Annotated in this window: 50 protein-coding genes and 1 pseudogene (1 of these 51 cut by a window edge); 23 read left to right on the forward strand and 28 right to left on the reverse strand. The window is 61.5% G+C overall.

Going from position 1 to position 56,629, the window contains the following annotated elements; all coding sequences use genetic code 11:
* Nucleotides 1-359: pseudogene (locus M5C01_RS19515) on the forward strand (metallo-dependent phosphatase); the annotation flags it as partial.
* Between the two features lie 133 nt (nucleotides 360-492).
* Here M5C01_RS19515 and M5C01_RS19520 read toward each other — a convergent pair.
* The 13 genes from M5C01_RS19520 to yaaA form a co-directional block, all read right to left on the reverse strand.
* Nucleotides 493-1,938 (reverse strand): mannose-1-phosphate guanylyltransferase/mannose-6-phosphate isomerase, encoded by a 1,446-nt coding sequence (locus tag M5C01_RS19520; RefSeq protein ID WP_152740134.1) that lies wholly within the window; start codon nucleotides 1,936-1,938, stop codon nucleotides 493-495.
* A gap of 259 nt (nucleotides 1,939-2,197) precedes the next feature.
* Nucleotides 2,198-2,866, reverse strand: coding sequence for an alginate O-acetyltransferase AlgF (locus tag M5C01_RS19525; RefSeq protein WP_152740136.1), 669 nt, complete (start codon nucleotides 2,864-2,866; stop codon nucleotides 2,198-2,200).
* Nucleotides 2,867-2,880: 14 nt separating this feature from the next.
* Nucleotides 2,881-4,059 (reverse strand): alginate O-acetyltransferase, encoded by a 1,179-nt coding sequence (locus tag M5C01_RS19530; protein ID WP_152740137.1) that lies wholly within the window; start codon nucleotides 4,057-4,059, stop codon nucleotides 2,881-2,883.
* Nucleotides 4,060-4,070: 11 nt separating this feature from the next.
* Nucleotides 4,071-5,621: an MBOAT family protein gene (locus tag M5C01_RS19535; protein ID WP_152740138.1), complete on the reverse strand. Its 1,551-nt coding sequence runs from the start codon at nucleotides 5,619-5,621 to the stop codon at nucleotides 4,071-4,073.
* Between the two features lie 244 nt (nucleotides 5,622-5,865).
* Nucleotides 5,866-6,996 (reverse strand): mannuronate-specific alginate lyase, encoded by a 1,131-nt coding sequence (locus M5C01_RS19540; protein WP_152740139.1) that lies wholly within the window; start codon nucleotides 6,994-6,996, stop codon nucleotides 5,866-5,868.
* On the reverse strand, nucleotides 6,993-8,426 hold the full coding sequence (locus tag M5C01_RS19545) for an alginate O-acetyltransferase (RefSeq protein ID WP_103499057.1): 1,434 nt from the start codon (nucleotides 8,424-8,426) through the stop codon (nucleotides 6,993-6,995). The genes M5C01_RS19540 and M5C01_RS19545 overlap by 4 nt, the downstream gene beginning before the upstream one ends.
* Nucleotides 8,427-8,437: 11 nt before the next feature.
* Complete coding sequence (algG, locus tag M5C01_RS19550; RefSeq protein WP_152740140.1) at nucleotides 8,438-10,054, reverse strand: mannuronan 5-epimerase AlgG; 1,617 nt, start codon at nucleotides 10,052-10,054, stop codon at nucleotides 8,438-8,440.
* Nucleotides 10,054-11,538 (reverse strand): alginate export family protein, encoded by a 1,485-nt coding sequence (locus M5C01_RS19555; protein WP_152740141.1) that lies wholly within the window; start codon nucleotides 11,536-11,538, stop codon nucleotides 10,054-10,056. Before M5C01_RS19555 ends, algG begins: the two co-directional genes overlap by 1 nt.
* Nucleotides 11,535-12,944, reverse strand: a complete 1,410-nt coding sequence (gene algK, locus M5C01_RS19560; protein ID WP_152740142.1) for an alginate biosynthesis TPR repeat lipoprotein AlgK — start codon at nucleotides 12,942-12,944, stop codon at nucleotides 11,535-11,537. Before algK ends, M5C01_RS19555 begins: the two co-directional genes overlap by 4 nt.
* 9 nt (nucleotides 12,945-12,953) lie before the next feature.
* Nucleotides 12,954-14,132: an alginate biosynthesis protein Alg44 gene (locus M5C01_RS19565; protein ID WP_152740143.1), complete on the reverse strand. Its 1,179-nt coding sequence runs from the start codon at nucleotides 14,130-14,132 to the stop codon at nucleotides 12,954-12,956.
* 36 nt (nucleotides 14,133-14,168) lie between these two features.
* On the reverse strand, nucleotides 14,169-15,653 hold the full coding sequence (alg8, locus tag M5C01_RS19570; RefSeq protein WP_178129903.1) for a mannuronan synthase: 1,485 nt from the start codon (nucleotides 15,651-15,653) through the stop codon (nucleotides 14,169-14,171).
* A gap of 190 nt (nucleotides 15,654-15,843) precedes the next feature.
* Nucleotides 15,844-17,160: a nucleotide sugar dehydrogenase gene (locus tag M5C01_RS19575; RefSeq protein WP_152740145.1), complete on the reverse strand. Its 1,317-nt coding sequence runs from the start codon at nucleotides 17,158-17,160 to the stop codon at nucleotides 15,844-15,846.
* Between the two features lie 997 nt (nucleotides 17,161-18,157).
* Nucleotides 18,158-18,937, reverse strand: a complete 780-nt coding sequence (gene yaaA, locus M5C01_RS19580; protein WP_152740146.1) for a peroxide stress protein YaaA — start codon at nucleotides 18,935-18,937, stop codon at nucleotides 18,158-18,160.
* Nucleotides 18,938-19,064: 127 nt separating this feature from the next.
* On the opposite strand from yaaA, the gene M5C01_RS19585 reads away from it, so the two are divergent.
* The 6 genes from M5C01_RS19585 (at nucleotide 19,065) to M5C01_RS19610 (ending at nucleotide 24,334) form a co-directional block, all read left to right on the forward strand.
* The gene (locus M5C01_RS19585) at nucleotides 19,065-20,189 is read left to right on the forward strand and encodes a polysaccharide deacetylase family protein (RefSeq protein ID WP_152740147.1); all 1,125 of its coding nucleotides are present in this window, start codon (nucleotides 19,065-19,067) and stop codon (nucleotides 20,187-20,189) included.
* Between the two features lie 342 nt (nucleotides 20,190-20,531).
* On the forward strand, nucleotides 20,532-21,926 hold the full coding sequence (locus M5C01_RS19590; RefSeq protein ID WP_100941812.1) for a PhoH family protein: 1,395 nt from the start codon (nucleotides 20,532-20,534) through the stop codon (nucleotides 21,924-21,926).
* 107 nt (nucleotides 21,927-22,033) lie between these two features.
* Nucleotides 22,034-22,507, forward strand: a complete 474-nt coding sequence (gene moaC / locus M5C01_RS19595; protein ID WP_178129893.1) for a cyclic pyranopterin monophosphate synthase MoaC — start codon at nucleotides 22,034-22,036, stop codon at nucleotides 22,505-22,507.
* Nucleotides 22,504-22,746, forward strand: coding sequence for a MoaD/ThiS family protein (locus M5C01_RS19600; RefSeq protein ID WP_103498875.1), 243 nt, complete (start codon nucleotides 22,504-22,506; stop codon nucleotides 22,744-22,746). Before moaC ends, M5C01_RS19600 begins: the two co-directional genes overlap by 4 nt.
* A 1-nt stretch (nucleotide 22,747) precedes the next feature.
* A complete protein-coding gene (gene moaE, locus M5C01_RS19605) occupies nucleotides 22,748-23,197 on the forward strand; it encodes a molybdopterin synthase catalytic subunit MoaE (RefSeq protein WP_152740148.1) in 450 nt (149 codons plus the stop codon).
* A 360-nt stretch (nucleotides 23,198-23,557) separates the two neighbouring features.
* On the forward strand, nucleotides 23,558-24,334 hold the full coding sequence (locus M5C01_RS19610; protein ID WP_152740149.1) for an ABC transporter substrate-binding protein: 777 nt from the start codon (nucleotides 23,558-23,560) through the stop codon (nucleotides 24,332-24,334).
* Nucleotides 24,335-24,535: 201 nt separating this feature from the next.
* Here M5C01_RS19610 and M5C01_RS19615 read toward each other — a convergent pair whose 3' ends face one another.
* The 5 genes from M5C01_RS19615 to M5C01_RS19635 form a co-directional block, all read right to left on the reverse strand.
* On the reverse strand, nucleotides 24,536-25,165 hold the full coding sequence (locus tag M5C01_RS19615) for a PAS domain-containing protein (protein WP_103499291.1): 630 nt from the start codon (nucleotides 25,163-25,165) through the stop codon (nucleotides 24,536-24,538).
* A gap of 165 nt (nucleotides 25,166-25,330) precedes the next feature.
* Nucleotides 25,331-26,458, reverse strand: coding sequence for an FAD-binding oxidoreductase (locus M5C01_RS19620; protein ID WP_152740150.1), 1,128 nt, complete (start codon nucleotides 26,456-26,458; stop codon nucleotides 25,331-25,333).
* Between the two features lie 56 nt (nucleotides 26,459-26,514).
* A complete protein-coding gene (locus M5C01_RS19625; protein ID WP_152740151.1) occupies nucleotides 26,515-27,465 on the reverse strand; it encodes an ornithine cyclodeaminase family protein in 951 nt (316 codons plus the stop codon).
* A 139-nt stretch (nucleotides 27,466-27,604) separates the two neighbouring features.
* A complete protein-coding gene (rhlB, locus tag M5C01_RS19630) occupies nucleotides 27,605-29,077 on the reverse strand; it encodes an ATP-dependent RNA helicase RhlB (protein ID WP_248764378.1) in 1,473 nt (490 codons plus the stop codon).
* 82 nt (nucleotides 29,078-29,159) lie between these two features.
* On the reverse strand, nucleotides 29,160-29,816 hold the full coding sequence (locus M5C01_RS19635; protein WP_152740153.1) for an alpha/beta fold hydrolase: 657 nt from the start codon (nucleotides 29,814-29,816) through the stop codon (nucleotides 29,160-29,162).
* A gap of 480 nt (nucleotides 29,817-30,296) precedes the next feature.
* Between M5C01_RS19635 and M5C01_RS19640 the strand changes: the two genes are divergently transcribed.
* The 4 genes from M5C01_RS19640 to M5C01_RS19655 all read left to right on the forward strand — a co-directional run bounded on the left by M5C01_RS19640 (nucleotide 30,297) and on the right by M5C01_RS19655 (nucleotide 34,459).
* Nucleotides 30,297-31,328: an amino acid ABC transporter substrate-binding protein gene (locus M5C01_RS19640; RefSeq protein ID WP_121136927.1), complete on the forward strand. Its 1,032-nt coding sequence runs from the start codon at nucleotides 30,297-30,299 to the stop codon at nucleotides 31,326-31,328.
* Between the two features lie 66 nt (nucleotides 31,329-31,394).
* Nucleotides 31,395-32,576, forward strand: coding sequence for an amino acid ABC transporter permease (locus M5C01_RS19645; protein ID WP_152740154.1), 1,182 nt, complete (start codon nucleotides 31,395-31,397; stop codon nucleotides 32,574-32,576).
* 10 nt (nucleotides 32,577-32,586) lie between these two features.
* On the forward strand, nucleotides 32,587-33,684 hold the full coding sequence (locus tag M5C01_RS19650; RefSeq protein ID WP_103499297.1) for an amino acid ABC transporter permease: 1,098 nt from the start codon (nucleotides 32,587-32,589) through the stop codon (nucleotides 33,682-33,684).
* 10 nt (nucleotides 33,685-33,694) lie between these two features.
* Nucleotides 33,695-34,459: an amino acid ABC transporter ATP-binding protein gene (locus M5C01_RS19655; RefSeq protein ID WP_103499298.1), complete on the forward strand. Its 765-nt coding sequence runs from the start codon at nucleotides 33,695-33,697 to the stop codon at nucleotides 34,457-34,459.
* A 64-nt stretch (nucleotides 34,460-34,523) separates the two neighbouring features.
* On the opposite strand, the gene M5C01_RS19660 is transcribed toward M5C01_RS19655, so the two are convergent.
* Nucleotides 34,524-34,997 carry a type II toxin-antitoxin system MqsA family antitoxin gene (locus M5C01_RS19660; protein WP_152740155.1) on the reverse strand — a complete coding sequence of 158 codons (474 nt, stop codon included), beginning with the start codon at nucleotides 34,995-34,997 and terminating at the stop codon, nucleotides 34,524-34,526.
* The gene (locus M5C01_RS19665) at nucleotides 34,994-35,305 is read right to left on the reverse strand and encodes a type II toxin-antitoxin system MqsR family toxin (RefSeq protein WP_121136935.1); all 312 of its coding nucleotides are present in this window, start codon (nucleotides 35,303-35,305) and stop codon (nucleotides 34,994-34,996) included. Before M5C01_RS19665 ends, M5C01_RS19660 begins: the two co-directional genes overlap by 4 nt.
* 169 nt (nucleotides 35,306-35,474) lie before the next feature.
* Here M5C01_RS19665 and M5C01_RS19670 point away from each other — a divergent pair, with 169 nt between their 5' ends.
* The 5 genes from M5C01_RS19670 (at nucleotide 35,475) to M5C01_RS19690 (ending at nucleotide 39,435) form a co-directional block, all read left to right on the forward strand.
* The gene (locus tag M5C01_RS19670) at nucleotides 35,475-36,134 is read left to right on the forward strand and encodes a FadR/GntR family transcriptional regulator (protein WP_152740156.1); all 660 of its coding nucleotides are present in this window, start codon (nucleotides 35,475-35,477) and stop codon (nucleotides 36,132-36,134) included.
* Complete coding sequence (locus M5C01_RS19675) at nucleotides 36,124-37,431, forward strand: CynX/NimT family MFS transporter (protein WP_152740157.1); 1,308 nt, start codon at nucleotides 36,124-36,126, stop codon at nucleotides 37,429-37,431. The genes M5C01_RS19670 and M5C01_RS19675 overlap by 11 nt, the downstream gene beginning before the upstream one ends.
* A 102-nt stretch (nucleotides 37,432-37,533) precedes the next feature.
* Nucleotides 37,534-38,004, forward strand: coding sequence for a nuclear transport factor 2 family protein (locus M5C01_RS19680; protein WP_152740158.1), 471 nt, complete (start codon nucleotides 37,534-37,536; stop codon nucleotides 38,002-38,004).
* A gap of 46 nt (nucleotides 38,005-38,050) precedes the next feature.
* Nucleotides 38,051-38,380: a GIY-YIG nuclease family protein gene (locus tag M5C01_RS19685; RefSeq protein ID WP_178129894.1), complete on the forward strand. Its 330-nt coding sequence runs from the start codon at nucleotides 38,051-38,053 to the stop codon at nucleotides 38,378-38,380.
* A 113-nt stretch (nucleotides 38,381-38,493) separates the two neighbouring features.
* On the forward strand, nucleotides 38,494-39,435 hold the full coding sequence (locus M5C01_RS19690) for a glutathione S-transferase family protein (protein ID WP_152740159.1): 942 nt from the start codon (nucleotides 38,494-38,496) through the stop codon (nucleotides 39,433-39,435).
* On the opposite strand, the gene M5C01_RS19695 is transcribed toward M5C01_RS19690, so the two are convergent.
* Entirely contained in the window at nucleotides 39,410-39,763 is a 354-nt protein-coding gene (locus tag M5C01_RS19695) for a glutaredoxin family protein (protein ID WP_178129895.1), read from the reverse strand. The genes M5C01_RS19690 and M5C01_RS19695 overlap by 26 nt on opposite strands.
* 3 nt (nucleotides 39,764-39,766) lie before the next feature.
* On the reverse strand, nucleotides 39,767-40,774 hold the full coding sequence (gene yejK / locus M5C01_RS19700; protein ID WP_100941832.1) for a nucleoid-associated protein YejK: 1,008 nt from the start codon (nucleotides 40,772-40,774) through the stop codon (nucleotides 39,767-39,769).
* Between the two features lie 388 nt (nucleotides 40,775-41,162).
* On the opposite strand from yejK, the gene M5C01_RS19705 reads away from it, so the two are divergent.
* The gene (locus M5C01_RS19705; RefSeq protein WP_040064476.1) at nucleotides 41,163-41,444 is read left to right on the forward strand and encodes an HU family DNA-binding protein; all 282 of its coding nucleotides are present in this window, start codon (nucleotides 41,163-41,165) and stop codon (nucleotides 41,442-41,444) included.
* A gap of 70 nt (nucleotides 41,445-41,514) precedes the next feature.
* Here the strand turns inward: M5C01_RS19705 and M5C01_RS19710 are convergent, their stop codons facing one another.
* Entirely contained in the window at nucleotides 41,515-43,428 is a 1,914-nt protein-coding gene (locus M5C01_RS19710; RefSeq protein ID WP_248764379.1) for a membrane-targeted effector domain-containing toxin, read from the reverse strand.
* 626 nt (nucleotides 43,429-44,054) lie between these two features.
* On the opposite strand from M5C01_RS19710, the gene M5C01_RS19715 reads away from it, so the two are divergent.
* Nucleotides 44,055-44,486, forward strand: a complete 432-nt coding sequence (locus tag M5C01_RS19715) for a hypothetical protein (RefSeq protein WP_152740161.1) — start codon at nucleotides 44,055-44,057, stop codon at nucleotides 44,484-44,486.
* A 59-nt stretch (nucleotides 44,487-44,545) separates the two neighbouring features.
* On the opposite strand, the gene rlmF is transcribed toward M5C01_RS19715, so the two are convergent.
* From rlmF to M5C01_RS19740, 5 genes are all read right to left on the reverse strand, one after another.
* The gene (gene rlmF, locus M5C01_RS19720) at nucleotides 44,546-45,571 is read right to left on the reverse strand and encodes a 23S rRNA (adenine(1618)-N(6))-methyltransferase RlmF (protein WP_152740162.1); all 1,026 of its coding nucleotides are present in this window, start codon (nucleotides 45,569-45,571) and stop codon (nucleotides 44,546-44,548) included.
* Between the two features lie 247 nt (nucleotides 45,572-45,818).
* A complete protein-coding gene (locus M5C01_RS19725; protein ID WP_152740164.1) occupies nucleotides 45,819-48,665 on the reverse strand; it encodes a valine--tRNA ligase in 2,847 nt (948 codons plus the stop codon).
* Nucleotides 48,666-48,816: 151 nt separating this feature from the next.
* On the reverse strand, nucleotides 48,817-49,233 hold the full coding sequence (locus tag M5C01_RS19730) for a DNA polymerase III subunit chi (RefSeq protein WP_152740165.1): 417 nt from the start codon (nucleotides 49,231-49,233) through the stop codon (nucleotides 48,817-48,819).
* Between the two features lie 8 nt (nucleotides 49,234-49,241).
* Nucleotides 49,242-49,670, reverse strand: a complete 429-nt coding sequence (locus M5C01_RS19735) for a DNA polymerase III subunit chi (protein WP_103497038.1) — start codon at nucleotides 49,668-49,670, stop codon at nucleotides 49,242-49,244.
* Between the two features lie 57 nt (nucleotides 49,671-49,727).
* On the reverse strand, nucleotides 49,728-51,218 hold the full coding sequence (locus M5C01_RS19740; protein ID WP_103497037.1) for a leucyl aminopeptidase: 1,491 nt from the start codon (nucleotides 51,216-51,218) through the stop codon (nucleotides 49,728-49,730).
* Between the two features lie 300 nt (nucleotides 51,219-51,518).
* Between M5C01_RS19740 and lptF the strand changes: the two genes are divergently transcribed.
* The 5 genes from lptF to M5C01_RS19765 form a co-directional block, all read left to right on the forward strand.
* Nucleotides 51,519-52,637: an LPS export ABC transporter permease LptF gene (lptF, locus tag M5C01_RS19745; protein ID WP_152740166.1), complete on the forward strand. Its 1,119-nt coding sequence runs from the start codon at nucleotides 51,519-51,521 to the stop codon at nucleotides 52,635-52,637.
* Nucleotides 52,630-53,691: an LPS export ABC transporter permease LptG gene (gene lptG, locus M5C01_RS19750; protein ID WP_178129896.1), complete on the forward strand. Its 1,062-nt coding sequence runs from the start codon at nucleotides 52,630-52,632 to the stop codon at nucleotides 53,689-53,691. The genes lptF and lptG overlap by 8 nt, the downstream gene beginning before the upstream one ends.
* 170 nt (nucleotides 53,692-53,861) lie before the next feature.
* Nucleotides 53,862-55,661: a translation elongation factor 4 gene (lepA, locus tag M5C01_RS19755; protein ID WP_177099692.1), complete on the forward strand. Its 1,800-nt coding sequence runs from the start codon at nucleotides 53,862-53,864 to the stop codon at nucleotides 55,659-55,661.
* Between the two features lie 5 nt (nucleotides 55,662-55,666).
* Nucleotides 55,667-56,521, forward strand: coding sequence for a signal peptidase I (gene lepB / locus M5C01_RS19760; RefSeq protein ID WP_152740167.1), 855 nt, complete (start codon nucleotides 55,667-55,669; stop codon nucleotides 56,519-56,521).
* A 61-nt stretch (nucleotides 56,522-56,582) separates the two neighbouring features.
* Nucleotides 56,583-56,629 carry the beginning of a DUF4845 domain-containing protein gene (locus M5C01_RS19765; protein ID WP_103497046.1) on the forward strand. It continues 331 nt past the right edge of the window, so 47 of the gene's 378 nt are visible here — the first part of the coding sequence; the start codon lies at nucleotides 56,583-56,585; its stop codon lies off the right edge, out of view.

Raw genomic sequence — 56,629 nt, forward strand, 5'->3', positions numbered from 1 at the left:
CACGTTCGTTTACTCCCCGCGACTCGCTGGCGCTCCACAAGCAAGCGCGGGCATGGCTGGAAGGTGAGCTGGCAAAGCCCTTCGATGGCCAGACGATTGTGGTCACGCACCATGCGCCGCTCAGGCCAAGCCTGGCGGAAAAGTTCGCGACGGATCGCGCCTCGGCGGGTTATGTGAACGATCTGCCTGCTCTCGTGCGCGCGCCGGTTGCGCTGTGGATCCATGGTCACACCCATACTGCATTCGATTATTTCGCAGAAGGCACGCGTGTGATCTGCAATCCGCGTGGATATAGCGACCAACGTTCGAGGGCGCCTGAAAACCCGTTGTTCAGATGGGACAAGGTCGTCGAGATCTGAGCAACCGGATACAACTCACCGAGAGGAAATACGTTTTCGGTGTGAGTAAGTGGGCAAAAAACACCCCCGCCTCGCTGGCTGCGGATAGGGGGTACGCAGCCAGCGAGGCGGGGGTGAGTGGAACCCTGTTTAATTACTGCGCAATGGTTTTCACCTCCTGCTCAACCGCCGTCGAACGCCCATACACATCCTCAAACCGCTCGATATCGTCTTCACCCAGGTAACTGCCGGACTGCACCTCAATAATCTCCAACGGAATCTTCCCCGGATTACGCAGGCGGTGCACCGAAGCAATCGGGATGTAGGTCGACTGGTTCTCGCACAGCAGGAACACCTTCTCGTCGCAGGTCACCTCGGCCGTGCCGCTGACCACGATCCAGTGTTCGGCGCGGTGGTGGTGCATCTGCAACGACAGGCAGGCCCCCGGCTTGACCGAGATGTGCTTGACCTGGAAACGCCCGCCCATGTCCACCGAGTCATAGGAGCCCCAGGGCCGGTAGACCTCGCAGTGGTTCTGGGTTTCGCTGCGGCCCTGTTCGTTGAGGGTGTTGACCATCTGTTTCACGCCCTGAACCTTGTCCTTGTGGGCGATCATCATGGCGTCCTTGGTTTCGACCACGACTATGTCTTCCAGGCCGATCACCGAGACCAGCTTGCCGTTGCCGTGGATCATGCAGTTGTGGCTGTCCTGGATCACCACGTCGCCCTTGCTGACGTTGCCGTTTTCGTCCTTTTCATGCACGTCCCACAACGATGACCAGCAACCCACGTCACTCCAGCCGGCGCTCAATGGCACCACGCAGGCACGCTGGGTTTTTTCCATTACCGCGTAGTCGATGGAGTTGTCCGGGCACTGGGCGAAGGTGGCTTCGTCGAGGATCACGCCGTCGCCGTCCTGGGTGCTGCGCTCCAGGGTCAGCAGGCAGGTGTCGTAGATGTCCGGGTCGTGCTTTTTCAGCTCTTCGAGGAAGCGGCTGGCGCGGAACAGGAACATGCCGCTGTTCCAGAAGTAACCGCCGGCTTCGACGAACTCGGTGGCGCGTTTTTCATCGGGCTTTTCGACGAATTGCGAGACTCGGCTGACACCCTCTGGCAGCAGCGCGTCGTTGCTTGATTTGATGTAGCCGTAGCCGGTTTCCGGTTTGGTTGCCGGGACACCGAACAGCACCATTTCGCCACTTTCGGCGGCGACCGTGGCCAGGGCCAGGGCGCGTTGCAGGGCTTTCTGGTCGTCGAGCACGTGGTCGGCGGGGAGGACGAGCATCAATTCGTCGCGGCCCTCGTTGACCAGCAGCATGGCGGTCAGGGCCACGGCCGGGGCGGTGTTGCGGCCGAAGGGCTCCATCAGGATGCGCTGGGTGGTGAGCTGGCGGCTGCTCAACTGTTCGTTGACGATAAAGCGGTGGTCCAGGTTGCAGACCACGATGGGGCTTTCCATGCCGTCGAATACCAGGCGTTCCAGGGTTTGCTGGAACAGCGTTTCCTTGCCGGTAAGGGCGAGGAATTGCTTGGGAAACTGCTTGCGCGAAAGCGGCCAAAGACGTGAGCCGCTACCACCTGAGAGGATTACTGGAATCATGGTGTTACTCCTTTAAGCGATCTATGGGTTAGAGCTACTGCGTTCTGTCGTTTCACTCTTGTTGTTGTTTCGGGCCGGGCGAAGGGCTCAAGGTGACCGCATTCCTTATGGGGGCGCTGTTTGTGTGGGAGCGGAGCTTGCCCGCGAAGCTTTTAGCGCTCTTAAGGGTCTCTTCGCGGGCAAGCTCCGCTCCCACAGGTTGGGCTTCCACAGGGGCATCAGCGGAGGGCATGAGGTTTGTGTTCGCCTGGCGAATTCATCAGCGGGTCGAAACCGGGCGCTTGACCCACACCGGCGACAGGTTGCTGCCGTTGCCCGTGACGTAGAGCACCGCCGCTTCACCGCGCTCCAGGGCCACCGGCTTGAGGTCGCTGACCTTGGTGGTGCCGTCGTACAGCGCAAAGCTGACTTTCACCGGGTTGATCTCGCGCTCTCCGCGACCTTTGGCCGCCACCGACTGGACCACGTCGGTCTTGCCGTCGGCGGTCTTCAGGGTCAGGGCCTTGTCACTCAGGTTCTGCACCCGCACCAAGGACTTCTGCTTGTTCTTGAACGGCGGCTCTTCGATCAGTTGCGGCTGGCCGCCAGCGTTGTTGACCAGGGTGTAATAGTGGTCGGCGGCCAGTTTCAGCGGCAGGCCCTGGCTGCCGACCTTGGCGCTGTAGTCGCCGCCGGGCATAAAGCTGAAATCACTGCTGGCCAGGGGCGCGACGTCATTGATCGCGGTGGCGCCGATGGTGGCGCTGACTTCCTGGTTGCTGGCGTTGTAGATACGCACAAAGCTCGAACCTTTCGGCGCGACCGGGCCGTACAGCGCGGCATCGCCACCCGCCCAGACCGGCAGGGACAGCAGGCTCAGGCCCGCAGCCAGGGCCAGGGTTTTGACCGTGCGTTGTTGGACGTTTTTACGAGTGACGTTGAAGGTCATGGTAAGTACCTCTTTCAGTTTTGCGCCTGTACAGGCGACTCGGATTTAGGTGTGTTCAGAACCAGGTTCTGCTGGTGCAGACCTGCGGCTTTCAGTTGCGCGACCCACTGCGGGTCGGCATCGCCGATTTCGTTGTTGACCGGCAGGTAGCGCTCCGGGAATTCCCAGATCAGCAGCTGCGGCGGGCTGTTCTTGAAGGCGTCGCTTTCCAGGTAGGCGAGCATCGGCAGGATCGGGCCGTGGCCGTCTTCGGCGTAATTCACCACGTCGCGATGCAGGGCCTGTTTCAGCGCGCCGACGAAGTTCCAGTTCGGGTTGGCGCTGTAGCTGGTACCGATCAGCGCAACCGGGACTTCGGTGTTGGCGAACAATGCGTCTTCGCCGGCCGTTTGATCTTCAACCGCGCGGGTGGTGCGTTTTTCCAGGGGCTCCTGGGGCGGCATCAGGTTGCTGAACAGCGGGTCCAGTGGCAGGAACAGGGTCAGGTCGCCCTTGTGCTGTTCGGTCTTCTCGGCTTCGGTGACAAAGCGCTGCGGCTCGCCGCTGAGCGGGGCGTGCTGGCTGATGGCGTCGGCCAGTTGGGTCGCGGCGATTTGCGCGCCGTCCGGGGTCCAGTGGGTGTCGGTGCGCAGGAATACTTGCCGGCCTTGGTCCTTGGCCCGTTGCAACGGGCCGAGCAGGTCGGGGGCGAGGATCCGGTCGGCGGCGACCCGGGCATGGAAGTCCTGGTAGAGGTTGGCGTGGATGCTCGCCGGGCGGACATCGCCCAGGTGTTCCGGGTACAGGCGGACCTTGGCCGGAACGATCGCCATCACCAGCTTCACGCCCTTGGCCTTGAGGGTCTGGCGCACACCTTCGACCAGGGCGTAGTTGTCTTGCAGGTTCTGCTGCTCGCCGGCGATGGGGTTGAACTCCTCGTCGCTGTAGAGCCACTGGTCACGGCCCAGCACCACGCCGGGACGGCCTTCGTTGAACAGCTTGAAGTCCAGCGCGGCCCAGAGATTGGTGCCCAGGCGCTTGATCGGGAACTCACCGTCGTAACGGGTTTCCACCGCCTTGGTCCAGTGCCCGTCGAGCAGGGTGGCGTCGGCGTTGGTGCTGAAGCCGATAAAGCTGCGCAGCGACCACAGCCCCAGCGCCAGCAAGGTGGCGAGGAACAGGGCGATGTAGAGGATGTGTAATGAGCGGGTCATGGTCGGCTCCCTCAGAATTGGAAGTAGAGGAACGGCGAGAAGCTTTGCGCCGAGAGTTTGAGAATCGAGGCGATAAACAGCAGCAGCACCAGGGTGCGCATCAGGTAGCGCGGCCAGTCGGCGACCCAGTAGGCCGGTTGCACCTGGGCCTCTGTGCCGACGCTGTAGCCGGGTTCGTGAATGCTGCCGGCTGCTTCGCCGGGGACGGCCTTGATCAGGCCGGGTTGCGCGCTGGCCGGGCCGTCGGCGGGTTTGGCCTTGGCGGCGGGCGGGTTGCTGTAGAAGTCCCGCAGGCCGAAGAACGCCAGGGTCGCGTAGGCCAGCACCAGGGTCGCCACTTGCAGGCCGGTGAGGCTGGCGCGGTTGAGTTCCGACAGCGACCACTCGCCGAAGCTGAACATGGCGCCGTACATACGTGCTGCGACGTGGAGGTTTTCCGAACGGAAGATCACCCAGCCCATGATCACCAGCAGGAAGGTCAGGGCCCAGCGGATCGGGTTGAAACGCCGTGGCGAGGTGTCGATGCCGAGGGCTTTTTCAAGCGCCAGCCACAGGCCGTGCCAGGCACCCCAGACGATGTAAGTGAGGTTGGCGCCGTGCCACAGGCCGCCGAGCAGCATGGTCAGGAACAGGTTGCGGTAGGTGGTCAGCGTGCCTTTGCGGTTGCCGCCCAGGGTGATGTAGAGGTAGTCCCGCAGCCAGGTCGACAGGCTGATATGCCAGCGCCGCCAGAACTCGGTGATCGACTGGCTGATATAGGGCTGCTTGAAGTTCTCCATAAAGCGGAAGCCCATCATCAGGCCCAGGCCGATGGCCATGTCGCTGTAGCCGGAGAAGTCGAAGTACAGCTGCGCGGTGTAGGCCAGGGCGCCGAGCCAGGCATCGCCGGTGGTCGGGTGTTGCAGGGCGAAGCAATGGTCGGCGACCACCGCCAGGGTGTCGGCGATAAAGACTTTCTTGATAAAGCCCTGCATGAACCGCGTGGCGCCCTCGGAGAATTTGTCGAGGGTGTGGGTGCGGTTGTTGAATTGGTCGGCGAGGTCGCGAAAGCGCAGCACGGGGCCGGCGATCAGGTGCGGGAAGATCGCCACGAAGGCCGCGAAGTCGATCAGGTTGCGGGTCGCCGGGGTGTCGCCGCGGTAGACGTCGATGATGTAGCTGATGGACTCGAAGATGTAGAACGAGATGCCGATCGGCAGCAGCACGTGGGTCAGGATAAAGGGTTTGAGACCGAACGAGGTCATGATCGCGTTGAGGCTGTCGACGCCGAAGTTGGCGTACTTGAAGTAGCCGAGGATGCCCAGGTCGACGGCGACGCCCAGCAGCAGCCAGCGTTGGGCCGGTTTGCTGCGCACGCCGGCGGCGCCGACCTTGAGGCCGATCCAGTAGTTCCACAGGGTCACGCCAGCGAACAGCGCCAGGAAGTCGACCCGCCACCAGGCGTAGAACACGTAGCTGGCGATCAGCAACAGCAGGTTGCGATAGCGTTGCCCGCTCAAGTAGTACAAGCCGAGGAAGATCGGCAGGAACAGGAACAGGAATACGTTGGATGAAAAGACCATCCCGAGCTCTCCTTGTTTCATCAACGGTCAAGGGCCGAAGCCCCCCCAAACCCCCCATGAAATCCGGGAGGCTCTACAACATTTGAATCAGTCCCAGCCTCCCCCCACATTTCACTGTGGAAACCCATGCCCCTGTGGGAGCGGAGCTTGCCCGCGAAGCTTTTGGCGTTCTTGAGGGCCCCTTCGCGGGCAAGCTCCGCTCCCACATAAGCTGCGTTCTCACAGGAGAGTGGGAGGGCTGGTGTTACGGGCTTTTGTTGCCCTTCTCATGGGTAGGGTCGTAGACCTTGGTCAGGTCGCCGCCCAGGCGGAAAGTCTTGAACGGTTGCATCGCATGTTTGTGTTCAAGCACCTCCGGCGCGCAGGTGTAGAGGCTGCAGTACGGTTCCAGCCAGGCAAATTTCGAGTCGACCTTGAGGTCGGTCATGTCCTGTTCCTTGCCGTTCCTGGCCTGGAACTCCTCGGGATCCTTCACGCCGGCCAGCACCCGATCACCCAGGCGCTTCAGCGCACCATTGTTTTCCTGGCGCAGGTCCACGCCATTGGCCAGGGCAAAACTGGCGATCATCGCCAACGGCGGCAACGCATAGTTGTGATAGGCCAAGGCCCGCTGCTGACGCTTGAGCTCATTGGGCAGGAACCCCTGCGCATCGACCTGGTTGGCGCCGATCTTGTATTCCTTCACCGACCAGTCGAACAGGTCGCGACGGTCGGTGGCGATCGCGGTCGCCATCACCGACCAGGCCGCCCAGTACGAGTGGTTGTTGGTTTTTTCCAGCGGCAGGTTGTCCCAGTCGCTGACCACCTGGTCGGCCATCTTGCTGAACCAGGCCTCGATCAGTTGCGCTTCCTTCTGGTGGGTCGCCAGCGGACGGGAATCGGAGAACTTCAGGCGGATATAGGCCGAGGCCATGCTGCCCAGGGCCCATTTGCGCATGGACTTGCCGGTGTGGTTGAAGTCCTTGGACATCAGCGCATCGGCCTGGGCCCAGGCGGTCAGCCAGTTCAGGGTGCAGCTCAACTGGTCCGGGCGACCGTCGCGCATGAACTGCATCACCCGCTTGCTGGTGCCGCGTTCCATCCTGGTGATGTCGGAGGTGGTGTCGCGAAAGGCTTTTTCCGACTGCACATTCAGTGTCGAGCGGGCCTTGTCGGAACCCTCGTATTTGCTGCGGAACTGCAACGAACCGGTGTAGGGCGGGGGCATGCTGTCGCAGCCGTCGCTGTTGTCGCCGGTCTTGATCTTGTCGATGGCGGCCAGGTAACCCTGGGGCGGACGCAGTGGCGCGGCGGCCTGGGCCGAGCCGGCGATGATCGCCAGGCCGAGCAGCGAAGGGGCAAGCAGTGTGCGCAGTTTCATCGGTAGGCTCCTCATAACCCGGCCTGTGCCACATGGGGCTCGGCGCTGGGGAATACGTTGCGTTTGCAGATCTTCGCCTCGACTTGCTGCGGTGCGGTGCCCGCTTCCGGGCCCTGGACTTCGACGGCCAGCAGGTTCTGGTTGGCCCAGTCTTCGTCGGTGCGCAGCTCAAAGGCGAAACGTCCATCCGTGTCGGAGGTTTGCGGTTTCTCGATCTTGATGTCCTCGTGGCGACCGTTCATGTACCAGAGGGTGGCGTGCAGGGTTTTCACCGAGGTGTCGGCGAAGCGGATATCGACCTGGTGCCCGCTGTTGCGCAGGTCGCGGTTGTTGCTGTTGACCAGCAGTTCGTTCTTGCCCGTCTTGAGCGTGCTGCTGGCGCTCATCTCGGCGGTCTTGCCTTCACAGCCGTTGTCGAGCAGGGCCATCATCTGCCGGTAGATGGTTTCCTGGTCGAGGCGATACAGCGGCGAGAATTCCCAGATCAGCACCTTCGGCGGGGTCTTCTGGAACGCCTCGCTGCCCAGGTACTGCAGCATCGAGCCTTCCAGGCCGCCACCGGGGAAGGCGACGTTGAGGATGTCGGCGCCGATGTACTGCTGCAGGAAGCCGGCGAAGTTGTAGTTCTTGCCGCTGTGGCTGGTGCCCACCAGGGTGATCTGCGGGTTGCCGGCATCGCCGAACAGGTCGCCGTCCGCCGCTTCGCCCTTGGGCTCGGTGCTGAACTGTTCCATGTACTGGATCGCGTAGCTGGTGCCGCAGAGCTGGCCGGCCATGTTGTGCAGGGTGCCGGTCTTGCCCATGCGCCCGGAGACCTTGGTCTCGAATTCACGGTGGGGAATGTCGGCAAAGCCCGGCATCTTTTTCACCGTCTCGGCAACGATCTTCGCGGTGCGTTCGGCGCCGTACGGGGTCCAGTGCTGGTCGCCACGGAAGTAGAAATCGTGGGCCTGCTGCTCGTTGGTCAGCGGTGACAGATCCGGCACGTGGTAGCCCATCTTGGCGAAGCGCCCGAGCATCGCCTGGTAGTTGCCCAGGGCTTTTTCATAGTCGAACTTGGCGCGCTCGGCCGGGAACAGTTTGTTGCGATCCACCAGGCCACGGGTCGGCTGATAGACCACCACCAACTCCACGCCCTTGCTCTTGAAGGCATCGTGGAGCTGTTGCAGGCGCCGGTAACCGGCGGGGCTGGTGTCGAACTCGGTGCGCAGGTCTTCCTGGGTCCGGAACAGCCAGTCGCCCTGGGCCTGGACCAGGGTGGTGAAGTTCTGCTGGTAGCGGCTGACGTAGTTTTTCGCGTCATGGGCTGCCGGGCACAGGCTGCAGCAGGGCTCGGCGGTAAAATTCGGCGCCTGGACTTCCTCGGCCATGAGGTTGCCGCTGGCGGCGAAGATCGCCGCGGCCAGGCCCGACAGGCCGAGCAGTTTGATCAGGTGTGGGTTCATAAAGGTCGTCCTCAATCCCGCAGGGGTGTCTGGCGTTCGACGGGGTCGATCAGCACGGCTTTCTGCTGGCGCACCAGCAGGTCGAGAATTTCATCCTGGCGCTCGCCGAGAATCCCGCTGAAGCTGATGCCACTGTTTTTTGTCGGGGCGAGCATGGAGACCCGGTACAACTCGACACTCAATGGCGAGTCGATGGACAGCGGGCCGCTGCCGTTGCCGGCGAGTTCGCCGCCGACCACGATCAGCGAGACCTCGGCGTCGAACGGGTCGAGCTTGATGTCGCGGTCGGTGTCGCTCAGGTCCTTGATATGGCCATAGACCCCGGTCAAGCCGTTGGCCATGGCGACGTTCTCGTACAGGCGGATATTCACGCTGTTGCGGATGCGGATGCCGTGGCGCTTGTTGCCGATGACCTTGTTGGCGTAGATCAGGTTGTCGGCGCTCTCGTAGAGGGTGATGCCGTCGGAGTGGTTCTGGTAGATCTGGTTGTAGGCGACCAGGTTGTTGACGCTGTTACGGTCGATCACCAGGCCCGAGAGGTGGTTGTCGTAGCTGCGGTTGTTGAAGATGAAGCTGTCGTTCACCTCCCGGGAAATGATGATGCCGTGCTTCTTCCTGGTCCCGTGCACCGTGTTGTCGGCGATGATCAGCCCATGGGAACGGTCGTGGGGGTCGATGCCGTAGACGATGTTGTCGCGGTAGGTATTGCCCTTGAGCACGAAGTCGCGGGTCTCGTAGCAGTAGAAGCCGTACCACATGTCCGAGAACTCGGAACCGATGATCCAGCCGGTCGGCTCGGGCCGCTTGAGCACCTGGGCCATGTTCGGCGTGTACTGGGAAATACTCACGCCGTAGGATTTGCTGTTGGCGTAGCCGAAGCTGGCCATCTTGCTGTTGACGATATAGGTCTCGGTACCGCCCCAGGCCAGTAGGAACGGGCGGAACTCCTGGGGCGAACGGAAGGTCGCCGGGCCGTTGTCCGCTTCGCGCCAGCCGGTGACCCTGGTGTCGCGGATAAACAGCTGGCCGTCGTTGATCAGGAACGCGCCACCTTCTTGGGACAGGCGCAGTTCCTGGGTCTGTTTGTCGATTTCAAGGATGCCCTTGCGTCCGACCACGATCGGCAGCCTGGCCAGGAACACCCCCGGCGAGGTTTCGCTGATGTATTGCTTGGGCAGTTTCTTGCTCAGGTCCTTGAGGTTGATATAGCCGTCGTCGATAAAGATCGCCTGGGGAATGCCATGCTGGCGGACCACCCATTCGGCCATCTTGTTGTCACCGCCGATAAAGTCCTTGAGGGCATCTTCCTGCATCATCCGGCGCACGCTGATCTTGCCCGGTTGGCTGCGCACGATCTTCGCCGCGACGGCCTCGGCGGTGTAGCCGCGCAGGTCCGGAAGCTTGGGTTTTTCCAGGTGCAGCGGCGCGGTCGGCGCGCTGCCAACGGTGTAGGTCTTGGCCTGTTGCAGTTCCTTGGCCAGGATCGGTGCGTGCCCGGTTTTAACCGGCGGCACGTCGACGCTGGCAAAGGCCGCGCTACTGGCCAGCAGCAGGGCGCCGGCCCATACGCTGAGCGAGCCTTGCAGGGCGCTGTGGTTCATCTCGGTCACTCCCTTGGCGGTCTGCATCAGAAGCGCCAGATCACGTCGACAAACGCGCGGTGCATATAGGAATCGACGTTCTTGCCGTAGGCATCGCCGGGCTTGAACACGCCGCCGCGAAAGCGCACCAGCGCCGAAGGTTCGTCGATGGATTGGCTCAGGGCCGCCGGCAGCAGGCCTTGCTTGAAGTACTTGGTCAGCACCAGGTCGACTTCCTGGCCGAGGTCTTTCTTGCCGTCCTGCAACGGCAGCGAGGCGCTGGAGAGCAGGGCGCCGGTGGCGTCGTCGTAGTTGCCCTGTACGGCGTTGATGCCGTTGCTGCCGACGTCCTTCTGCCCGTCGACGCGCCAGAACTTGTGGTAGATCAGGCTCGCGTCGTAGTCCTCGCGCAGCTGCCAGGAGCCGAACAGGGTGGCGGTCTGCAGGTTGTTCATTTCGCCACGGAAGGCTTCGCCGAAACGGTGGGTCCGCGAACGGGTGCCGGCGAAGTTCGAGCGGTTGCTTTCCAGGCCGTTCTGTTCGTAGTCGCCGCTGGCGCGGGCATAGGCGGCGCCGACCTGCCAGTTCGGGTCGAGGCGCAGGCGCACGCCGAGGTCGGTGGCCCAGCCGTTGATATGGCTGCCCTGGCTGGCATCCACGGGGCGGCTGCCGTCGGCGTTGAGCGGGTTGACGCTGTCGCGGTGGCCGCTCATGCCGGTCAGGCTGGCCCAGTAGTTGACGGTGTTGGTGTTTTTGAAATTGTAGGCATCGCTGTCGGCTTCCAGACCGAGCCAGGTCAGGTCGCCGTTGGCCTTTTTGTCCAGCGGGTCGGCGACGACGCCGGGTGTCGGGTAGTCGAGCTTGCCGTCGTCATGGGTGTGGTGGGCGCGTACGCCGAGCCACTGGCCGGGTGTCCACTGGTAGGCGACGTCGCCGTAGACATGCAGGCGGTCCTTGTCCTGGGGCGCGAGTTCGGTGAGTTCGGTGCGGTATTCGCTGAAGCGCTCGGCGGCGCCCAGGTTGGCCCGCAGCAGGGTGGTGTCGAAGGTCCAGTTCAGCGCCTCGATATTGGTGTCGCGCCATTGCCCGTCGTCATTGCGCAGGCGCTGGCGACCGAGTTTCAGCATCTCGCCCGGATAAGGGGTCAGGCCCTTGTAGCCGACCCAGAATTCCCGCAGGGCCAGGTAGCTTTTGTCCGGCTTGCGGGCGTCGTTGCTCGAGGTTTCCTGGCTGGCATCGGCCTGTTGCAGGGTGTCGGTTTCAATGATGTCGCTGGCGGTCACGGCCTGGCCCATGGCGTAGGCGCTCCAGTTGCCGCGCTCGCCGTAGACCCACGGCCGCAGGTCCAGGCCGATGCCGTTGACGTCGCCACCCTTGAGGGTGCCGAGGTCGCGGTCGTCTTCGGATTGACCGGTGATTTTCACTTCGAGGCCGAAGTTCTTGGTCTCGGTGATCGCCGCCAGGCTCGGGCAGGACCAGAGCAGGGCAAAGCTCAGGCCGATACCGGCCTTGACGAAAGGATTGAGAGTCATAAGGTTTTTTCCTCGCGGTCGCCTTCCTGCAGGACTTGTCGCAGGTCCAGCGGGTTGCGGCTCAGGGTCCCGCGCAGGCGCTGTTCCTGTTGCAACAGGCGCTGGGCATCGGGGCGTTGGGCAGGCGGCAGCTGTGCGTCGAGTTGTTGGGCCAGCTCATTGGCCAGTGGGGTGTCCTGGGCTTTGGCCAGTTGACTGAACACGTAGGCATTGAGCGGGTCGGGCTTGGTCCCACGGCCCAGGGAAAACAGTTGGGCGATGGCGAAGTCGGCGCTGTTCTGGCCGTTGCGGGCGGCCTTGAGCAGGTGGTCGAGGGCCTTTTGCGAGTAGACCTGGCCGAGGTAGCCCCGGCGATAGATCTGCCCCAGGTAGTAATCGGCGGCGACTTCCTTGCCGACGGCTTTCTGGAAGTGCGCTTCGGCCTGTTTGGCATCGGCCGGCACCCATTTGCCTTCGTAGTAGAGCTTGCCCAGCAGCAGTTCGGCGCGGGGCTGGTCGGCGGCGCGGCCGTTGTCCAGGTATTCCATCATCTGCTTGACGTCGCCCAGGGCGGGGAAGTCGTAGAGCAATTGCGCAAGGCTGACCCAGGACGCCGGGTAGCCGGGGGCGATCTGCTCGAGCAGCGCTTGCGCGGTCTTTTCATCCGGCTGGCCGAGGCTCGCATCGCTGAGCACCCGGGCCACGCTGTCGACCCGTTGGGCACCGACCGCGCCACGGCTGTAGGCGGTTTGCAGTTGCTTGAGCAGGGCTGCCTGCTGGTCTGGCTGGGCGCGTTTCTGGTACACGGTGGCCAGCTCGACGTAGCAGATGTCGCTGCTGTTGAGCGCGCTCTTGCAGATCTTTTCCACCTCGTCCAGATGCTGGTCGTAGCTGTCCTGGGTGCGGTAGAGCAGCACTTGCGCCAGGCCCGCTTCCGGGTAGCCGGCGTTGCGCCATTGGCTGATCTGTTGCTGGGCGTTGACCTCGGGGAAGCTCTGGGGGAATTGCAGGTAGAGCATCGCCAGGGCGATCAGGGTGTTGCCTTCACCATTGGCGAAGGCCTTTTTCAACAGGCCTTCGGCTTCGCGGTGTTCGGCTGCACTGGCGCCGGGCTTGGCCACCAGCAGGCGGCCCAGGCGGGCCTGGGCCCGGGACGAAGTGTCGGCGGCGGCGCGGTAGGTCGCTTCCGCCAGTTTGAGCTGGGCCGGATCGCGGCTTTCCACCTGGATATCGGCCAGGCCAACCTGTGCGTCGCTGTAGCCCAGGTCCGCCAGCTGGCGGTAATTCTGCTCGGCCAGGGCGGTGTCGCCGCGCTTGAGCGCTTCATTGGCCAGGCGCTGGTCCGGCAGGCCGGCGCAACCGGCGAGGCTGATCGCCATGGCCAGTGTCAGCGGTAGGGGCAGGGTACGTAAGGTCGTCACAGGCATGTCCTCCGCTTACAGACCAGCGGCCATGGCTTTGTCGATCAGCCAGTTCATGCTTGGCCCGCGGTCGCTGCTGACTTCCACCGGACGCCCGGCGAGGGTGCTGTCGAGGCGTTCGTCAGGCTTGATCAAAACGCGGATATCGGAGGACAGGTCGGTGCTTTTCAGGCTGGTGCTGCTGACGATCTTGCCCTGGCGCACCTGCTCTTCGCCGGCGATCTGGAAGTTCACCCGGGTCCCTGGACGCACGTCGCCGAACTGGCGATATGAGAAGCGTGCCTCGACATTCGCCTCGCTCCCTTTCGGCACCAGTTGGAAGATCACATCGCCCTTGCTGGCGTATTGGCCGTTGGCGACCAGTTGCTGCGCCACCACGCAATCGCAGGGCGAAGTCAGGGTGCCGGTCATCTGCTTGCCGAACAGTTCCTCGACCTTGGCCGGCTCCAGCTGGTTGTCGTCGAGATGGCCCTTGAGCACGTCGAGCATGCTGGTGCTGAAGGTCGCCAGCGGTGCTCCCTTGGCGGCGACGCCGTCTTCCTGGATCAGGCTTTGCACGGTGCCGTCACGGGGCATGGTGATGCTCATGCCCGGCACGCTGACCAGCCCTGCCTGGGCATGGCTGACGAAGTACAGGCCATACACCGATTTCAGGACAAAACCGAAAGCCGCGAGGCCGACGACGAAGACCCCGAGGCTGAAGGTCACGGCGCGCAGGCGACCGAACGGGCTCATGCCGCTGCCGTCGTCCTTTTTCTTGCGGGCCTTGGTGAAGTTGTCGCGCTGCAGGGTGGCGAGCACGTCGCCGATGTTGACGATGTCACCGGACAGGTGCGAGGTGATCAGGTGGCGCAGGGTGCCGATGTCCTGCTGCTCCAGGTTCTGGAACTGGCAACCGACCCGGCCGCCCTGGCGGTCGTAGGAGCGCACCTGCAGCTCGACGTCCATGGCCAGGCCGAGGTTGTCGATGACAAATTGCAGGCGGCCCTTGTACACCTCGCCGAGCTTCAGGCTCAGGGCCTGTTGCGGCGGGACATTGAAGCTCAGGCCGCCGGCGGACAGGTCATGGACCCGGACTTCCAGGGGCTGGCTCTCGCTGCCGAGGAAGCGCAGCTTGGCCGGGATTTTCACCCGCGCATGCTGGCGCTGGGCTTCGGATTCGTGGACGACGTTGGTATTGACTTGGGAATTCATGGGTATAGCTCCATTAGCGAGTTCTGGCGGGTCGGGTCAAACCATGGTCATCAGCACGGCGACGAAAATGCTGCCGGCGGAGAAGGTCATGGTTCGGGACGACCAGGTGTTGAACCAGCCTTGGAAGCTGGCGAGGTCGCGGCTCAGTTTGGTGTCCTGGCGGGTCCAGGATTGACGGTCGAGGCGGAAGAACACATAGATCTTCATCAGGGCGCCGACGATCTGGTTGTAATAGAGAATCACCGGGTAGGCCGGGCCGATGCTGTGCCCGGAACAGGCCAGCAGCAGGGTCAGGATCAGTCGGGTCAGGCCGATCCACAGCAGGTAGGCGAGGATGAAGGCGATGCCGTACTTGAAGCTGGCGATCAGGGCCACGGTCAGCCCCAGCAGCGAGGTCCACATCGACACGCGCTGGTCGAACAGCACCACGCTGGTGAACAGGCCTAGGCGGCGCAGCCCCAGGCCCAGGGCCCGGGAGTTCTGCCGCAGGTTGTTGCCGTACCAGCGGTACATCAGCTTGCGGCTGGATTTGATAAAGCTCTTTTCCGGCGGGTGTTCCACGGTGTGGATCGCCGCGTCGGGCACGTAGAAGGTGTCGTAGCCCAGGCGCATCAAGCTGAACCAGCTGGATTTGTCGTCGCCGGTGAGGAACTTGAAACGGCCCAGGCGCCAGTGTTGCAGCGAGTCGCTTTCGACGTCGGCGATAAAGCCGGGGTCGGTGACCACGCTGGCGCGGAACACCGACATACGCCCGGTCATGGTCAGCACGCGCTTGGACAGGGCCATGGAGCACATGTTGATATGGCGTTGGGCGAAGCGCAGCTTGTGCCATTCGCTCATGATGTAGCCGCCGCGCACTTCGCAGAACTCGTTGGTGGTCAGGCCGCCGACATTGCCGAACAGCTGGAACCAGGGCACGGTCTTGCGCACCACGCCTTCACTGAGCACGGTGTCGCCATCGATCACCGCGACTACCGCGCGGTCGTCCGGCAGGTGGCGGGAGATGGCGCGGAAACCGAAGGCCAGGCCGTCGCGCTTGCCGGTACCGGCGATACGCACGAAGTCGAGCTTGACCCGTTCCGGCGGATTCATCTTCGCCCAGAGGCTCTTGACCAGCAGCTCATCGGACATTTCCACCAGGGAGCAGACCACGGTGGTGGGGAAGCCGCAGTCGATGGCTTCGCGGATCACCGAGCTGTAGACCTGGGCGGTGGTCAGGGCGTCGATGCGAAAGCTGGTGACCATCAGGAACACCTGGGACGGGTCCGCGGCCTTGCCCAGCTTGCGCACTTTGCGGCGCAGGTGCGGGTAGACGATGTAGAGGAAAATCATCCCGCGCACGAAATGGGTGGCGCCCATGGAGTAGCGCCAGATGCCCACGGCGCCGATCAGGAAGATAAAGTCCTTGGAGTCGGCGTCGAAGGTCGAGGTGGGCAGCAACAAGGCCAGGCCCATCAGCAAACTCAAGTAGAACAGCCAACCGGCGGCCTGGAGGAGGCCGTGTTTTAGCCTGTGCATAATCTGCATCCGTCTCTGTCTCGGGCGAGCCTGTCGGCGGGCTCGATGGGGTTAAGGCAGGCGAGGCGCCCTTTCGGACGCCATCGCCGGCAAGCCGGCTCCTACAGAGCGGAGTCGTACGTAATGCCTGTGTTCGGCCCCGTCCTGTAGGAGCCGGCTTGCCGGCGATCAACCGCGCAGCGGTTGGGTTGGTTTACCAACAGATACCTTCGGTCCGGCCACTCGCGCTGGTGGCCTTGGACATGAAGCCCACCAGGTCGATGACCTGTTTGCCGTGGGGGGCGTTCTCGGCCAGGGCGCGGAAACGCTCGTCACGGTTGCCGAGGATGATCACGTCGCTGTTGTCGATCACCTCGTCGAAGTCGGCGTTGAGCAGGGACGACACATGGGGAATCTTCGATTCGATGTAGTCCTTGTTCGCTCCGTGGACACGGGCGTACTCGACGTTCTTGTCGTAGATGCTCAGGTCGAAACCCTTGCCGATAAGCATTTCCGCCAGATGCACCAGCGGGCTTTCGCGCAGGTCGTCGGTGCCGGCCTTGAAGCTCAGGCCGAGCAGGGCGATGCGCCGTTTGTCATGGCTGGCGACGAGGTCGAAGGCGTTCTGCACCTGGCTTTCGTTGCTGCGCATCAGCGAGTTGAGCAGCGGCGAGTCGACGTCCAGGGAACCGGCGCGGTAGGTCAGGGCGCGCACATCCTTGGGCAGGCAGGAGCCGCCGAAGGCAAAACCGGGGCGCATGTAGTACTGGGACAGGTTGAGGGTCTTGTCCTGGCAGACCACGTCCATCACTTCGCGACCGTCGACCCCGACCGCCTTGGCGATGTTGCCGATCTCGTTGGCGAAGGTCACTTTGGTGGCGTGCCAGACGTTGCAGCTGTACTTGATCATCTCGGCCACTTCGATGTCCTTGCGGATGATCGGCGCGTCGAGTTCTTCGTAGAGGGCTTGCAGGACGTCACCGGAGGCACTGTCGAATTCGCCGATCACGGTCATCGGCGGGAAATCGTAGTCCTTGATCGCGGTGCTTTCGCGCAGGAACTCGGGGTTGACCGCGATACCGAAGTCGACCCCGGCCTTTTTCCCCGAGCAGTCTTCGAGGATCGGGATCACCACGTTTTTCACGGTGCCCGGCAGCACGGTGCTGCGGACCACGATGGTGTGGCGGCTGGTCTTGTCCCGCAGGACAAAACCGATTTCGCGGCACACCGATTCGATGTAGTTGAGTTCCAGGTCGCCGTTCTTCTTGCTCGGCGTGCCGACGCAGAGCATCGATAGGTCGGTGGCGCGAATCGCTTCGGCGAAGTCGGTGGTGCCGCGCAGTCGGCCGGTGGCAATACCCTGGGCCAACAGGGCTTCCAGGCCGGGTTCGACAATCGGCGATTTGCCGTTGTTGATCAGGTCGATCTTGTCCTGGGAGATATCGACGCCAACCACATCATGGCCCCGTGCAGACAGGCAACCGGCGCAGACTGCACCGACGTAACCCAAACCGAATATGCTGATGCGCATTGTATTTACCTCTATCTTGATCACGCCATTAAATGGCCGAAGTTAATGTTAGTCAGTCAGCGTGGCGCACTCGCAGGGCGGCCCAAAGAGGTCGCAGCTGCGAATGCAGGCATATAAGTGTCGAGTGGCTAAATAATTGCACTCAAGTTGTGCGCAGCGTGGCCTTGTTATTAGGGGCATGCCCTTGAATACGGCCGGCCTTCCACGGGAAGGCCTTTGCCAGCGTGCCTAGTGCCTGCTTGTATCCACGGAAAAATTATTGTGGATCAACAGGTTGTGGCCGCCGCGCAACGGCTTTGTCTGAGGGCCTGCCTTGGCCTTTGTAGGGGATATCATGGGTGCGTATCTCCTGTCCTTTACTGTCGGTTGAAAGTGTGGGGCGCGGTTGTAAGTCGCTGTTGGCAACTTAAACATTTCATCTCGCCTCCATGTAAGTCTTCTCTTACAAGCTCTGTGAGAATCGTTACGGGTGGTATGAGCAATGTTTCGGAACATAAGTTCCAGTCCGCTCATCCTGTTTCCTGAGAAACCTGGAAACAGGATGAAAGATGGCACGGCTTCATATTGATAGCACTTTCCGTTTCGCCCTTTAGTTATGGGGATTGAAAATGCCGAGATGGTGGTTTGCCACTATGGAGAAAAAATTTTGGTGCCACTACTCAAAAAAATCTGAAATGTCGAGTGAAAGAATTTTCATTGTTGTAACGGTCGGTTTATTGGCGTCAATTAATTGGGCTTTTGGGGGTGTTGCAGGAGGGGAGAAGGGGGGATCGTCGGGGTTACACATTACGTGTAACGCACCGGGTGGGGCAGGGCATCAGATGTGTTGGTCTGGGGGGATTGTGGTGTTTGTGCTGGCCTCTTCGCGGCGGTGCGGCGTCCCGACAAGCCCTGCTCCTACAGTTATCAGTCGTCCATAAATTTTGTGTGCGACATAAACTTGTAGGAGCAGGGCTTGCCCGCGAAGAACGGTAACGCGGTACTACGACGAACTGCGTTACTCCGGCGCGTGATCGCGCAAAAACACCAGATTGTCCGCCTTGGACAGTTCCGCACTGAACCGGTAGCCCTGTTCGTCGAACGCCTTCAATTGCTCAGGGTTCTGGATGCGTTCCCGGATCACAAACCGCGCCATCATCCCCCGGGCCTTCTTCGCGTAGAAACTGATGATCTTGTACTGGCCGTTCTTCTGGTCGCGGAACTCGGTGTTGATGATCCGCGCGTTCAGGGCCGAGCGTTTGACCGCCGAGAAGTACTCGTTCGACGCCAGGTTCAGCAGCACCTCGTCCCCTTGTGCGGCCAGGGCATCATTGAGCCATTCGCTGATGCGCGTGCCCCAGAAGGCATAGAGGTCCTTGCCCCGGGCGTTGGCGAATTTGGTGCCCATTTCCAGGCGATAGGGCTGCATCAGGTCCAGCGGGCGCAACAGGCCGTAGAGGCCGGAGAGCATGCGCAGGTGGGTCTGGGCGTAGTCGAAGTCGGCGTCGCTGAAGTCTTCGGCGTGGAGGCCGGTGTAGACGTCACCCTTGAACGCCAGCAGCGCCTGTTTGGCGTTGTCGGGGGTAAAGGCCGGGTTCCAGCTGCCGAAACGTGCGGCATTGAGGCCGCCGATCTTGTCGGAGACGTGCATCAGCTCGCTGATCTGCGCCGGGCTGAGGGTGCGCAGTTGCTCGATCAACTCCTGGGAGTGGTCCAGGTACTGCGGTTGGGTGAAGCGCTGGGTCACCGCCGGTGTTTCGAAATCGAGGGTCTTGGCGGGGGAAATCACCATCAGCATGAAGTCGTCTCCTTTAATCGTCGGAGGATTCTAGGGGGTTGGGCGGTTTGACTCCACCTATGATGGCGATAGGGGCGACACAGGATCGGCTATAGTGCGCGGCGGGTTCTGAAATGGAGGCACCCTTTTGCGTATCGTTCTTTTCTTCTCGGCCCTGCTGGCCTGCTTCGCCGCCGTTGCCGCGCCGAACGACCCCGCGACCCTGGATCGCAGCACCTGGCCCGAACAACTGAGCAGCCCGGCGCTGTTCGATGTCGCCTCGCGCGCGCAAATCCTGATGTTCGCCCATCTGCTGCTGGTCAGCGAACTGCTCGACGAGCCGGCCCTGAAAAAGCGCCTGGGCCTCAAGCAGATCAACATGACCGCCATCGACGCGGTGCGCCAGCGCATGTGGCAGCGCCTGCTGACCAGCTACAACGCCGCCCAGCAGAGCTGCGACGAGGATGCGTCCTTCTGTTTCTATGTCGTGGACATGGACAGCCTGCAAAAAGCCGCCGGCAAGTTCCGGGTCGCCGATGACTCCTTTTATGTCCGCTGGGCCGACCCGGCCCGGGCATTCAATGAACGTTACCTGGACGAGCAACTGCGCCTGGCCGCGCTGTTGCCGCAGACCAGCAGCGAAATCCAGTTGATGGGCGACCACGAGCGCAATGGCGAGGGCTTCAACGACCGCCTGTTCCTGCTGACCTTCGACGGTGGACCGACCATAGCCCAGGGCAATACCGATGAATTGGCCGACTACCTGCGCAAACAGAAGATGAGCGGCCTGTTCTTTGTCCTCGGCAATGCCTTGCAGGCCCGCCTGGACAAGACCTCGATGCCGGCGGTGCGCGAGCTTTACCGCCAGCAATGCGTGGGTGTGGAAGGCTGGCAGTACCGTTCCCACAGTCAATGGCAGGACTGGGAGGATTCGATCCTGCGCAGCATCTCGTTGGTGCAGAGCGCCTTGCCGAACAACTATGCCGCGCTGTTCCGCCCGCCTTACGGGCAGCGGCGGGCCGACGGCGCGGCGTTTTTCAAGGCCCAGCACTTGCAGGTCGCCTTGTGGGACATCGATTCGGCGGATGCCACCGGCAAACTCAGCGCCGAGCAGTCCGCCCAGCGGGTGATGACCTTGATGCTGCTCTGGCGCCGTGGCGTCATCGTCTTCCATGACACCCAGGACAAAGCGCGCACGGCGTTGCCCTGGCTGCTCAAGCAGACCGCCGAAAGCGGGATCGGCTGGCAGGAGTGCAAGGAGGCGTTTCGTTAGAGAGGGAAAACCCAAGTGCCCGTATTTGTTGGGCCGGGGAAAAAACAGGTGATGATTTCAGTGCAGGCGGACTTCCGACTTTAACGGTGTGCGGGCCCCTCGCCAAGGGCTATTCGTCAGCTTGAAAAATAAACTTCAAAAAAACGTCAAAGTGCTTTTTCCTGTCATGTCTTTTGCGGTATTACGGAGTCAGACCGCCGAAACCTGCGACACAGGTGGCGTCTTACAAGACCCTACTTGTGCACAGAACGCCTGCCCCTTCACAGGCGAATTCGGCGGTCACTTCGAGGCGCATCACCGTCAAGGTATTGCGTCGACTGGCTCCCACAAAGGTGACCGAGTATGGATGATCACGGACGCACTCCTTCTTCCAACCAGCCTATCCTTTACGTGCTCGATACCAACGTACTGATCCACGATCCAAACGCCCTGCTCAATTTCGAAGAACACCATGTCGCCATCCCGATGACCGTGCTCGAGGAGCTCGACAAGCTCAAGGGCGGGCATCACAGCGTCGCCGCCGAATGCCGGCAGGCGATCCGCCTCATCGACAAGACCCTGGGCGACGCCTGCCCCGAGGACGTCGAGCTGGGCGTCCCGATCCAGCGTGGCAAGAGCGGTCCCAAGGGCCTGCTGTCGATCCTGATGAGCAAGCGCAGCGAACCGAACCTGGTGCTGCCGGAGCACCTGAACGACAACATCATCATCAATCAGTTGATCGATCTGCATGCGCGGGACAAGGACCTGCGCCTGGTCCTGGTGACCAAGGACATCAACATGCGCCTCAAGGCGCGCGCCTGCGGGATTGCGGCCGAGGACTACAGCACCGACCAGTTGGTCGACGACGTGTCCTTGCTGCCCAACGGTTATCACGACGTCAAAGGCTCGTTCTGGGACCGCGTCAGCAAGGTCGAGACCCGCCAGGACCATGGCCGCACCTGGCACCAGGTGCAACTGACCGACAACCTGCCGGCGGTGCATGTCAACGAATTCATCATCGACGAACAAGGCTTTGTCGGTTGGGTCAAGGAGATCCGCGCCGATGTGCTGGTGATTCTCGATCTGCATCAGGAACCCCTGTTGCACCAGGAAGCCTGGGGCCTGAAACCGCGTGACATCTACCAGAGCCTGGCGCTGTTCGCCTTGCTCGATCCGGACATCCACCTGGTCAACCTGACCGGTGCCGCCGGTTCCGGGAAAACCATCCTGGCCCTGGCCGCCGCCATCGAGCAGACCATGGTCAGCAAGCGCTATCGGCGCATTATCGCGACCCGTAGCGTGCAGGGCCTGGACCAGGAAATCGGTTTTCTGCCCGGCACCGAGGCGGAGAAGATGGAGCCTTGGCTGGGGGCGATCACCGACAACCTCGAAGCCTTGCATATGGATGACGAAAGCACCCATGGCAGCGTCGACTACATCCTCAGCAAGGTGCCGCTGCAGTTCAAATCCCTGAACTACATCCGCGGGCGCAGCTTCCAGCAGAGCCTGATCCTGATCGATGAGTGCCAGAACCTCACGCCGCACCAGATGAAAACCATCATCACCCGTGCCGGCGCCGGTTCCAAAGTGGTGTGCCTGGGCAACCTGGCACAGATCGACACCCCTTACCTGTCCGCGACCAGCTCCGGGCTGACCTACCTGACCGAACGCTTCAAGGACTTCCCGAACGGCGTGCACATCACCCTGCAGGGCGTGCCGCGTTCGATCCTGGCCGAATACGCCGAATCCCACCTGTAATCCCATCCACACCCAGGGGCGGCCAGGCGGCCGCCCTTTTTATTAGCCCTGTCGCGCAAAGCTGACCCGCAGGTTTACAATCGACGCTCCTGATCAGGAGTATCGCTGTGCTGACTCATCTCGATTCCCAAGGCCGCGCCAATATGGTCGACGTCACCGACAAGGCCGTGACCTTCCGCGAGGCGGTGGCCCAGGCCCGCGTGCGCATGTTGCCCGAGACCCTGCAAATGATCATCAGCGGCGGCCACCCCAAGGGCGATGTGTTCGCCGTGGCGCGGATCGCCGGTATCCAGGCGGCGAAGAAAACTTCCGAGCTGATTCCCCTCTGTCATCCGCTGATGCTCACCAGCGTCAAGGTCGAGCTGAGTGCCGACGGCGAGGATGCCGTGCGCATCGTCGCGCGCTGCAAGCTGTCCGGGCAGACTGGCGTGGAGATGGAAGCGCTGACGGCGGCGAGTGTCGCGGCGCTGACGATCTATGACATGTGCAAGGCGGTGGACCGCGGCATGATCATCGAAAACGTCTGCCTGCTGGAAAAGCTCGGCGGCAAGAGCGGGCACTACCTGGCGGATGCGCCATGAAGATCGTGGTGAAGTTCTTTGCCCGTTATCGTGAAGTGCTCGGGATGGATGAGTTGGCGGTGGAGGGGGACTTCACCAGCGTCGATGATGTCCGCCGGTTCCTGCTGTTACGAGAAGACACACAGGTCCTTGGCGAACAGAACCTGATGTGCGCGCGCAACGAGGACCTGTGCTCCCTCGCCGAGCCGTTGGCCGATGGCGATGAAGTGGCATTTTTCCCCACGGTGACCGGAGGCTGAAATGGCGATTCGCGTGCAGGCGCAGGCGTTCGATCCGGGGGCTGAGGTCAATGCCTTGCACGCCGCCAACCTGGGGATCGGCGCGGTGGTGAGTTTTGTCGGCTACGTGCGCGACTTCAACGACGGGCGTGAAGTAGCGGGGATGTTCCTCGAACATTATCCGGGGATGACCGAAAAGGCCCTGGGCAAGATTGTCACGCAAGCCCATGAACGCTGGCCGTTGCTCGGGCTGGAAGTGCTGCACCGGGTCGGCGCCCTGGAGCCGGGTGAGCCGATCGTGTTTGTCGGGGTCACCAGTGCCCATCGTCAGGCCGCGTTCGATGCCTGCAATTTCGTCATGGACTACCTGAAAACCCAGGCACCGTTCTGGAAAAAGGAAAACACCGCCGACGGCCCGCGCTGGGTCGAGGGGCGCGTCAGCGACCAGGCAGCGGCAGAGCGCTGGAAGTAGTGGTTTGCGTCTATGAGATCGGCGCAGGCCAATGTGGTGCTCCCGAGTCTTGCATTGTTTGAACCGGCCTCTTCGCGGGCAAGCCCTGCTCCTACAGTGCGGTGTCGTACACAAAGCCGGTGAACGACCTCACTTTGTAGGAGCAGGGCTTGCCCGCGAAGAGGCCCTCGAACCTTACGCCGCCCATTCGGGCACCCTCAAACATTCATCCGTGCATGGCTTTCTGACAGAGTGCACGCATTTGTTCGTTGACGATTTGTACTAATAAGTCCACGATGGATTTATAAGTACAAAATAGCGTTATCGTCTTCCTTCTACTGTCTTGCCACAACACCTCAAATAAAGAGCGGGAGTTCCAGCATGAAGAAGTTCACCCTGATCGGCGGCCTGGCATTGGGTCTGCTGGCCGGCAGCACGGCGTTTGCCGCCGAGCCGACCTTGCGTATCGGCATCGAGGCGGCATACCCGCCCTTTGCTTCGAAGACCGCCGAAGGCACCATCGTCGGTTTCGACTACGACATCGGCAATGCCCTGTGCGCGCAGATGAAGGTCAAGTGCGAGTGGATCGAAGGCGAGTTCGACGGCCTGATCCCGGCCTTGAAGGTCAAGAAGATCGACGCGGCGCTGTCGTCCATGACCATCACCGATGAGCGCAAGAAGTCGGTGGATTTCACCCACAAGTACTATTTCACGTCCTCGCGCCTGGTGATGAAGAAGGGCGCGGTGGTGGATGACAAGTACGCCAGCCTGAAGGGCAAGACCGTCGGTGTGCAGCGTTCCACCACCACCGACCGTTACGCCACGGAAGTCTTCGAGCCGTTGGGCATCAAGGTGATGCGCTACAGCAACAACGAAGAAATCTACATGGACCTGGCATCCGGGCGTCTGGACGCGATCTTTGCCGACACCATTCCGCTGGACGATTTCCTCTCGATGCCGCGCGGCGCCGGTTACGCCTTTGTCGGGCCGGAGCTGAAAGATCCGAAGTATGTGGGCGAGGGCGCCGGGATCGCAGTGCGCAAAGGTAACACCGAGCTGGTAGGCAAACTGAACAAGGCCATCGACGGGCTGCGCACCAGCGGCGAGTACCAGAAGATCGAGGGCAAGTACTTCAAGACGGATATCTACGGCGACTGATGGGTAGCACCGTGGCGTAATTTCAATATCCGTTACTTAAGGCTGAACACGGTCCTGTAGGAGCAGGCGGTCCGGCGTCCCGGCTTGCCCGCGAAGGGGCCCTTGAGGCCGCCAAAAGCTTCGCGGGCAAGCCCTGCTCCTACAAGGTTCGGTGTTGGCATCCATATCGGCTATTCACATCACATTGACGATGGGGAGCCCTCAGACCTCCGCCTTCAACTCCTTCAGGTGTTTGTACACCGTCGCCCGCCCCATATTCAGCACATTGGCCACATAGTTGGCCGCGCTCTTGCCCTTGAACGCGCCCTCGGCGTGCAACGCCAGCACCAGTTCGCGCTTGTGGTCGCGGGTCAGCAGGTTCAGTCCCAACTGCCGCTGACGCAGCCAGCTGTGCAGGAAGGTATTGATCCGCTCCTGCCAGTCATCGCGAAACAGCGCATCGGGCTGCGGGATCAGTTTGTTCGGTGAGAGGAACAGATCCAGCGCCGCCCTGGCGCTTTCGAACAGGGAAATATTCAGGTTGATGCACAGCACCGCCAACGGCGTGCCCTGGGCGTCGTGCAGTATGGTGCTGACGCTGCGAATCTTCTGGCCGTCCCAGTTGAGTTTCTCGTAAGGACCGATATTGCGCTCGTTGATGCCTTCCTCAAGCATGTCTTCCAGCGCCGCGTCATCGCCGATCTCGCGTTTGGAGATGTTGTTGGCGATGTAGTCGATCCGTTGCGTGTGCAAGTCGTGCAGCACCACTTCGGCATGGGGAAAGAATAACGTGGCGATGGCATCGGCGATCGCCCGGAAGTTATCCAGGGCGGGAGCCTGTTTGGCTGTCATGGTGATTCTCCAGGCAACTTCAGCATCCTTGGGGGGAGCCGAAGGAAAACAGCTGGTGCGGTGATCCGGTCGCCTCGCAGGAGGTTGGCCTGATCACCGAGCGGCGAAAGGGTAGCGCCCCGGGTACGGGCGTACTAACGAGTGTGCCGCAATCAGCGCCAGTCGTCATCCGAGACGGGCAGGGGAAAGCATCGCGGCGTCGAGTCCGAACTGCGCGATCTGCTCGGGCAAGGCTTCGCCACGCACCAGCGCCGCACTGGCCTGGCCCATCGCCGGTGAAGTCTGGATGCCGTAGCCGCCCTGGGCCGCGACCCAGAACAGATCGGGGACCAGGGGATCGAAACCGGAGACCAGATTGCCGTCGCTGACAAAACTGCGTAGGCCGGCCCAGGTGCGGGTCGGGCGGCGGATGGTCAGGGTGGTGGCTTCCTCGATCTGGTAGATGCCCATGGCGATATCCAGTTCTTCGGGTTGCACGTCGTGGGGCTCGACCGGGTCGGCGTTGGCCGGCGAGCCGAGGAACATGCCGGCATCCGGCTTCATATAGAAGGATTCGTCGAGGCTGACCAGCATCGGCCAGTCGTGGTTATCCAGGCCTTCGGGCGGCGCGAAGATAAAGGCCGCGCGGCGCTTGGGCTGCAGGCCCAGGGGACGGGCACCGGCCAGTTCGCCGATCTGGTCGGCCCAGGCGCCGGCGGCGTTGATCAGTACCTTGGCGCTGAAGGTTTGCCCGGCGGTGTGGACCTGCCACAGGCCGTTGGCATCGCGCTCAAGGCCAAGGACTTCACAGTCGGTGTGAATCTCCCCCTGCTGGCGGCGGATACCACGCAGATAGCCCTGGTGCAGGGCGTCGGTGTCGATGTCGCTGGCGCTGGGGTCGTAGATCGCCCCGTGGACTTTTTCCCGGCGCAGGATCGGCAGGCGGGCGCAGGCCTCGTCGGCGCTGAGCAACTGCATCTCGGGCACGCTGGCTTTGGCGCTGAGGTATTGCTGTTGCAATTCGTCCGGGTCGCCCGTGAAGTCCACGGTCATTTCGCCCCGTGGGGTGAGCAACGGGTGTTCGGCGAAGCCGGGCGGCGGGGCGTCGAAGAAAGCCCGGCTGGCGAGGGTCAGGGCGCGCACCTGGGGTGTGCCGTAGGCAGCGGTGTAGAGGGCGGCGGAACGTCCGGTGGAGTGATAGCCCGGGTGCGATTCCCGTTCGAGCACGATCACCCGGCCATGCCGGGCCAGCCAGAAACCGGTGGAGGCGCCGGCAATGCCGCCGCCGATGATGATGAAGTCTGCCTGGTTCATTCAAGGCCTCCTGCTGGGGTCTAAAGGCTGTATGCGTAACCTGTGGGAGCTGGTGTTCAGCTTGCCTTGTGATGCAGATGATAAAGCGCATTGGCCAGGGCGATGTCTTCCAGGCCCAGGCCGATGGAGCGGAAGAACACATGGCGTTCGTACGTCGGCCGGGGTGTCTGCTCGCTCAGCAATTCGGCCAGGTCGCCATGGATCTGCCCGGCGTCCCAGCCGTGCTGGCTGGCGGCAATCAACATTTCTCCAGCCGAACCCGGTGTGGTCTTGCGATAGTCGCAGTAGACCTGCATGTCGCTCAGGGCCTGCGGCGGCACCTCGTGGGCGCGCACGGCATTGGTACTGATGGAGGTGATCAGCGCCGGCTTGCGCAGCTGGCTCGGGTCCATGACCGGGGTCGCCGAGGAGGTGCAGAGCAGGATGACGTCGGCGTCGTCCAGGGTTTGCTCCAGGTGTTCGACGATCCGCAGACGGGGCTCGATGTCGTTCAGGCGTGCGCGCTTGTCGGCATTCACATTGGGCGAGTAGAGGCTGATGTCCTGCCAATCGCGCAGCCCCTTGGCGTAGTGCAGATGGGCCTGGGCCACCGGACCGCTGCCGACGATGGCCAGGCGTTTGGCGTCCAGCGGAGCCAGGGCGTCCACGGCCACGGCGGTGGTCGCCGCAGTGCGCGCGGTGGTCAGTTCGCCGGCATCGCAGAGCAGCAGCGGCTGGCCGGTCTGCATGGACATCAGCAGGGTCCAGGCGGTCACCAGCGGACCTTGCTCGCGGACGATATAGGGCGAGGTCTTGACGCCATAGACCTGGTCGTCGGCCAGCACACCGAGGTAGTTGATAAAGTCGCCGGCACCCTGTGGGAACTCCACCAGCTGCTGCGCCGGTTGCACCGCCTGCCCGGCCGCCAGGTCGCGAAACAGTTTGCACAGGATCTGCGGCACGTCGATCTGCTGCAGGAGTCGATGGGCCTGCTGGCTGTCGATCACGTAGGGGGTGTGGCCGGACATGGGGTGCTCCCGAATGATTTTATAAACTAATTTGTCCATTATGGACTTTTAGTTTAATTCGGCAATCTCCGGACGAAAAAAAACGCCGCCGGGTATCGGGCGACGTTTTGTCGTGCAGCGTGCCTTTCGGCCTGGGCGATCAGGCCGGACGCTGGCGCACCACCGGCCGCAACAGCTCGGTGGGTGGCATTTCGCAGCTGATCTTGTGCCCGAGGAGGGTCTCGATCGCTGGCAACTGGTAGGAGTCGTCTTCACCGGCGAAGCTGATGGACACGCCGTCGGCGCCCGCTCGCCCGGTCCGGCCGATGCGGTGGACGTAGTCGTCCGGCACTTCCGGCAGGGTGAAGTTGATCACGTGGCTGATGCCGTCGATATGAATCCCGCGCCCGGCCACATCGGTGGCCACCAGCACGCGGATCTTGCCTTCGCGGAAACCTTCCAGGGTCTTGATGCGCTTGTGCTGCGGCACGTCGCCGGACAATTGCGCGGCATTGACGCCGTCGCGTACCAGGCGTTCCTCGATCCGCCGCACTTCGTCCTTGCGGTTGGCGAAGACCATCACCCGCTCCCAACCATTGTCGGTGACCAGGTTGTAGAGCAGCTTGTACTTGTCGGCACCGGCTACGGCATAGACGTGCTGTTCAACGTTGGCGTTGGCCGGGCTCAGCGCTTCGATCTCGACAATGGACGGGTCGGTGGTCCATTGCTTGGCCAGGTTCATCACGTCTTCGGTGAAGGTGGCCGAGAACAGCAGGGTCTGGCGTTCGTTCTTCGGCGGGGTCTGGCGGATGATCTGCCGGACCTGGGGGATAAAACCCATGTCGAGCATACGGTCGGCTTCGTCCAGGACCATGACTTCGACCATGTCCAGGTGCACTTCGCCGCGCTGGTTGAAGTCCAGCAGGCGGCCAGGCGTGGCGACCAGGATGTCGCAGTGACGGGCTTCGAGCAGCTTGAGCTGTTTGTCGAAGTCCATGCCACCGACGAACTGCATGACGTTGAGGCCGGTGTACTTGGTCAGGTCGGCGGCGTCCTTGGCAATCTGCACCACCAGCTCGCGGGTCGGCGCGATGATCAGCGCCCGCGGCTCACCCATGTAGCGTTCTTTCGGCGGTGGGGTCTGCAACAGCTGGGTGATGATCGAGATCAGGAACGCGGCGGTCTTGCCGGTACCGGTCTGGGCGCGCCCGATGGCGTCCTTGCCGGCCAGGGTAAAGCCCAGGACCTGCGCCTGGATCGGCGTGCAATAAGGGAAACCGAGGTCCTGGATGGCGTGCATCAACTCGGGGGCCAGCTTGAAATCGTGGAAGCGGGTCTTGCCTTCCTGGGGCTCGACGACGAAGTCCTCGAGTTTCCAGGGTTTGACGGGAGGCTTCGGCGCTCGTTCACGGCGCGGTTGCTCGGCTTTCGGCTGTTCGACGCGTGGCGCCTCAACCGCCGCAGCGGGCTGTTCCGGGATGGCGGCCGGGGCTTTCGGTTTGGCGACAGGCTCGGCGCGCTCCGCAGGTTGGCCGTGGTGGCGGCTATCGGAGTTGGGAACAGGGGCGCTGGAGCCTGGTGCGAGCTGCTCAGCCTCGCTTTTACCGAATATTTTTTTGAGTGCTTTGAGCACGGTCATCTCGTTAATTTGGTTAAGGAATGTACGCCGGCCAGTGTAATGCAAGAATCGGGCGCGGCGTAGTGCGTTACCGATATCAGCGCAAACGAGCGGCCAGCCAGGTACCGATGTCCCGGATTTCCTCGGGTAACACTTCGTGGCCCATTGGGTATTCCTGCCATGTCACGGTGACATCAAGGCGTTTCAGGTGCTCATAGGCGGTTCGACCCATGGCGTTCTGGACCACCTCGTCATAGTGGCCATGCAGGCAAAGGGCTGGAATTCGCTGTTGGCTGGCGGAAAGCTGCAGGGAATCGCTGAAGGTCGGGGCGTAGGTCGAGAGCGCCAGCACGCCGCCGAGGGCGCCTTGCCACCTCAGGTAGGCGGTGTGCAGCACCACGGCGCCACCCTGGGAAAAGCCCGCGAGGAAGATCCGCGAAGGGTCGATACCCGCAGCCCGCTGGGCTTCCAGCAATTCGATGACGGTCGCTGCGGACTCTTCAAGCTCTTCAAAACTGATCGAACGCGCCGGGCTCATGGCCTTGATGTCATACCAGCTGGGCATGGCGTAGCCGCCATTGATGGTCACGGCGCGGGTCGGCGCCTGGGGCAGGACGAAGCGCGTGCTCGTCAGGCTCTCCTGCAGCGTCTCGGCCACCGGCAGGAAGTCGTAACGGTCGGCCCCCAGGCCGTGAAGCCAGATAACACAGGCGTCTGCGGTCTTGGCGGGGTGAATGATCAGCGGCTCAGTCATGTGTGCTCCATTAGTGTGCGTGCGCTCCAGATGTGTGCGCGGTGATGGTGCGTAAAGAGTGGATTTGTTAATAAAATGTCGCGTTGTTGAATGTTTTTCTATTGACCTGTGGCTGAATCGCTTTAGCCGCCACTATGGTACGGGCTTTGCTATGGGAGAACCGAGTGAATGCATTCACCCCTGGCGGTAACACTATCAGTCTACCGCTGGCCGTGGGATAGCAAATGAATCCGTCTCGGCGGGTTCTGATTCACGTTCGCCGAGGGCCGGCAGGGCTTTAGCGAATCTGGAAAGGGCTGAGGCCCGTTCGGCCAATTTGGTGGGCGGTGAGTTTTACAGACGGGAGACTTTCTCCTACTAAACTCATAGCTCAAGTCTTTAGCCGCTTGACCCAAAAAAAAGCCAGCACGGGTTAACAACGCCTCATAAGGGTGCGGCTAGACTCTAGCTCCGACACAACAAGAGCAACTGGAGGTTTGAATGAAGATGTTGAAATCCACCCTGGCAGTCGTGACTGCAGCCGTCGTACTGGGCGTCAGCGGTTTCGCGCAAGCGGGCGCTACCCTGGATGCCATACAGAAGAAGGGTTTTGTTCAGTGCGGCGTGAGTGACGGCTTGCCGGGTTTCTCGGTACCTGATGCCAAGGGCAATATCGTCGGTATCGATGCTGACGTCTGCCGTGCCGTGGCCGCAGCCGTTTTCGGCGACGCGACCAAGGTCCACTTCAGCCAGTTGAACGCCAAGGAGCGCTTCACCGCGCTGCAATCCGGCGAAATCGACATCCTGTCGCGTAACACCACCATGACCAGCTCCCGCGACGCCGGCATGGGCCTGAAATTCCCGGGCTTCATCACCTACTACGATGGCGTCGGCTTCCTGGCCAACACCAAACTGGGCGTGAAAAGTGCCAAGGAACTGGATGGCGCGACCATCTGCATCCAGGCCGGTACCACCACCGAGCTGAACGTGTCCGACTACTTCCGCGCCAATGGCCTGAAGTACACCCCGATCACCTTCGACACCTCCGACGAAAGCGCCAAGTCGCTGGAATCCGGTCGTTGCGACGTACTGACCTCGGACAAATCCCAGCTGTTCGCCCAGCGCAGCAAGCTGGCTTCGCCGAAAGACTACGTGGTACTGCCGGAAACCATCTCCAAGGAGCCTCTGGGCCCAGTGGTACGTAACGGCGACGACGAGTGGCTGGCCATCGTGCGTTGGGTCGGCTATGCGCTGCTCAACACCGAAGAAGCCGGTATCACTTCGAAAAACGTCCTGGAAGAAGCCAAGTCGACCAAGAACCCGGACGTTGCTCGTCTGCTGGGCGCCGACGGCGAATACGGCAAGGACCTGAAACTGCCGAAGGATTGGGTCGTCAAGATCGTTTCCCAGGTCGGTAACTACGGCGAGATCTTCGAGAAAAACCTCGGCAAGAGCACTCCTCTGGAAATCGACCGTGGCCTGAACGCTCTGTGGACCAAGGGCGGCATTCAATACGCACCACCTGTGCGCTGATTGACCTATCGCCCGGCAGGCCAACTGCCGGGCGATGTTCTTGTTCCGTTTTTCCTGGGGCACTTCATGCAAAATAAAATCGGCGCACCCAAGCAGAGACTCAGTCTCAGCGACCCCAAAGTGCGTGCGTGGCTATTTCAGATCATCACGATTGTCGCGGTGGTCTCGTTGGGCTGGTACCTGTTTCACAATACCCAGACCAACCTGCAACACCGTGGCATTACCTCGGGTTTCAGCTTTCTTGAGCGCAGTGCCGGTTTCGGCATCGCCCAGCACCTGATCGACTACACCGAATCGGACAGCTATGCCCGGGTGTTTGTCATCGGCCTGCTCAACACCCTGCTGGTGACCGTGATCGGCGTTATCCTGGCGACCCTGCTGGGGTTCATCATCGGCGTCTCGCGACTGTCGTCGAACTGGGTGATCAACAAGCTGGCCACCGTCTATATCGAGGTGTTCCGTAACATCCCGCCGTTGCTGCAGATCCTGTTCTGGTACTTCGCGGTATTCCTGACCATGCCGGGACCGCGCAACAGCCATAACTTCGGGGATATGTTCTTCGTCAGCAGCCGTGGCCTGAATATGCCAGCGGCTATTGCTTCCGCGGGGTTCTGGCCGTTCGTGATCAGCGTCGTGTTGGCCATCGTGGCCATCGTGCTGATGAGCCGCTGGGCGACCAAGCGCTTCGAAGAAACCGGCGTGCCGTTCCACAAGTTCTGGGCCGGCCTGGCCTTGTTCCTGGTGATCCCGGCGTTGTGTGCCCTGGTCTTCGGTGCCCCCGTGCATTGGGAGATGCCCCAGCTGCAAGGGTTCAACTTTGTCGGCGGTTGGGTATTGATCCCGGAGTTGCTGGCCTTGACCCTGGCCCTGACGGTGTACACCGCGGCGTTTATCGCCGAGATCGTACGCTCGGGCATCAAGTCGGTCAGCCACGGCCAGACCGAGGCGGCGCGCTCCCTGGGCCTGCGTAACGGTCCGACCCTGCGCAAGGTGATCATCCCGCAAGCCCTGCGCGTGATCATCCCACCGCTGACCAGCCAATACCTGAACCTGGCGAAGAACTCGTCCCTGGCCGCCGGTATCGGTTACCCGGAAATGGTTTCGCTGTTTGCCGGTACGGTGCTGAACCAGACCGGGCAGGCCATCGAAGTCATTGCCATCACCATGAGCGTGTACCTGGCGATCAGTATCAGCATTTCCCTGCTGATGAACTGGTACAACAAGCGCATTGCGCTGATCGAGCGGTGAGGAAACGCCCATGAGTTCGCATACTTTCAAACCCGACATGCCACCGCCGAGCAACAGTATTGGCGTGGTGGCGTGGATGCGGGCAAACATGTTCTCCAGCTGGCTCAACACGCTGCTGACCCTGTTCGCCTTCTACCTGATCTACCTGATCATCCCGCCGCTGCTGCACTGGGCCATCCTGGACGCCAACTGGGTCGGCACCACCCGCGCCGACTGCACCAAGAGCGGCGCCTGCTGGGTGTTTATCGAGCAGCGTTTCGGCCAGTTCATGTATGGTTACTACCCGCCCGTGATGCGCTGGCGCGTGGACCTGACCGTGTTGCTGGCGATCATCGGCGTGGCGCCGTTGTTCATCCCGCGCTTCCCGCGCAAGGCGATCTACGGCCTGAGTTTCCTGGTGCTGTACCCGATCATCGCCTTCACCCTGCTGCGCGGCGGTTACCTGGGCCTGCCCAGCGTTGCCACCACCGAGTGGGGCGGCCTGATGCTGACCCTGGTCATCGCCACCGTCGGTATCGCCGGGGCCTTGCCGCTGGGGATCATGCTGGCGTTGGGACGGCGTTCGAACATGCCGGCGGTGAAGGTGGTCTGCGTGACCTTCATCGAGTTCTGGCGTGGCGTGCCGTTGATCACCGTACTGTTCATGTCCTCGGTGATGCTGCCGTTGTTCCTGCCTGAAGGCATGAACTTCGACAAGCTGCTGCGGGCGCTGATCGGCGTGATCCTGTTCCAGTCGGCCTATGTCGCCGAAGTGGTCCGCGGTGGCCTGCAAGCCATTCCCAAGGGCCAGTACGAAGCCGCTGCCGCCATGGGCCTGGGTTACTGGCGCGCCATGGGCCTGGTGATTCTGCCGCAAGCCTTGAAGCTGGTGATCCCGGGGATCGTCAACACCTTGATTGCGCTGTTCAAGGACACCAGCCTGGTGATCATCATCGGTCTGTTCGACCTGCTCAACAGCGTCAAGCAAGCCGCCGCCGACCCGAAATGGTTGGGCATGGCCACCGAAGGCTACGTGTTCGCCGCCCTGGTGTTCTGGATTTTCTGTTTTGGTATGTCCCGCTATTCCATGCATTTGGAACGCAAGCTGGACACAGGCCACAAGCGTTAGGAGTTTTGTCATGAGTGAAGCGATCAAACAGCCTGTGGGTCCTGAAGGCATTATTCAGATGCAGGGCGTGAACAAGTGGTACGGCCAGTTCCACGTGTTGAAAGACATCAACCTGAACGTCAAGCAGGGCGAACGTATCGTCCTCTGCGGCCCGTCGGGCTCGGGCAAGTCGACCACCATCCGCTGCCTCAACCGTCTGGAAGAGCACCAGCAGGGCCGCATCGTGGTCGATGGCGTGGAACTGACCAACGACCTCAAGCAGATCGAAGCGATCCGTCGTGAAGTCGGCATGGTGTTCCAGCACTTCAACCTGTTCCCGCACCTGACCATCCTGCAGAACTGCACCCTGGCACCGATGTGGGTGCGCAAGATGCCCAAGCGCCAGGCGGAAGAAATCGCCATGCATTACCTGGAGCGCGTGCGTATCCCGGAGCAGGCCCACAAGTTCCCGGGCCAGTTGTCCGGTGGTCAGCAGCAGCGTGTGGCGATTGCCCGTGCCTTGTGCATGAAGCCGAAAATCATGCTGTTCGACGAACCGACCTCGGCGCTCGACCCGGAAATGGTGAAAGAGGTGCTGGACACCATGATCGGTTTGGCCGAAGACGGCATGACCATGCTCTGCGTTACCCACGAAATGGGTTTCGCCCGTACCGTGGCGAACCGCGTGATCTTCATGGACAAGGGTGAAATCGTCGAACAGGCTGCACCGAACGACTTCTTCGACAACCCGCAGAATGATCGGACCAAGCTGTTCCTGAGCCAGATCCTGCATTGATCGGCTGACGTTGAATGAAAAACCCGGACCTGGTCCGGGTTTTTTTTTGCCTGGGTTTTGTTGATCAGGTGAGTGAATGTTTCCCTTCTCTGGGGCTGGGTGGATGCCAAGGCGCCTTGCCTTCGCTGATGCTCTTGATGTCTTCGACCAGTTCAGGGTGTCGGTCCAGGAGATGCATCAGTACGAATAGAGGCTTTGGTGGATCGATTTCTGCCCTTTCATAGCGTGAGAACGCATTGTGCCCACCACCTGATAGCAGCTCCACTGCCGCGCGTTGAGTGAAGTGAAGTTTGCGGCGGATTCGCTTCATCTCGTTGGCGACTTCTCGCCTCGACTGATAGACAAGCTCGTCGCTTGCGTCTGAATAACGCTGGGCGCTTTCAGGATCAAGCTCGATCTCCGAGCAGGCCTCGCACTGCCAGCCGGACAGCCGGGGAACCGATTTTTTCAACGCTTTGAAGTCGACCTCGAAGTTCCGATCTTCAAACCAATGCATGGCGTTGTGCATGCCACAGCTGACGCAGTCCTGTCGTTTCATGACTCACTCTCCTTGAAGGAGATCACCGGAGGTCCGCCAGCAGGGCGGTAGCTCACTTTTATATAAATCAATTTGCCTGGGAGCGGATAGTGGTAAACGTCCTGCCAGATTCTGTGATCGGCGTAGGTGGTCATTGATTTATAAAGCATCCTTCTTTCCAACGATTTAATGATTTGCAGCATATCGGCGAGGGTGAACCCCATTTTTCTGCCGCCATCCCTGGCACTTAGCGTAAATGCTGTGGCGCCAAGTCTTGTCACGTCCGTCTTGATCGCCGCCAGATCGTAATGAGGTGTTTTCTTTTCCATAAGACACCTTTGATGTAGTAGAGCTTAAAATTACCCTTAAAGGGTAATTTTTAGATAGGCGGTGGATTCTCCATCTCCTGTAGGAAACGTTGGTTCTTGAACTCGCAGTCAGGTTTGGAGTAACCTTTTGGCTAATTCATCCTATGACTGGATGTTAGGGCGAGTTTCCATGTCTCAAAGCATTCCTCTTATCAAGCGCTCCCTGGTCGACCAGGCCCTGGAGCAATTGCGCGAACGCATTAGCCGTGGCACCTGGGCCGTGGGTGAGCGGTTGCCCACTGAACCGGAATTGGCCGCGGAGCTGGGCATCAGCCGCAACACCATGCGTGAAGCCCTGCGGGTACTGGCGTTTTCCGGATTGATCGAGATCCGCCAGGGCGACGGCAGCTACCTGCGGGCGACCATCGATCCGCTGGCGACCATGCAGGCGTTGTCGCGCTGTTCCCTCGACCAGGCCCGCGAGACCCGGCACAGCTTTGAGGTCGAGGCCGTCGGCCTGGCGGCGCTGCGGCGGACCGAGGACGACCTCAAAGGGCTGCGCGAGGCCCTGCATGTCTGCGGCGACCACTATCACGGCGATCTCGACAGCTACATCAGCTGTGACCTGGTGTTTCACCAGCGCCTGATCGACGCCGCGCACAACCCGATGCTCAGCGAGTTGTATCGCTACTTTTCCAGCGTGATCGCCGGCGCCCTGCGCCAGACCCTGGATATCTCCCCCCGTCGCCAATCGGTGTTCGACCTGCATGTGGCCATGCTCGAAGCGGTGGAGCAACAGGACCCCGAGCGCGCCAAGGCCTTGTGCCGGAGCTTGATCAATGAACCTTGAAAACGAGAGCCCCCTGTCCCGTGCTCCTGTAGAACCCGGTGCCGACTCGCGGCCTGTAGAGCTTGATCGACTGCTGATTGACGCCGAAGCCGATGACGATCTGGTTCAGCAACAACAACCCGTGCTGTGCCGGCCCTGGCTGTTGCTGCTGGGCCTGGTGCTGGTGGCCCTGAATCTGCGCCCGGCGTTGTCGAGCATGGCGCCGTTGCTCGGCGATGTCTCCCGCAGCCTGGGCTTGTCGGCGGCCAAGGCCGGTCTGTTGACCACCTTGCCGGTGCTTTGCCTCGGTTTGGCTGCACCTCTGGCACCGTTGCTGGCCCGGCGTTTCGGCAGCGAGCGGGTGGTGCTGGGAATTTTGCTGACCCTGGCCGGCGGGATCATCCTGCGCAGTTCCCTGGGCGAGTTCGGTCTGTTTGCCGGCAGTGTGCTGGCCGGTGCGAGCATCGGGGTGATCGGTGTGCTGTTGCCCGGTATCGTCAAACGCGACTTCGCGAAGCAGGCCGGGACCATGACCGGTGTCTACACCATGGCCCTGTGCCTGGGCGCAGCGTTGGCGGCGGGGGCCACGGTGCCGCTGAGCCAGTACTTTGCCGAAAGCTGGTCGATCGGCCTGGGGTTCTGGGTCGTGCCCGCATTGGTCGCGGCGATTTTCTGGTTGCCGCAGGTGGGGCAGAAACACGGTGCCCATCACGTGGCCTACCGTGTGCGCGGTTTACTGCGCGATCCGCTGGCCTGGCAGGTCACCCTGTATATGGGGTTGCAATCGTCCCTGGCCTATATCGTCTTCGGCTGGTTGCCTTCGGTGCTGATCGGACGTGGCCTGAGCGCCACCCAGGCGGGGATCGTGCTGTCCGGCTCGATTCTGATCCAACTGATCAGTTCATTGGCGACGCCCTGGCTGGCGACGCGGGGCAAGGATCAGCGGCTGGCGATTGTCGTGGTCATGGTGCTGACGTTGGGCGGCCTGTTCGGTTGCCTGTATGCGCCGCTCGAAGGGCTCTGGGGCTGGGCGATCCTGCTCGGTTTGGGGCAGGGCGGGACCTTCAGCCTGGCGCTGACCCTGATTGTATTGCGCTCGCGCGATGCCCATGTGGCGGCGAACCTCTCGGGCATGGCCCAGGGCATCGGTTACACCCTGGCGTCCATGGGGCCGTTCGCGGTGGGGTTGGTGCATGACCTCACCGGGGGTTGGGAGGCACTGGGCTGGATCTTCGGCGTGATCGGCCTGGGCGCCATCGTCTTCGGGCTCGGTGCCGGTCGGGCGCGTTATGTCCAGGTCACCTGCGAAAAACTCTGAATCGCCCCACACTCCCGGTATTCGGATCGCGAATGCCGATAGTCAGCCGGGCATTTGCAGACTATCGTGCAGGCGATCCTTTTACCTGCACGGAGCCCGTTCATGAGTGATGCCCACAGCGCGTTGATTACTGAGTTCTATAAAGCCTTCCAGCGGCTGGATGCCGAGGCCATGAGTGCCTGCTACACCGAGGATGTGGTGTTCAGTGATCCGGCGTTCGGTGAGTTGCGTGGCCGTGATGCTGGCGATATGTGGCGCATGCTGGCCAGCCGGGCCAAGGACTTCTCCCTGACCTTCGACAATGTCCGTGCCGACGAGCGCAGTGGTGGTGCCCATTGGGTCGCGACCTACCTGTTCAGCCAGACCGGCAATACCGTGGTCAACGATATCCATGCGCGCTTTGTGTTTCGCGACGGCAAGATCTGCGAACACCATGACCACTTCGACCTGTGGCGCTGGTCGCGTCAGGCGTTGGGGACCAAGGGCTTGTTGCTGGGTTGGACGCCCTTGGTCAGGAACGCCGTGCGTGCCCAGGCCCTGAAAGGTTTGAAGGCCTTCCAGGCGAGCCGCTAGGTTCTGCTAAGATCGCGGCCTCAATAGCGATCAAGCCCTTTGTCACGTGAACATCAGCGAAACGCTCAGTGCCGAGACCGAGCCGGCGGCGCCTGCGGTCAAACCCTGGTTTGTCTATCTGGTGCGGGCCGCCAATGGCTCGCTGTATTGCGGGATCAGCGATGACCCGCAGCGGCGGTTTGCCTCCCATCAAAGTGGCAAGGGCGCGCGCTTCTTCTATTCCAGCCCGGCGGTCGCGCTGGTGTATGTGGAGGCCTGCCGCGACAAGGGCGAGGCCCTGCGCCAGGAACGCCTGATCAAGAAATTGCGCAAGAGTGCCAAGGAAACCCTGGCGGCGGGGTTCAGTCTGGAGGCTTTTGCGGCTGCGCGGAAATGACCCGGGGCGCGGGCAATTGATACCATTGATAAGACAGCATCAGGCTGACTGGGTAGGCTGCTCACGATTTGCAGGCTAAGCTGCGGGTTCTTATTTGCCCGGCGGACTCCAGCATGTCTGAGTTGATTCTTCATCACTACCCGACCTCTCCCTTTGCCGAAAAGGCCCGCCTGCTGCTGGGTTTCAAGGGCCTGTCCTGGCGCTCGGTACATATCTCGCCGGTCATGCCAAAACCCGACCTGACCGCGCTGACCGGTGGCTACCGGAAAACCCCGGTGCTGCAGATCGGTGCCGATATCTACTGTGACACCGCCTTGATCGCTCGCCGCCTGGAGCAGGAAAAGGCCACCCCGCGACTGTTCCCCGAGGGCCGGGAACTGGTCGCGGCGACCTTTGCCGCCTGGGCCGACTCAGTGGTGTTCAGTCATGCGGTCAGTCTGGTATTCCAGCCCGAGTCGGTGGCGGTGCGCTTTGCCCGCTTGTCCCCGGAGCAGATCAAGGGCTTCATGATCGACCGCGCCGGCCTGTTCAGCGGCGGCTCGGCCTCGAAGGTTCCGTTGGAAATCGCCAAGCACCAGTGGCCGGTATTTATGGCGCGGCTGGAGCAGCAACTGCAGCACGAGGAGGGCGACTTCCTGTTCGGTGAGCCATCGATTGCCGATATCGCCATGGCCCATCCGCTGTGGTTCCTCAAGGCGACGCCGGTGACCGCGCCGCTGGTGGATGCCTATCCGGCGGTGGCCGTCTGGTTCGCCCGGGTCATGGCGTTCGGGCATGGTGCTCCGAGTGAGATGACGGCGGAGGAGGCCTTGCAGGTGGCACGCGAGTCGACGCCGGCCGCGCTGCCTGATGAGGCGTTCACTGACCCGAACGGTTTTGTCTCCGGTCAGTCGGTGATCATCGCGGCGACCGATTATGGTGTCGATCCGGTAGCGGGCGAGTTGGTGTTTGCCGGTCGCGAAGAGTTGATCGTGAGCCGTGAAGATGAGCGCGGTGGGCGGGTGCATGTGCACTTCCCACGGCTCGGCTTCAGGATCGAAGCGCGGCCAGAATAGCCTCTGGCTCATACCCACGGATCAAGGTGCCATTTACGTCCAGCATCGGAATCCCGCCGCCGCCCAGGGCCTGATAGGCCTTGCGTGCCTCGGCGTTTTTCTCGATATCGAATTCCTGGTAGGGAATGCCTTTCTGGTCGAGGTAACGCCGGGTCTGCTTGCAGTAGCCGCACCAGTCGGTGGCGTAGAGCACCACCCGGGCCTTGGCCCGGGTCTGTTCCGAGACCATCTGCCCCGGATTGAACACCCGCTCGATCTTGCCCCAGTTCTGATAGACCACCACCACCAGCAGGATCAGCAGGACCTTCTTCAGCATGCCTGTGAGCACGGCTCAGTCCTTGCGTCGCTTGAGCTGATCGGTCAGTTGAGTCGGCAGCCCCTTGATGATCAGGGTCCCGGCCTCTTCGTCATACTCGATCTTCGAACCCAGCAAGTGCGCCTCGAAGCTGATGGACAGGCCTTCGGCGCGACCGGTGAAGCGGCGGAACTGGTTCAGGGTGCGTTTGTCGGCCGGGATCTCCGGCGACAGGCCGTAGTCCTTGTTGCGGATATGTTCGTAGAACGCCCGTGGACGGTCCTCGTCAATCAGCCCGGAAAGCTCTTCCAGGCCCATCGGCTCGCCCATTTTGGCCTGGCTGCTGGCGTAATCCACCAGGGTCTTGGTTTTTTCCCGAGCGTCGTCCTCGGGCAGGTCTTCGCTTTCGACGAAGTCGCTGAAGGCCTTGAGCAGGGTGCGGGTCTCGCCCGGGCCGTCGACGCCTTCCTGGCAGCCGATAAAGTCGCGGAAATACTCCGAAACCTTTTTCCCGTTCTTGCCTTTGATAAAGGATATGTACTGTTTGGACTGCTTGTTGTTCTGCCACTCGGAGACGTTGATCCGCGCCGCCAGATGCAACTGGCCCAGGTCCAGGTGGCGCGACGGGGTCACGTCCAGCTCGGCGTTCACCGCCACGCCTTCACTGTGGTGCAGCAGGGCGATCGCCAGGTAGTCGGTCATGCCTTGCTGGTAGTGCGCGAACAGCACATGGCCGCCCACCGAGAGGTTGGACTCCTCCATCAGCTTTTGCAGATGTTCGACGGCAATCCGGCTGAAGGCGGTGAAGTCCTTACCGCCGTCCAGGTACTCCTTCAGCCAGCCGCTGAACGGATGCGCGCCGGACTCGGCATGGAAAAAACCCCAGGCTTTGCCCTGCTTGGCGTTGTAGCTTTCGTTGAGGTCGGCAAGCATGTGCTCGATGGCCTGGGATTCGGCCAGTTCGGAGTCACGGGCATGCAGGACCGCAGGGCTGCCGTCGGGTTTTTTGTCGATCAGGTGGACGATGCAATGACGGATCGGCATAGGTATCTCGGCTGATTTGTCAGGGGGAAGACGGGTTCCCCGGAAAAGCGCCCAGTGTACCGCACCCACGGGTTGAATCCGCCTTTGCACGGTCGTTCGGGCGGTATGAGCGGTTTCAGACAGCTTTTTTTTCGAAAACGAGCGCAAAAGCTGACCAAATGGCTAGGTAGAGGCGGATATTTCCCCGTCTCTGTGCTAGTTTTGCCCGGTCTTGCGCTCGGTAACGGCGCAAAGCGTGCATTCAGCAGGTGTCACGTCGAACCAAACCCCAATTCTGCTATCTACATCTGCGATCCGTCGTGGTTACTAGCGGGGGGCACAAGGCTGGCTCGATGGCTGACACTGCACTCTGCAATCCAAATGAATTTGATAGGGAAGGAACATCTCAATGGCTATTACCAAAGACCAACTGATCGCCGATATCGCCGAAGCTATCGACGCGCCGAAAACCACCGCGCGTGCCGCTCTGGACCAACTGGCCCAGATCGTTGCTGATCAATTGGAAAACGGCGGCGAAATCACTCTGCCAGGCGTTGGCAAACTGAAAGTGACCGAGCGTCCTGCCCGTACCGGCCGTAACCCGTCGACTGGCGCTGCCATCGAAATCCCTGCCAAGAAAGTGATCAAGCTGGTTGTGGCCAAGGTTCTGACCGACGCTGTAAACAAGTAAGATGCATTGAAACCGTGCCTCGGAGCGATCCGGGCACGGTTTTTTTTCGCCTGTAGGTTATGCCGCCCGGCTACTCCGGTCCGGGTGTGAGGCCGACCTGGCTGACCAGCGCCGCGCGCAACTCGTCCAGGGTGTCGAATGAGCGGCCTGCCATCACTGGCCATCGATCGCTTACCAGGGTGAAACCCTTGGCATCGTGGGTGATGGGCGTCTCGATAAGCATGCCCGTTCTGGAACAATGGGTCAGTTGGTGTTGGCCGTCCGGCGTTGTGTCGATGAAAAAATGCCCGGCTACCACTGGGTCCCGGTGACGCGGGGGGCCGACCAGTGGTCTGTCGAGGGGCAGGACCGCCACCATGCCGCGCCGATTGATCAGCGCTGCCGACAGTTCAGCAAGGCTGGCAAAGCGTTCCCTGTGTATGTTTTGCCACTGGCTGCGTTCGAGATAGAAGCTATTGTCCCGGGTTTTGACAATCGAGGTGAGCCGCGTTTTCTCGCCCTCCCGATGGACCAGATGATGGGACTGGCTTTCGGGGCGGGTATATACGAAGAAGTCGCCTTCGTTATGCAAGCGGCTGTAGGGCGGTACACCGATATAGACCGCCAGGTCGGATTGGACAAGGTATGGCTCACTGTCGAGCAATCGACCGCTCCTTCCCGGGTCAGCGGCGACCCTGATCGAGGCGCCGTCCTCGATATCCTCGATCCTGATCCCGGGCACACCCTCCAGCTCCACGAGCCCAGGGAAGCCCTGCTGTGCATTGATGTGAGACTCGCCAACCAGCGCGATCCATTTGCCGCCTTCCAGGTTGGGGGCGTCGGCCTTTATCACCAGATCGGCGTAGTAGTTCATCGCCGGGATACGATGCTGTGCACCGTCGCCCGTGCTCATCTCATAGCTGACGGCACAGTCGAGGGCCCGTATGTTGACGCCATGGCTCCGTGCCGTGATCACCAGATTGAGAAAGCTATAGGTGCCCGAGGGGTCGGTCTCGTGCCCGGTGTCCTGGATTTCAAGGTAGCGTTTCAGCGATGTCGGCATCGTTCCGCTGCGTTGATAGATATCCAGTTCAAACTGTTCGAAATCGGTTCTCAGGTGTTCCAGGTACAGGGTTTTCACGCCGTGGCGAACCAGGGAGCCCATATTCTCGATCAGCAGTTGCTTGGAGCCTATCCCTGCGTGGGTTTCAGCCAGCACCAGGCCTGGGTGATGGGAATAAATCCGGGCGAAGAGCTGCTCGGCCGAGGTGGCGAGCATCAGGTCGGGGTCCAGGGCGGGGCGCACTGGCAGCCTGACCTGGCTGAAGAATGCCGTCGCTTCGCGGATAAGCAGATCCTGGCTGTCTATGAACAGTCTTTTTGAGGCGAAGACTGCATCGTTTTGCCATGCATGTGAGAAACCACGTGACAAGCCGCGCTTCCTGGTTCTGAGTAGCTCTATATTGCCCCTGTGCATGGCGGGAATCAGATAGCGATCAAGTGTTGCCGTAGCGCTTTCAGTGCTCCATTTCGCGCTCCCCGCCACTCGGTAGAGCGTGGGGCCGGACGGCAACAGATCGCTCCTGAGCTTTGCGCGAAAGGCGCCGACACTCGCGTCATATTCGACCTGCACGACCCAATCGGTGTGGCCCTCGAGCTCGACGAACTTCTGTTGCTTGTAAAGGCGCAATCCGTTGGCATCGACCGGTGCCAGCTGTCTGGGCGCGATTCTTGAGTAGCGCTGCAGCGCATGTGGCCGAATGTCCGGCGCGAGGCTGGTCGCCCCCGGAATATCCGTCACGCTGGCCGAGGCGGTGGCGGGGCGGGGAGCAAGGGGCCCGGATGCGGTTTCGCCACCTGCGGAGGGAGGGGCGTGACTCGGGAGGCGGAGGTTGGTACTGGGGCCGGGCAGGTCGCTCGGCTGCCTGGAAGGCGATTCGCCACGGGGTCGAGCGCTGGCGGGTGAAGAGGGCGAGCCGGAGGACTTGGGGGGCTTGGGTGACATGGCGTGCTGCTCCTGGGGAATTGAGAAGAAATATTCCCAGGGCCTTGCGAGAGTAGGCTGGCTGATCCAGCCATGATGAAGAGGGTTTCTCCCTCGCCCAGCCCTGACGTTTATGTTCAGGGCCAGCTTCGATGATCGTTTACAGGTCGAATAGCCGACTAAATTGACGGCTTCCTGGTGCTTTTTGCCAGATGTCTATCGGATCGGGTGACAGCTTGTCGGCGAAATTGCGGAGCACGATCGACGTGGTAAACAAGTAAGGTGCACTGAAACCGAGCCTCGGGGCGATCCGGACACGGTTTTTTATTCTGGTTTCCGTGATTTTTGTAATGGAAATCACTCTTTGGAATGACCAGGGTTCTTGTTGAGTTCTGCTCGCAATTTACGGGTTTGCCAAACCAGCGTGTATGCCGTCGGCCTGACGGGAAAATATCAGACTTCAGCCTCTTGCACACCTGTCATATTTGACAGGTGTGCAAGAGGCACAACCGTGCTTATATATTCGGGTGGAAGGCGTTGTTGAACGGTTCTATCAAATATATTTTTTATGTGGTTTTGGATGAGGCCGGTTGTGTTTATGTGTTGCCTTCTTGGGCGAATAATATAACTACCGAGAGGTCCAAGATATGTCTACTACGTCGAAAAAAATCACTTCAAGAGAGCTGGAACCAGTCTCCTTTCTTGATGCCAATCACCTGGGTCTTATCGATTGTTCAAGCCGTCCTTGGGAGGGGATCAGGGTGCTGGTGCCGCCGATTGACGGCGCGATGGCAGGAGATAGAGTGACTCTGGATTGGCAAGGGTATCGGAGTTTCAATGGCACGGAGCCGATTCCTGAGACCAAGGCGGAGTTTCATCACACCCTCGCAGCTGCTGATCTTGGGAGAGCCGTTTTGTTTACAGTGGGGCCCTTTGATAAGGTCATCGCGCCCATCAGAAATGGTTCGGCTATTGCTCATTATAAGGTGGAGCATGCGGGGAATCCCAATTTTTCTCCAGAAAAGCTTGTTGGTATTGTTCTAGAGTTACCGGGTGGTGGCATTTGCAATGGACGCTGAGGGGACTTGAGTTTTAAGTGTTAATAAGATGGGCCGTTAATAACGGCCCATTTCCTTGGCTAACTTGGATTTATCCAGCGCTCTTGGCGCCATGTGCGTTGTTGCGCTTTGTCCTGGAAGGTCCAGGCGACGAAACGGCTCTGTTTCTGACCCTGGGACATCTCCACCACCTTGCTCTCCAGGGCGCCGGCTTTCTTCAGGGCCGCTTCGATGGCCGGCAGGTTCGAGGCCTTTGATACCAGTGTGCTGAACCACAGCACCTGGCTCGACAACGGCTGGCTTTCGCCGATCAGTTGGCTCACGAAGCGTGCTTCGCCCCCTTCACACCACAATTCCGACGCCTGGCCGCCGAAGTTCAGCACGGGCAGTTTGCGCTTGGGATCGGCCTTGCCCAGGGCGCGCCATTTGCGCCGGCTGCCGTTTTGGGCTTCGTCCAGGGAGGCGTGAAACGGCGGGTTGCACATGGTCAGGTCAAAATGTTCGGTGCTTTCCAGCAGACCGCTGAGGATGTGCTTCGGATTGGCTTGCAGGCGCAGGCTGATGGCCTTGTTCAGACCGTTGGACTGGACGATGGCCTTGGCCGCGGCCAGCGCGGTCTTGTCGATGTCTGAACCGAGAAACTGCCAGCGGTAGTCGCTGTGGCCGATCAGCGGGTAGATGCAGTTGGCGCCGACGCCGATATCCAGCACGCGTATGGCCGCTCCACGAGGGATATTGCCCTCGTTGTTTTCGCCCAACAGGTCGGCGAGGAAGTGCACATAGTCGGCACGACCCGGTACCGGCGGGCAGAGGAAGTCCGCCGGGATGTCCCAGTGGGCGATGCCGTAGAAGGACTTGAGCAGGGCACGGTTGAACACGCGCACGGCGGCCGGGTCGGCGAAGTCGATGCTTTCCTTGCCATAAGGGTTGAGGACCACGAACTGGCCCAGTTCGGGGCTGCTCTTGATCAGCTGCGGGAAGTCGTAGCGGCCCTGATGGCGGTTGCGCGGGTGCAGGCTGGCTTTTTCCCGCGGCTCGACGGCCTTGGCCGGGGTGGCGGGCTTGGGTTTCTTGCGTGGGGCTTTGGGTTTGCTCGGGGCGGTCATGGGCTGGGTCGATTCGGGCAGGGCTTGGAATGGCGGGTATTGTCCCATATTCATCGGGACTGACGCGCAGGGCATTGTAGTGAACGCAGTCCTTGTAGGAGCATGGCTTGCCAGCGAAGAGGCCCGTGAGACCGCTAAAAGCTTCGCGGGCAAGCCCTGCTCCTACAGGTTTGTGGTGTTTGGAAGTATGCGGCAGGCATGAAAAAGGGAGGCCCGAGGGCCTCCCTTGTTCAGTCAATCGCCACGCTTACAAGCTGGCGATCCGCGCATGTTGCTCGGCCAGCTTGCCCAGGGCCTGTTCGGCCTCGGCCAGCTTGGCGCGTTCCTTCTCGATGACTTCGGCCGGAGCCTTGTCGACGAACGCGGCATTCGACAGCTTGCCGCCGACCCGCTGCACTTCACCTTGCAGACGCTGGATTTCCTTGTCCAGGCGCGCCAGTTCGGCGCCCTTGTCGATCAGCCCGGCCATCGGCACCAGCACTTCCATCTCGCCCACCAGAGCAGTAGCGGACAGCGGTGCTTCGGCGCCTGCGGCCAATACAGTGATCGACTCCAGCTTCGCCAGCTTCTTGAGCAGTGCGTCGTTCTCGGTGAGGCGACGCTGGTCCTCGCTACTGGCGTTCTTCACGAACACGGCCAGCGGCTTGCCCGGACCGATGTTCATCTCGGCGCGGATGTTGCGCGTGCCGAGCATGAGGGTCTTGAGCCATTCGATATCGCTTTCGGCCGCCTCGTCGATGCGTGCTTCGTTGGCCACCGGCCACGGTTGCAGCATGATGGTCTTGCCTTCAGCCCCGACCAGCGGCGCCAGGCGCTGCCAGATTTCCTCGGTGATGAACGGCATGAACGGATGCGCCAGGCGCAGCGCCACTTCCAGCACGCGCACCAGGGTGCGACGGGTGCCGCGCTGGCGTTCGACCGGCGCGTTCTCGTCCCACAGCACCGGCTTGGACAGTTCCAGGTACCAGTCGCAATACTGGTTCCAGATGAACTCGTACAAGGCCTGGGCGGCCAGGTCGAAGCGGAACTGGTCGAGCTGGCGGGTCACTTCGGCTTCGGTGCGCTGCAACTGCGAGATGATCCAGCGATCGGCCAGGGACAGCTCGAAGGATTCGCCGTTCTGGCCGCAGTCTTCGCCCTTGTCGAGCACGTAGCGCGCGGCGTTCCAGATCTTGTTGCAGAAGTTGCGATAGCCTTCGACGCGGCCCATGTCGAACTTGATGTCACGACCGGTGGAGGCCAGCGAGCAGAAGGTGAAGCGCAGGGCGTCGGTGCCGTAGCTGGCGATGCCTTCGGCGAATTCGGCGCGGGTCTGCTTCTCGATGGCTTTCTGCAGCTTGGGCTGCATCAGGCCGGTGGTGCGTTTCTGCACCAGGTCTTCGAGTTCGATGCCGTCGATGATATCCAGCGGGTCGAGGACGTTGCCCTTGGACTTGGACATCTTCTGGCCCTGGCCATCACGCACCAGGCCATGGACGTAGACGGTCTTGAACGGTACCTGCGGGGTACCGTCCTCGTTCTTCACCAGGTGCATGGTCAGCATGATCATCCGGGCGACCCAGAAGAAAATGATGTCGAAACCGGTCACCAGCACGTCGGTGGGGTGGAAGGTCTTGAGGAAGTCGGTCTGCTCCGGCCAGCCCAGGGTGGAGAACGTCCACAGACCCGAACTGAACCAGGTGTCGAGAACGTCGTTGTCCTGTTGCAGCGCAACGTCCGGGCCGAGGTTGTGCTTGGCCCGTACTTCGGCTTCGTCGCGACCGACATAGACCTTGCCCGACTCGTCGTACCAGGCCGGAATCCGGTGGCCCCACCACAGCTGGCGGCTGATGCACCAGTCCTGGATATCGCGCATCCAGGAGAAGTACATGTTTTCGTATTGCTTGGGCACGAAGGCGATGCGGCCGTCTTCCACGGCGGCAATGGCCGGCTCGGCCAGGGGCTTGGTCGACACGTACCACTGGTCGGTCAGCCACGGCTCGATGATGGTCCCGGAGCGGTCGCCTTTCGGCACTTTCAGGCCGTGGTCGTCAACGCTGACCAGCAGGCCGGCGGCGTCGAAGGCGGCAACGATCTGCTTGCGCGCTTCGAAACGGTCGAGGCCGGCGTATTCGGCCGGGATCTTGCCGTCGATGCTGTCGTTCAGCGTGCCGTCGAGGTTGAACACCTGGCAGGCTGGCAGGACGGCGGCGTTCTTGTCGAAGATATTCAGCAGTGGCAGGTTGTGGCGCTTGCCGACTTCATAGTCGTTGAAATCGTGGGCCGGGGTGATTTTCACGCAGCCGGTGCCGAATTCAGGGTCGCAATAATCGTCGGCGATGATCGGGATACGGCGGCCGACCAGGGGCAGCTCGATAAATTTGCCGATCAGGGCCTTGTAGCGCTCGTCTTCCGGGTTGACCGCCACGGCGGAGTCGCCGAGCATGGTTTCCGGGCGGGTAGTGGCGACGATCAGGTAATCCAGGCCGTCGGCGGTCTTGGCGCCGTCAGCCAGTGGATAACGCAGGTTCCAGAGGGAGCCTTTCTCGTCGTGGTTTTCCACTTCGAGGTCGGAGATCGCCGTGTGCAGCTTGGTGTCCCAGTTGACCAGGCGCTTGCCGCGATAGATCAGGCCATCTTCGTGCAGGCGCACAAAAGCTTCCTTCACCGCTTCCGAGAGGCCGTCGTCCATGGTGAAGCGCTCGCGGCTCCAGTCCACGGACGAGCCCAGGCGGCGGATCTGCCGGCTGATATTGCCGCCGGACTGATCCTTCCATTCCCAGACCTTTTCCAGGAATTTCTCGCGGCCCAGGTCGTGACGGTTCTGCCCTTGGGCTTCGAGCTGACGCTCCACCAGCATTTGCGTGGCGATCCCGGCGTGGTCGGTGCCCGGCTGCCACAGGGTGTTGCGACCCTGCATGCGACGGAAACGGATCAGGGCGTCCATGATCGCGTTATTGAAACCGTGGCCCATGTGCAGGCTGCCGGTGACGTTCGGCGGCGGGATCATGATGGTGTAGGCGTCGCCGGTGCCTTGCGGGGCGAAGTAATTCTCGGACTCCCAAGTCTGGTACCAGGAAGTTTCAATGGCGTGCGGCTGGTAGGTCTTATCCATGCGCGGCGGGACCCTTAGGCATTAATTCAGGAAAGCCGACAAGTATAACGGGGATATGGCGCGGGGCGTAGAGCGAGGTGAGCGCTGATGGCACAAAAATGCCCGCTGGCGCCAGCGGGCAGGCCCTGCTTCTACACGGAGGGCGTGCAGGTCAGGAAGGATACTGGCTGAGCAGGCGTTCCATACGGGCGTCCAGGCGGCGCTTGATCTCGGTTTCGATATGTGGGGCGAAGTCGTCGATCACGTCCTGCATGATCAATTGCGCGGCGGCGCGCAGTTCGCTGTCCAGGTGCAGCAAGGCGTCCTGGTTCTTCTGTTTGGCGGGTTCCGCTGCGACGACTACCGGTGCCGGTTTCGGCTCGGCCACAGGCGCGGCGACAACCTCGGGCTGAACCTCGACCTTGGTTTTATTACCCACCATGTCGAACAGCAGGGGGATCTGCCCTTCGCTGGCGACCGTTTCGGTCAGCAGCGGCGGTTGCAGGGTGTCATCGCCCAACAGCTTGCGGATCGATTCAAGCTCGTCCAGCAGGGGCGCGGCTTTTTGCGGTTGTTTTGGAGTGTCCATCGGGGTGCTCAAAGTCGCTGTAGACGGTGATCTTGCAGAGGATAGCCCTGTTCGCGGTAGAAGCGGAAACTCTCCCGCGCCGCTTGACGGATTGCCGGGTCTTCCACCACCACTTCCGCCACGCGGGCAAAGCGCGAAGCAAAGGGCGGCACCTTCATGTCAAGGTTCACCAGCAGGTCCTGATGGGGGCCGGGGTCTTCGCCCAGCCCCAGCACCACGGTGCCTTCCGGCTCGCTTTCCGCTGGGCCATGGGGCACGAAGCTTTCGCCCTTGAACTGCCACAGGCGGGCATCCAGGTCGTCGCGCTGGGCGCTGTCGCTGCAATGCAGGTAGACCTTGTGTCCCAGGCGCCAGGCCTTTTCGGTCAGCTTGCAGGCAAAGTCCAGGCGTGCCGAAGGATCCGCGCTGGGAAGGATATAGAAGTCGACTTGGGTCATAGGGGGTTCCGGATGCCGGGCGACGTCATTGACCGACGCCGCCCGGCAGGCTCAGGTTCAGGCCTTGGCGCGGTCCAGCAGGTACTGGGTCAGCAGGGGCACCGGACGGCCGGTGGCGCCCTTGTCCTTGCCGCCGCTGGTCCAGGCGGTGCCGGCGATGTCCAGGTGGGCCCAGTTGAACTGTTTGGCGAAGCGCGACAGGAAGCACGCCGCGGTGATGGTCCCGGCTTTCGGCCCGCCGATGTTGGCGATGTCGGCGAACGGGCTGTCCAGCTGTTCCTGGTACTCATCGAACAGCGGCAGTTGCCAGGCGCGGTCATCGGCTTGACGGCCGGCGCTGAGCAGTTGCTCGATCAGTTCGTCGTTGTTGCCCAGCAGGCCGGAGGTGTGGGCGCCGAGGGCGACCACGCAGGCGCCGGTCAGGGTGGCGATATCGATCACCGCCTGGGGCTTGAAGCGTTCGGCGTAGGTCAGGGCATCGCACAGCACCAGGCGGCCTTCGGCGTCGGTGTTGAGGATTTCCACGGTCTGGCCGCTGAGGGTGGTGACAATGTCGCCCGGACGGGTCGCGCCGCCGCTCGGCATGTTCTCGGCACAGGCCAGGATGCACACCAGGTTGATCGGCAGTTGCAGGGCAAGCACGGCGTGCAGGGTGCCGAACACGCTGGCGGCACCGCCCATGTCGTACTTCATTTCATCCATGCCCAGGCCCGGCTTGAGGCTGATGCCGCCGGTGTCGAAGGTGATGCCCTTGCCGACCAGGGCAAATGGTTTCTCGGATTTCTTGCCGCCGTTGTATTGCATGACGATCAGGCGTGGCGGCTGGTCACTGCCCTGGCCCACGGCGTAGAACGAGCCCATGCCCAGTTCCTTGATCTTCTTCTCGTCAAGGATCTCGACCTTCAGGCCTTTGTTGGCCTTGCCAAGGTTCTTTGCCTGCTCGGCGAGGTAGCTCGGGTGGCAGATGTTCGGTGGCAGGTTGCCCAGGTCGCGGGTGAAGGCCATGCCGCCGGCGATGGCGCGGGCGTGGCTGACGGCACGTTCGACTTCGGCTTGCGCGGCCTTGATGGTCACCAGGGTGATTTTCTTCAGGGCGCGGGGTTCGGCTTTCTGGCTCTTGAACTGGTCGAAGCTGTATTCACCGTCCAGCAGGCTTTCGGCCAGCAGGCGGGTCTTGCCGTAGCTGTCGCGGCCCTTGACCACGACTTCGTCGAGGGCGAGCACGGCGTCGCTGCCGCCCAGGCCCTTGAGGGTGGCGAGGATCGAGGCCACGGCTTTGCGGAACGGACGGTCGCCGAGTTCGGCGTCCTTGCCCACGCCCACCAGCAGCACGCGTTCGGCCTTGAGGTTGGGCAGGCTTTGCAGCAGCAGGGTCTGGCCGACCTTGCCGGCCAGGTCGCCGCGCTTGAGGATGGCGCTGAGGGCGCCGCCGCTGAGTTCATCGACTTTGCTGGCGACCGCGCCGAGTGTGCGGCCTTCGCCGACGGCGAGTACCAGGGTGGCGGTTTTCAACGTTTCTGGGCTGACGCTTTTTACAACCAGTTCCATGTCCGGGTCCCTGAATATTAAGGTCAAAGGGCGCAGAGACAGCTCTGCACCGGGGCGAAGCGACGCAATGGCGTGGCTTTCGGCAAAGGCCGCAGTTTGAACCCCGGCGCTGGCCGGGGGCAAGTCCCAATACCGATCCGTTACGGCTCTGTCGGCACTGTGGACAAGTGCGCAGTGACAGCCGGGAGCAATCACAGGATAATGCGCCTCTTTTTAGACGGCCCGCTGCGGCGAGCCCTCTGTCGGTGCCTATGTTTGCTTGTTCGGCCACCTTAGCCTGACAACCCTGGAGTGTCTGGTTTGATTGTTTTTCGTTATCTGTCCCGCGAAGTCTTGATCACCTTGAGTGCGGTCAGCGCCGTATTGCTGGTCATCACCATGAGCGGACGCTTCGTCAAGTTCCTTGCCCAGGCCGCCTCGGGTCAACTGGACCCGGGCTCGCTGTTCCTGATCATGGGCTTTCGCCTGCCCGGTTTCCTCCAACTGATCCTGCCGCTGGGCTTGTTCCTCGGCATTCTGCTGGCCTACGGACGGCTCTATCTCGAAAGCGAAATGACCGTGCTGTCCGCCACCGGCATGAGCCAGCAGCGCCTGCTCGGCATGACCATGGCGCCGGCGCTGCTGGTGGCCCTGCTGGTGGCCTGGATCAGCCTGAGCCTGGCGCCCAAGGGCGCCCTGCAATTTCAGCTGCTGCTCAACCAGCAGGACGCCATGACCGAGTTCGACACCCTGGTGCCCGGCCGTTTCCAGGAGCTCAACGATGGCTCGCGGGTGACCTATACCGAGCAACTCTCCGATGACCGGGCGAACCTGGGCGGTGTGTTCATTTCGGAAAAACGCTTCGGCGTGAACAAGAAGGACCGCGGCATTTCCGTGCTGGTGGCCGAAAAAGGCCGTCAGGAAGTGCGCAAGGACGGCAATCGCTACCTGATCCTGGAAAACGGCTATCGCTATGACGGCAGTCCAGGCATGGCCGATTACCGGGCGATCAAGTACGAGACCTACGGCGTCATGCTGCCCAAGCCCGAGATCAGCGAAGAAGTCACCGACCGCGATGCGATGATGACCTCGACCCTGTTCGGCAACCCGGACCTGAAGGCGGTCGCCGAATTGCAATGGCGGCTTTCGCTGCCCCTGCTGGTGTTTATCGTGACCCTGATGGCCGTGCCACTGTCGCGGGTCAACCCGCGCCAGGGCCGTTTCCTCAAGCTGCTGCCGGCGATCCTTCTTTATATGGCCTACCTGACCATGCTCATTTCGGCCCGTGGCGCGCTGGAGAAAGGCAACTTGTCACCGGTGCTGGGCATGTGGTGGGTGCATGGCCTGTTCCTGGCCATCGGCCTGGCGCTGCTGTATTGGGAACCCCTGCGTTTGAAACTGGCGAGTCGTCGCACTGTGAAGGAGATGGCTCGTGGTTAAGCTCGATCGCTACATTGGCAGCAGTGTGTTCATGGCGATCCTTGCCGTACTGGGGATCATCCTCGGGCTGGCCTCGCTGTTTGCCTTTATCGACGAGATGGGCAGCCTCTCCGATACCTACACCCTGGGCGATGTGCTGAGCTTTGTGGTGCTCACGGCGCCGCGCCGGGTCTATGACATGTTGCCGATGGCCGGCCTGATCGGTTGCCTGATCGGCCTCGGCAGCCTGGCCAGCAACAGCGAATTGACCATCATGCGCGCGGCGGGCGTCTCCGTCGGGCGTATCGTCTGGGCGGTGATGAAGCCCATGCTGGTGTTGATGCTGATCGGCGTGCTGGTCGGCGAGTACGTTGCCCCGGCCACCGAGAGCAAGGCCCAGGCGGACAAGGCCCTGGCCCAGGGCTCGGGGGATGCGCAGAGCTCGCGCAACGGCCTGTGGCATCGCCAGGGTGACGAATTCATTCATATCAACGCCGTGCAGCCCAACGGCCTGCTTTACGGTGTGACCCGTTATCACTTCGACAGCGAGCGCCACATGCTGTCGTCGAGCTTTGCCAAGAAGGCCCACTTCGACAAGGACCTCTGGACACTGACGGACGTCACCACCACCTATTTCCGCGACGGTCGCACCGAAGTGATCAATGTGCCGGAAGAGCGCTGGGACGTGGCCTTGAGCCCGAACCTGCTGAGTACCGTGGTGATGGTGCCCGAGGCCCTGTCGATCAGTGGCCTGTGGAGCTACATCCACTACCTGGCGGACCAGGGCCTGGCGAACGGTCGTTACTGGCTGGCGTTCTGGGTCAAGGTCCTGCAACCGCTGGTGACCGCGGCGCTGGTCTTGATGGCGATTTCCTTTATCTTCGGCCCGCTGCGTTCGGTTACCCTGGGGCAACGGGTGTTCACCGGCGTGCTGGTGGGCTTCACCTTCCGCATCGCCCAGGACCTGCTCGGGCCTTCGAGCCTGGTGTTCGGTTTCCCGCCGCTGCTGGCGGTGGTGGTGCCGGCGGCGATCTGCGCGGTGGCCGGTGTCTGGCTGCTGCGTCGGGCCGGATGATGAAGCGATTGAGCGATAAATGATCCTGGAAAAAGCCCCTGTCCCGTGACCGGGGCTTTTTTGTCCGTGCCGCCCGGCCTGTTCACGTGACGCCTTGGTCGCGCATCAGGTACAATTCCCGGCTATTTTTCGGCGGGCAGTCTGCCTGCAACCTTTTTGAGTGTTGATCCGTGAGTGATTTGAGTCATATCCGCAATTTCTCCATCATCGCCCACATTGACCATGGCAAGTCGACTCTGGCCGATCGCTTCATCCAGATGTGCGGCGGCCTTGCCGAGCGCGAGATGGAAGCGCAGGTGCTGGATTCCATGGACCTCGAGCGCGAGCGCGGGATCACCATCAAGGCCCATAGCGTTACCCTGTACTACAAGGCTCGCGACGGCATCACCTATCAGTTGAACTTCATCGACACCCCCGGCCACGTCGACTTCACCTATGAAGTCAGCCGTTCCCTGGCGGCCTGTGAAGGTGCGTTGCTGGTGGTGGACGCCGGCCAGGGCGTCGAAGCCCAGTCCGTTGCCAACTGCTACACCGCCATCGAGCAGGGCCTGGAAGTCATGCCGGTGCTGAACAAGATCGACCTGCCCCAGGCCGATCCGGACCGGGTGAAGGAAGAAATCGAGAAAATCATCGGTATCGACGCCACCGACGCCGTCACCTGCAGCGCCAAGACCGGCCTGGGTGTCGACGAAGTGCTCGAGCGCCTGGTGACCACCATCCCCGCGCCGACCGGCAATATCGAAGATCCGCTGCAAGCGTTGATCATCGACTCCTGGTTCGACAACTACCTGGGCGTCGTGTCCCTGGTGCGCGTGCGCCACGGCCGCGTGAAGAAGGGCGACAAGATCCTGGTCAAGTCCACCGGCAAGATGCACCTGGTGGACAGCGTCGGTGTGTTCAACCCGAAACACACCGCCACCGTCGACCTGAAGGCCGGCGAAGTGGGCTTTATCATCGCCGGTATCAAGGACATCCACGGTGCGCCGGTGGGTGACACCCTGACCCTGAGCACCACCCCTGACGTCGACGTGCTGCCGGGCTTCAAACGCATCCAGCCGCAGGTCTACGCCGGTCTGTTCCCGGTCAGCTCCGACGATTTCGAAGACTTCCGCGAAGCCCTGCAAAAGCTCACGCTGAACGACTCCTCGCTGCAGTACACCCCGGAAAGCTCCGACGCCCTGGGCTTCGGCTTCCGTTGCGGGTTCCTCGGCATGCTGCACATGGAGATCATCCAGGAGCGCCTTGAGCGCGAGTACGACCTGGACCTGATCACCACCGCGCCGACGGTAATCTTCGAGCTGCTGCTCAAGAACGGCGAAACCATCTACGTCGACAACCCGTCCAAGCTGCCGGACCTGTCGGCCATCGAGGATATGCGCGAACCGATCGTGCGGGCCAATATCCTTGTACCGCAGGAGCACCTGGGCAACGTCATTACCCTGTGTATCGAGAAGCGTGGCATCCAGCACGACATGCTGTTCCTCGGTTCCCAGGTGCAAGTGACCTACGATTTGCCGATGAACGAAGTGGTCCTGGACTTCTTTGACCGTCTCAAATCCACCAGTCGCGGCTATGCTTCGCTGGACTACCATTTTGATCGTTACCAGTCGGCCAACCTGGTCAAGCTGGATGTACTGATCAACGGTGAAAAGGTCGACGCCCTGGCGCTGATCGTGCATCGTGATAACGCGCATTACAAAGGTCGTGCGTTGACCGAGAAGATGAAAGAACTGATTCCTCGTCAGATGTTCGACGTTGCCATCCAGGCCGCCATTGGCGGGCAGATCGTGGCGCGGACAACCGTCAAGGCCCTCAGAAAGAACGTACTGGCCAAGTGCTATGGCGGCGACGTCAGCCGTAAGCGCAAGCTGTTGGAAAAGCAAAAGGCCGGTAAGAAACGCATGAAGCAAGTGGGTAACGTGGAAATTCCACAGGAAGCCTTCCTTGCAGTGCTCAGGTTGGATAGTTAGGTCCTATGTCACTAAATTTCCCGCTGTTGCTGGTCATCGCCGTCGCCGTCTGTGGTGTGTTGGCGTTGTTCGATCTGATCTTTCTGGCGCCTCGTCGGCGTTCCGCCATCGCTGCCTATCAGGGCAGCGTGGCGCAGCCTGATGGCGACGTGGTCGAAAAGCTGAACAAGGAGCCTTTGCTGGTTGAATACGGCAAGTCCTTCTTCCCGGTGTTGTTCATCGTGCTGGTGCTGCGTTCGTTCCTGGTGGAACCGTTCCAGATTCCATCCGGCTCGATGAAGCCGACCCTGGATGTCGGCGACTTTATCCTGGTGAACAAGTTTTCCTACGGGATTCGCTTGCCGGTGATCGACCAGAAGGTCATTCAGGTGAGTGATCCGCAGCGCGGCGATGTGATGGTATTCCGCTACCCGAGCGACCCCAACGTCAACTACATCAAGCGTGTAGTCGGCCTGCCGGGCGACGTGGTGCGTTACACCAGTGACAAGAAGCTGTTCGTCAACGGCAAGCCGGTGGCTGAACAGCTGGTCGGCGCCGAGCCGGGCATGTTGGGCAGTGCCGAGCTCTACAAAGAGCAACTGGGCGCCGCCGAGCACCTGATCCGCAAGGAGATGGGGCGCTACCGCGCGCCGCCTGATCACGAGTGGACGGTCCCCGCGGGCCACTACTTCATGATGGGCGACAACCGCGACAACTCCAACGACAGCCGCTACTGGGATGATCCGAATATTCCCAAGGAGCTGCTGGGCATGGTTCCCGACGAGAACATCGTCGGCAAGGCCTTCGCGGTCTGGATGAGCTGGCCCGAACCGAAACTCAGCCACTTCCCGAATTTTTCCCGGGTCGGTCTGATCAAGTAACCAAACCCGGCGCTGTGAACACAGCGCCGAGTGCTTTTTCAGGTGCCGCAGTACCATGAAGATGACCTCTGCTCGCTCGCAAAAAGGCCTGTCGTTTTTTGGCTGGTT

It is taken from the genome of Pseudomonas sp. MWU12-2319 (assembly GCF_023242525.1).
Classification (GTDB): Bacteria; Pseudomonadota; Gammaproteobacteria; order Pseudomonadales; family Pseudomonadaceae; genus Aquipseudomonas; species Aquipseudomonas gingeri_D.

Excerpts from the sequence above, each read along its gene's own strand:
- M5C01_RS19520 (WP_152740134.1), bottom strand. The coding sequence starts at position 1,938 with ATGATTCCAGTAATCCTCTCAGGTGGTAGCGGCTCACGTCTTTGGCCG.
- M5C01_RS19525 (WP_152740136.1), bottom strand. The coding sequence starts at position 2,866 with ATGACCTTCAACGTCACTCGTAAAAACGTCCAACAACGCACGGTCAAA.
- M5C01_RS19530 (WP_152740137.1), bottom strand. The coding sequence starts at position 4,059 with ATGACCCGCTCATTACACATCCTCTACATCGCCCTGTTCCTCGCCACC.
- M5C01_RS19535 (WP_152740138.1), bottom strand. The coding sequence starts at position 5,621 with ATGGTCTTTTCATCCAACGTATTCCTGTTCCTGTTCCTGCCGATCTTC.
- M5C01_RS19540 (WP_152740139.1), bottom strand. The coding sequence starts at position 6,996 with ATGAGGAGCCTACCGATGAAACTGCGCACACTGCTTGCCCCTTCGCTG.
- M5C01_RS19545 (WP_103499057.1), bottom strand. The coding sequence starts at position 8,426 with ATGAACCCACACCTGATCAAACTGCTCGGCCTGTCGGGCCTGGCCGCG.
- algG (WP_152740140.1), bottom strand. The coding sequence starts at position 10,054 with ATGCAGACCGCCAAGGGAGTGACCGAGATGAACCACAGCGCCCTGCAA.
- M5C01_RS19555 (WP_152740141.1), bottom strand. The coding sequence starts at position 11,538 with ATGACTCTCAATCCTTTCGTCAAGGCCGGTATCGGCCTGAGCTTTGCC.
- algK (WP_152740142.1), bottom strand. The coding sequence starts at position 12,944 with ATGCCTGTGACGACCTTACGTACCCTGCCCCTACCGCTGACACTGGCC.
- M5C01_RS19565 (WP_152740143.1), bottom strand. The coding sequence starts at position 14,132 with ATGAATTCCCAAGTCAATACCAACGTCGTCCACGAATCCGAAGCCCAG.
- M5C01_RS19575 (WP_152740145.1), bottom strand. The coding sequence starts at position 17,160 with ATGCGCATCAGCATATTCGGTTTGGGTTACGTCGGTGCAGTCTGCGCC.
- yaaA (WP_152740146.1), bottom strand. The coding sequence starts at position 18,937 with ATGCTGATGGTGATTTCCCCCGCCAAGACCCTCGATTTCGAAACACCG.
- M5C01_RS19590 (WP_100941812.1), top strand. The coding sequence starts at position 20,532 with ATGGATGATCACGGACGCACTCCTTCTTCCAACCAGCCTATCCTTTAC.
- M5C01_RS19600 (WP_103498875.1), top strand. The coding sequence starts at position 22,504 with ATGAAGATCGTGGTGAAGTTCTTTGCCCGTTATCGTGAAGTGCTCGGG.
- moaE (WP_152740148.1), top strand. The coding sequence starts at position 22,748 with ATGGCGATTCGCGTGCAGGCGCAGGCGTTCGATCCGGGGGCTGAGGTC.
- M5C01_RS19610 (WP_152740149.1), top strand. The coding sequence starts at position 23,558 with ATGAAGAAGTTCACCCTGATCGGCGGCCTGGCATTGGGTCTGCTGGCC.
- M5C01_RS19615 (WP_103499291.1), bottom strand. The coding sequence starts at position 25,165 with ATGACAGCCAAACAGGCTCCCGCCCTGGATAACTTCCGGGCGATCGCC.
- M5C01_RS19620 (WP_152740150.1), bottom strand. The coding sequence starts at position 26,458 with ATGAACCAGGCAGACTTCATCATCATCGGCGGCGGCATTGCCGGCGCC.
- M5C01_RS19625 (WP_152740151.1), bottom strand. The coding sequence starts at position 27,465 with ATGTCCGGCCACACCCCCTACGTGATCGACAGCCAGCAGGCCCATCGA.
- M5C01_RS19635 (WP_152740153.1), bottom strand. The coding sequence starts at position 29,816 with ATGACTGAGCCGCTGATCATTCACCCCGCCAAGACCGCAGACGCCTGT.
- M5C01_RS19640 (WP_121136927.1), top strand. The coding sequence starts at position 30,297 with ATGAAGATGTTGAAATCCACCCTGGCAGTCGTGACTGCAGCCGTCGTA.
- M5C01_RS19645 (WP_152740154.1), top strand. The coding sequence starts at position 31,395 with ATGCAAAATAAAATCGGCGCACCCAAGCAGAGACTCAGTCTCAGCGAC.
- M5C01_RS19650 (WP_103499297.1), top strand. The coding sequence starts at position 32,587 with ATGAGTTCGCATACTTTCAAACCCGACATGCCACCGCCGAGCAACAGT.
- M5C01_RS19655 (WP_103499298.1), top strand. The coding sequence starts at position 33,695 with ATGAGTGAAGCGATCAAACAGCCTGTGGGTCCTGAAGGCATTATTCAG.
- M5C01_RS19660 (WP_152740155.1), bottom strand. The coding sequence starts at position 34,997 with ATGAAACGACAGGACTGCGTCAGCTGTGGCATGCACAACGCCATGCAT.
- M5C01_RS19665 (WP_121136935.1), bottom strand. The coding sequence starts at position 35,305 with ATGGAAAAGAAAACACCTCATTACGATCTGGCGGCGATCAAGACGGAC.
- M5C01_RS19670 (WP_152740156.1), top strand. The coding sequence starts at position 35,475 with ATGTCTCAAAGCATTCCTCTTATCAAGCGCTCCCTGGTCGACCAGGCC.
- M5C01_RS19675 (WP_152740157.1), top strand. The coding sequence starts at position 36,124 with ATGAACCTTGAAAACGAGAGCCCCCTGTCCCGTGCTCCTGTAGAACCC.
- M5C01_RS19680 (WP_152740158.1), top strand. The coding sequence starts at position 37,534 with ATGAGTGATGCCCACAGCGCGTTGATTACTGAGTTCTATAAAGCCTTC.
- M5C01_RS19690 (WP_152740159.1), top strand. The coding sequence starts at position 38,494 with ATGTCTGAGTTGATTCTTCATCACTACCCGACCTCTCCCTTTGCCGAA.
- yejK (WP_100941832.1), bottom strand. The coding sequence starts at position 40,774 with ATGCCGATCCGTCATTGCATCGTCCACCTGATCGACAAAAAACCCGAC.
- M5C01_RS19705 (WP_040064476.1), top strand. The coding sequence starts at position 41,163 with ATGGCTATTACCAAAGACCAACTGATCGCCGATATCGCCGAAGCTATC.
- M5C01_RS19710 (WP_248764379.1), bottom strand. The coding sequence starts at position 43,428 with ATGTCACCCAAGCCCCCCAAGTCCTCCGGCTCGCCCTCTTCACCCGCC.
- M5C01_RS19715 (WP_152740161.1), top strand. The coding sequence starts at position 44,055 with ATGTCTACTACGTCGAAAAAAATCACTTCAAGAGAGCTGGAACCAGTC.
- rlmF (WP_152740162.1), bottom strand. The coding sequence starts at position 45,571 with ATGACCGCCCCGAGCAAACCCAAAGCCCCACGCAAGAAACCCAAGCCC.
- M5C01_RS19725 (WP_152740164.1), bottom strand. The coding sequence starts at position 48,665 with ATGGATAAGACCTACCAGCCGCACGCCATTGAAACTTCCTGGTACCAG.
- M5C01_RS19730 (WP_152740165.1), bottom strand. The coding sequence starts at position 49,233 with ATGGACACTCCAAAACAACCGCAAAAAGCCGCGCCCCTGCTGGACGAG.
- M5C01_RS19735 (WP_103497038.1), bottom strand. The coding sequence starts at position 49,670 with ATGACCCAAGTCGACTTCTATATCCTTCCCAGCGCGGATCCTTCGGCA.
- M5C01_RS19740 (WP_103497037.1), bottom strand. The coding sequence starts at position 51,218 with ATGGAACTGGTTGTAAAAAGCGTCAGCCCAGAAACGTTGAAAACCGCC.
- lepB (WP_152740167.1), top strand. The coding sequence starts at position 55,667 with ATGTCACTAAATTTCCCGCTGTTGCTGGTCATCGCCGTCGCCGTCTGT.